The organism is uncultured Fibrobacter sp. (assembly GCF_946062555.1).
Taxonomy (GTDB): Bacteria; Fibrobacterota; Fibrobacteria; order Fibrobacterales; family Fibrobacteraceae; genus Fibrobacter.
The window spans coordinates 1-57,055 of record NZ_CAMGVQ010000019.1; the positions used below are offsets into that span (position 1 = coordinate 1).

Annotated in this window: 54 protein-coding genes, 1 tRNA gene and 2 pseudogenes (1 of these 57 cut by a window edge); 27 read left to right on the plus strand and 30 right to left on the minus strand. The window is 47.7% G+C overall.

What is annotated here, in order from left to right:
• On the plus strand, positions 1 to 377 hold a 377-nt coding region (locus tag Q0P86_RS07375), incomplete at its 5' end, for a hypothetical protein (protein WP_295038508.1).
• A gap of 279 nt (positions 378 to 656) precedes the next feature.
• On the opposite strand, the gene Q0P86_RS07380 is transcribed toward Q0P86_RS07375, so the two are convergent.
• A complete protein-coding gene (locus Q0P86_RS07380; RefSeq protein WP_295038510.1) occupies positions 657 to 1,007 on the minus strand; it encodes a hypothetical protein in 351 nt (116 codons plus the stop codon).
• An 11-nt stretch (positions 1,008 to 1,018) separates the two neighbouring features.
• The gene (locus Q0P86_RS07385; protein ID WP_295038512.1) at positions 1,019 to 1,846 is read right to left on the minus strand and encodes a hypothetical protein; all 828 of its coding nucleotides are present in this window, start codon (positions 1,844 to 1,846) and stop codon (positions 1,019 to 1,021) included.
• A gap of 131 nt (positions 1,847 to 1,977) precedes the next feature.
• Here Q0P86_RS07385 and Q0P86_RS07390 point away from each other — a divergent pair, with 131 nt between their 5' ends.
• The 6 genes from Q0P86_RS07390 (at position 1,978) to sfsA (ending at position 8,411) form a co-directional block, all read left to right on the plus strand.
• Entirely contained in the window at positions 1,978 to 2,220 is a 243-nt protein-coding gene (locus Q0P86_RS07390) for a hypothetical protein (RefSeq protein ID WP_295038514.1), read from the plus strand.
• Between the two features lie 29 nt (positions 2,221 to 2,249).
• Positions 2,250 to 3,209 (plus strand): viperin family antiviral radical SAM protein, encoded by a 960-nt coding sequence (locus Q0P86_RS07395; RefSeq protein WP_295038517.1) that lies wholly within the window; start codon positions 2,250 to 2,252, stop codon positions 3,207 to 3,209.
• 593 nt (positions 3,210 to 3,802) lie between these two features.
• Positions 3,803 to 6,145 (plus strand): hypothetical protein, encoded by a 2,343-nt coding sequence (locus Q0P86_RS07400; RefSeq protein WP_295038519.1) that lies wholly within the window; start codon positions 3,803 to 3,805, stop codon positions 6,143 to 6,145.
• A 103-nt stretch (positions 6,146 to 6,248) separates the two neighbouring features.
• A complete protein-coding gene (locus tag Q0P86_RS07405; RefSeq protein WP_072980142.1) occupies positions 6,249 to 6,491 on the plus strand; it encodes a hypothetical protein in 243 nt (80 codons plus the stop codon).
• A gap of 30 nt (positions 6,492 to 6,521) precedes the next feature.
• Positions 6,522 to 7,544, plus strand: coding sequence for a viperin family antiviral radical SAM protein (locus Q0P86_RS07410; protein WP_295038521.1), 1,023 nt, complete (start codon positions 6,522 to 6,524; stop codon positions 7,542 to 7,544).
• Positions 7,545 to 7,691: 147 nt separating this feature from the next.
• Positions 7,692 to 8,411, plus strand: a complete 720-nt coding sequence (gene sfsA / locus Q0P86_RS07415; protein ID WP_295038523.1) for a DNA/RNA nuclease SfsA — start codon at positions 7,692 to 7,694, stop codon at positions 8,409 to 8,411.
• 69 nt (positions 8,412 to 8,480) lie between these two features.
• On the opposite strand, the gene Q0P86_RS07420 is transcribed toward sfsA, so the two are convergent.
• From Q0P86_RS07420 to Q0P86_RS07435, 4 genes are all read right to left on the minus strand, one after another.
• Complete coding sequence (locus Q0P86_RS07420) at positions 8,481 to 9,770, minus strand: type II toxin-antitoxin system HipA family toxin (protein ID WP_295038524.1); 1,290 nt, start codon at positions 9,768 to 9,770, stop codon at positions 8,481 to 8,483.
• Positions 9,767 to 10,120, minus strand: a complete 354-nt coding sequence (locus tag Q0P86_RS07425; RefSeq protein WP_294112667.1) for a helix-turn-helix transcriptional regulator — start codon at positions 10,118 to 10,120, stop codon at positions 9,767 to 9,769. The genes Q0P86_RS07420 and Q0P86_RS07425 overlap by 4 nt, the downstream gene beginning before the upstream one ends.
• Before the next feature lie 100 nt (positions 10,121 to 10,220).
• Positions 10,221 to 11,966 (minus strand): 1-deoxy-D-xylulose-5-phosphate synthase, encoded by a 1,746-nt coding sequence (locus tag Q0P86_RS07430; protein ID WP_295038527.1) that lies wholly within the window; start codon positions 11,964 to 11,966, stop codon positions 10,221 to 10,223.
• 143 nt (positions 11,967 to 12,109) lie between these two features.
• Entirely contained in the window at positions 12,110 to 13,480 is a 1,371-nt protein-coding gene (locus tag Q0P86_RS07435; protein ID WP_294112665.1) for an anaerobic C4-dicarboxylate transporter, read from the minus strand.
• A gap of 131 nt (positions 13,481 to 13,611) precedes the next feature.
• Between Q0P86_RS07435 and rbr the strand changes: the two genes are divergently transcribed.
• Positions 13,612 to 14,151 (plus strand): rubrerythrin, encoded by a 540-nt coding sequence (gene rbr, locus Q0P86_RS07440; protein ID WP_295038529.1) that lies wholly within the window; start codon positions 13,612 to 13,614, stop codon positions 14,149 to 14,151.
• A 263-nt stretch (positions 14,152 to 14,414) separates the two neighbouring features.
• Here rbr and Q0P86_RS07445 read toward each other — a convergent pair.
• Positions 14,415 to 15,406: pseudogene (locus Q0P86_RS07445) on the minus strand (virulence RhuM family protein).
• Between the two features lie 442 nt (positions 15,407 to 15,848).
• Between Q0P86_RS07445 and Q0P86_RS07450 the strand changes: the two are divergent.
• The 5 genes from Q0P86_RS07450 (at position 15,849) to Q0P86_RS07470 (ending at position 21,593) form a co-directional block, all read left to right on the plus strand.
• Positions 15,849 to 17,948 (plus strand): hypothetical protein, encoded by a 2,100-nt coding sequence (locus Q0P86_RS07450; RefSeq protein ID WP_295038531.1) that lies wholly within the window; start codon positions 15,849 to 15,851, stop codon positions 17,946 to 17,948.
• Complete coding sequence (locus Q0P86_RS07455) at positions 17,896 to 19,020, plus strand: type ISP restriction/modification enzyme (RefSeq protein WP_295038533.1); 1,125 nt, start codon at positions 17,896 to 17,898, stop codon at positions 19,018 to 19,020. The genes Q0P86_RS07450 and Q0P86_RS07455 overlap by 53 nt, the downstream gene beginning before the upstream one ends.
• A gap of 461 nt (positions 19,021 to 19,481) precedes the next feature.
• Positions 19,482 to 20,018, plus strand: a complete 537-nt coding sequence (locus Q0P86_RS07460; protein WP_295038535.1) for a hypothetical protein — start codon at positions 19,482 to 19,484, stop codon at positions 20,016 to 20,018.
• Positions 19,996 to 20,529, plus strand: a complete 534-nt coding sequence (locus Q0P86_RS07465; RefSeq protein ID WP_295038538.1) for a hypothetical protein — start codon at positions 19,996 to 19,998, stop codon at positions 20,527 to 20,529. Before Q0P86_RS07460 ends, Q0P86_RS07465 begins: the two co-directional genes overlap by 23 nt.
• Complete coding sequence (locus Q0P86_RS07470) at positions 20,526 to 21,593, plus strand: Fic family protein (protein ID WP_295038540.1); 1,068 nt, start codon at positions 20,526 to 20,528, stop codon at positions 21,591 to 21,593. The genes Q0P86_RS07465 and Q0P86_RS07470 overlap by 4 nt, the downstream gene beginning before the upstream one ends.
• Positions 21,594 to 21,756: 163 nt before the next feature.
• Here Q0P86_RS07470 and Q0P86_RS07475 read toward each other — a convergent pair whose 3' ends face one another.
• The 14 genes from Q0P86_RS07475 to Q0P86_RS07540 all read right to left on the minus strand — a co-directional run bounded on the left by Q0P86_RS07475 (position 21,757) and on the right by Q0P86_RS07540 (position 33,299).
• On the minus strand, positions 21,757 to 22,527 hold the full coding sequence (locus Q0P86_RS07475) for a fibrobacter succinogenes major paralogous domain-containing protein (RefSeq protein WP_294112657.1): 771 nt from the start codon (positions 22,525 to 22,527) through the stop codon (positions 21,757 to 21,759).
• Positions 22,528 to 22,630: 103 nt separating this feature from the next.
• Positions 22,631 to 24,262: an endo-1,4-beta-xylanase gene (locus tag Q0P86_RS07480; protein WP_295038542.1), complete on the minus strand. Its 1,632-nt coding sequence runs from the start codon at positions 24,260 to 24,262 to the stop codon at positions 22,631 to 22,633.
• Between the two features lie 255 nt (positions 24,263 to 24,517).
• A complete protein-coding gene (locus Q0P86_RS16890; protein WP_367181820.1) occupies positions 24,518 to 24,808 on the minus strand; it encodes a multiheme c-type cytochrome in 291 nt (96 codons plus the stop codon).
• Positions 24,809 to 24,856: 48 nt separating this feature from the next.
• Positions 24,857 to 25,486, minus strand: coding sequence for a dTMP kinase (tmk, locus tag Q0P86_RS07490; protein WP_290990793.1), 630 nt, complete (start codon positions 25,484 to 25,486; stop codon positions 24,857 to 24,859).
• A gap of 178 nt (positions 25,487 to 25,664) precedes the next feature.
• On the minus strand, positions 25,665 to 26,114 hold the full coding sequence (locus Q0P86_RS07495) for a hypothetical protein (RefSeq protein WP_290990796.1): 450 nt from the start codon (positions 26,112 to 26,114) through the stop codon (positions 25,665 to 25,667).
• 22 nt (positions 26,115 to 26,136) lie between these two features.
• Positions 26,137 to 26,209 (minus strand) — tRNA-Met (locus Q0P86_RS07500).
• Positions 26,210 to 26,254: 45 nt separating this feature from the next.
• Complete coding sequence (locus Q0P86_RS07505) at positions 26,255 to 26,998, minus strand: metallophosphoesterase (protein ID WP_295038547.1); 744 nt, start codon at positions 26,996 to 26,998, stop codon at positions 26,255 to 26,257.
• 350 nt (positions 26,999 to 27,348) lie between these two features.
• Entirely contained in the window at positions 27,349 to 27,729 is a 381-nt protein-coding gene (locus tag Q0P86_RS07510) for a polymer-forming cytoskeletal protein (protein WP_072980169.1), read from the minus strand.
• 24 nt (positions 27,730 to 27,753) lie between these two features.
• Positions 27,754 to 28,554 carry a peptidoglycan DD-metalloendopeptidase family protein gene (locus tag Q0P86_RS07515; RefSeq protein WP_290990803.1) on the minus strand — a complete coding sequence of 267 codons (801 nt, stop codon included), beginning with the start codon at positions 28,552 to 28,554 and terminating at the stop codon, positions 27,754 to 27,756.
• Positions 28,555 to 28,560: 6 nt separating this feature from the next.
• Complete coding sequence (locus Q0P86_RS07520) at positions 28,561 to 29,601, minus strand: ParB/RepB/Spo0J family partition protein (RefSeq protein ID WP_291025504.1); 1,041 nt, start codon at positions 29,599 to 29,601, stop codon at positions 28,561 to 28,563.
• A 161-nt stretch (positions 29,602 to 29,762) separates the two neighbouring features.
• A complete protein-coding gene (locus Q0P86_RS07525) occupies positions 29,763 to 30,548 on the minus strand; it encodes a ParA family protein (RefSeq protein WP_295038550.1) in 786 nt (261 codons plus the stop codon).
• Complete coding sequence (locus Q0P86_RS07530) at positions 30,545 to 31,222, minus strand: RsmG family class I SAM-dependent methyltransferase (RefSeq protein ID WP_295038552.1); 678 nt, start codon at positions 31,220 to 31,222, stop codon at positions 30,545 to 30,547. Before Q0P86_RS07530 ends, Q0P86_RS07525 begins: the two co-directional genes overlap by 4 nt.
• A gap of 471 nt (positions 31,223 to 31,693) precedes the next feature.
• Complete coding sequence (locus Q0P86_RS07535) at positions 31,694 to 32,455, minus strand: hypothetical protein (RefSeq protein ID WP_295038553.1); 762 nt, start codon at positions 32,453 to 32,455, stop codon at positions 31,694 to 31,696.
• A gap of 454 nt (positions 32,456 to 32,909) precedes the next feature.
• A complete protein-coding gene (locus tag Q0P86_RS07540; protein ID WP_295038555.1) occupies positions 32,910 to 33,299 on the minus strand; it encodes a VOC family protein in 390 nt (129 codons plus the stop codon).
• 498 nt (positions 33,300 to 33,797) lie between these two features.
• Here Q0P86_RS07540 and Q0P86_RS07545 point away from each other — a divergent pair, with 498 nt between their 5' ends.
• From Q0P86_RS07545 to Q0P86_RS07565, 5 genes are all read left to right on the plus strand, one after another.
• Complete coding sequence (locus Q0P86_RS07545; protein ID WP_295038557.1) at positions 33,798 to 34,304, plus strand: O-acetyl-ADP-ribose deacetylase; 507 nt, start codon at positions 33,798 to 33,800, stop codon at positions 34,302 to 34,304.
• Positions 34,305 to 34,308: 4 nt separating this feature from the next.
• Entirely contained in the window at positions 34,309 to 34,860 is a 552-nt protein-coding gene (locus Q0P86_RS07550) for a hypothetical protein (protein WP_295038559.1), read from the plus strand.
• 54 nt (positions 34,861 to 34,914) lie between these two features.
• Positions 34,915 to 35,313, plus strand: coding sequence for a pyridoxamine 5'-phosphate oxidase family protein (locus tag Q0P86_RS07555; protein ID WP_295038562.1), 399 nt, complete (start codon positions 34,915 to 34,917; stop codon positions 35,311 to 35,313).
• A gap of 314 nt (positions 35,314 to 35,627) precedes the next feature.
• A complete protein-coding gene (locus tag Q0P86_RS07560) occupies positions 35,628 to 36,173 on the plus strand; it encodes a glutathione peroxidase (RefSeq protein WP_294112641.1) in 546 nt (181 codons plus the stop codon).
• 8 nt (positions 36,174 to 36,181) lie between these two features.
• On the plus strand, positions 36,182 to 36,613 hold the full coding sequence (locus tag Q0P86_RS07565) for a MarR family winged helix-turn-helix transcriptional regulator (protein ID WP_295038564.1): 432 nt from the start codon (positions 36,182 to 36,184) through the stop codon (positions 36,611 to 36,613).
• 6 nt (positions 36,614 to 36,619) lie between these two features.
• On the opposite strand, the gene Q0P86_RS07570 is transcribed toward Q0P86_RS07565, so the two are convergent.
• The 5 genes and pseudogenes from Q0P86_RS07570 to Q0P86_RS07590 form a co-directional block, all read right to left on the minus strand.
• A complete protein-coding gene (locus Q0P86_RS07570; protein ID WP_295038567.1) occupies positions 36,620 to 37,966 on the minus strand; it encodes an AAA family ATPase in 1,347 nt (448 codons plus the stop codon).
• Between the two features lie 272 nt (positions 37,967 to 38,238).
• Positions 38,239 to 38,412 (minus strand): hypothetical protein, encoded by a 174-nt coding sequence (locus tag Q0P86_RS07575; protein ID WP_295038569.1) that lies wholly within the window; start codon positions 38,410 to 38,412, stop codon positions 38,239 to 38,241.
• A gap of 7 nt (positions 38,413 to 38,419) precedes the next feature.
• A pseudogene (locus tag Q0P86_RS07580) lies at positions 38,420 to 38,987 on the minus strand (hypothetical protein).
• A gap of 377 nt (positions 38,988 to 39,364) precedes the next feature.
• Positions 39,365 to 39,964, minus strand: a complete 600-nt coding sequence (locus Q0P86_RS07585) for a GNAT family N-acetyltransferase (RefSeq protein WP_295038572.1) — start codon at positions 39,962 to 39,964, stop codon at positions 39,365 to 39,367.
• On the minus strand, positions 39,939 to 40,133 hold the full coding sequence (locus Q0P86_RS07590) for a hypothetical protein (protein WP_073058087.1): 195 nt from the start codon (positions 40,131 to 40,133) through the stop codon (positions 39,939 to 39,941). Before Q0P86_RS07590 ends, Q0P86_RS07585 begins: the two co-directional genes overlap by 26 nt.
• A gap of 240 nt (positions 40,134 to 40,373) precedes the next feature.
• Between Q0P86_RS07590 and Q0P86_RS07595 the strand changes: the two genes are divergently transcribed.
• A complete protein-coding gene (locus tag Q0P86_RS07595; protein WP_295038575.1) occupies positions 40,374 to 40,691 on the plus strand; it encodes a hypothetical protein in 318 nt (105 codons plus the stop codon).
• Between the two features lie 193 nt (positions 40,692 to 40,884).
• On the opposite strand, the gene Q0P86_RS07600 is transcribed toward Q0P86_RS07595, so the two are convergent.
• Positions 40,885 to 42,015: a nuclease-related domain-containing protein gene (locus Q0P86_RS07600; protein ID WP_295038576.1), complete on the minus strand. Its 1,131-nt coding sequence runs from the start codon at positions 42,013 to 42,015 to the stop codon at positions 40,885 to 40,887.
• Between the two features lie 104 nt (positions 42,016 to 42,119).
• Positions 42,120 to 42,611: a YDG/SRA domain-containing protein gene (locus Q0P86_RS07605; protein WP_295038578.1), complete on the minus strand. Its 492-nt coding sequence runs from the start codon at positions 42,609 to 42,611 to the stop codon at positions 42,120 to 42,122.
• Between the two features lie 290 nt (positions 42,612 to 42,901).
• On the opposite strand from Q0P86_RS07605, the gene Q0P86_RS07610 reads away from it, so the two are divergent.
• The 6 genes from Q0P86_RS07610 (at position 42,902) to Q0P86_RS07635 (ending at position 49,322) form a co-directional block, all read left to right on the plus strand.
• A complete protein-coding gene (locus Q0P86_RS07610) occupies positions 42,902 to 43,399 on the plus strand; it encodes a helix-turn-helix domain-containing protein (protein WP_295038580.1) in 498 nt (165 codons plus the stop codon).
• Positions 43,400 to 43,403: 4 nt separating this feature from the next.
• On the plus strand, positions 43,404 to 45,074 hold the full coding sequence (locus tag Q0P86_RS07615; protein WP_295038582.1) for a DUF3578 domain-containing protein: 1,671 nt from the start codon (positions 43,404 to 43,406) through the stop codon (positions 45,072 to 45,074).
• A 52-nt stretch (positions 45,075 to 45,126) separates the two neighbouring features.
• Positions 45,127 to 45,405, plus strand: coding sequence for a hypothetical protein (locus Q0P86_RS07620; protein WP_295038584.1), 279 nt, complete (start codon positions 45,127 to 45,129; stop codon positions 45,403 to 45,405).
• A gap of 44 nt (positions 45,406 to 45,449) precedes the next feature.
• Positions 45,450 to 45,911: a hypothetical protein gene (locus Q0P86_RS07625; RefSeq protein ID WP_295038586.1), complete on the plus strand. Its 462-nt coding sequence runs from the start codon at positions 45,450 to 45,452 to the stop codon at positions 45,909 to 45,911.
• Between the two features lie 2 nt (positions 45,912 to 45,913).
• Complete coding sequence (locus Q0P86_RS07630) at positions 45,914 to 47,839, plus strand: LlaJI family restriction endonuclease (RefSeq protein WP_295038588.1); 1,926 nt, start codon at positions 45,914 to 45,916, stop codon at positions 47,837 to 47,839.
• 388 nt (positions 47,840 to 48,227) lie between these two features.
• Entirely contained in the window at positions 48,228 to 49,322 is a 1,095-nt protein-coding gene (locus Q0P86_RS07635; protein WP_294115176.1) for a PDDEXK nuclease domain-containing protein, read from the plus strand.
• Positions 49,323 to 49,460: 138 nt separating this feature from the next.
• On the opposite strand, the gene Q0P86_RS07640 is transcribed toward Q0P86_RS07635, so the two are convergent.
• Positions 49,461 to 50,372 carry a hypothetical protein gene (locus Q0P86_RS07640; protein WP_290994417.1) on the minus strand — a complete coding sequence of 304 codons (912 nt, stop codon included), beginning with the start codon at positions 50,370 to 50,372 and terminating at the stop codon, positions 49,461 to 49,463.
• 170 nt (positions 50,373 to 50,542) lie between these two features.
• Here Q0P86_RS07640 and Q0P86_RS07645 point away from each other — a divergent pair, with 170 nt between their 5' ends.
• Positions 50,543 to 54,823, plus strand: coding sequence for a fibro-slime domain-containing protein (locus Q0P86_RS07645; protein ID WP_295038590.1), 4,281 nt, complete (start codon positions 50,543 to 50,545; stop codon positions 54,821 to 54,823).
• 71 nt (positions 54,824 to 54,894) lie between these two features.
• Here the strand turns inward: Q0P86_RS07645 and Q0P86_RS07650 are convergent, their stop codons facing one another.
• Positions 54,895 to 56,817 carry an ABC-F family ATP-binding cassette domain-containing protein gene (locus Q0P86_RS07650; protein WP_295038592.1) on the minus strand — a complete coding sequence of 641 codons (1,923 nt, stop codon included), beginning with the start codon at positions 56,815 to 56,817 and terminating at the stop codon, positions 54,895 to 54,897.
• A 234-nt stretch (positions 56,818 to 57,051) separates the two neighbouring features.
• Between Q0P86_RS07650 and Q0P86_RS07655 the strand changes: the two genes are divergently transcribed.
• Positions 57,052 to 57,055, plus strand: the 5' end (the start) of a protein-coding gene (locus Q0P86_RS07655; RefSeq protein ID WP_295038594.1) for a CAP domain-containing protein. Its footprint extends 305 nt past the window's final position; the window shows 4 of its 309 coding nt (coding positions 1-4); it begins with the start codon at positions 57,052 to 57,054; the stop codon falls past the right edge of the window.

Consider the following 57,055-nt stretch of genomic DNA (forward strand, 5'->3'; position numbering starts at 1 on the left):
AACAGCGTGTGTATTTTGAACGGCAGACCGTGACACTCATCGAGGTGAACAAGTTTCTCAAGCAGAAGGAAAAGTTCGAAGGCGACAACAGCCGCATCGCACAGTGGCTCCGTGCCATCGATACGCTCAACCGTGAAGCCGATTTCAGCGAGTTTGCTGCGGATCCCGTGTTCAAGGTCTTGCAGAACGAGGTGAAATTGTGTAATTTTAGTGCTAGATATATGCGAACCGCAATTATGAAAGATTTTGATGACGCGAGAATTGCGTACAATAAAGCTCGCGAAATAGCAAAGATGCTGCTTGAACAAGGAAAGCTTTCTGTAGCCGAAATCTCTGCTGTTACGAAACTTTCAGAAAAAGAAATTAGCGAACTCTGATATTTATTCAATATTCTGCAATATTGTAAACTGCTCTTCATAAAAATTACCTTAAATAGGTTGCCTATTTTAGGTTAAGTAATTTCCATTGTAATCCAAGGTGAATGGCGCTCCTAGTGTAGAACTTTTACTGCGCCAAGCGTAGCTGATTGTTGAAATAGCAATTTTTTGTTAAAAAAGTGCTAAAACGACATAAAAAGTGGCCGTTTTAGCAATGCTGAGCGTGAGAAACAAGAAGCGGGATGTTCTTGGATATAATAGAACATTGGCGAAAATCGGTTAATTGTTACCCTCAAATATTTTTTTTGAGGCTTTAACTATGATTTTTGCCAAATTGTCAGGAAGGTCTGTTGAAAAACTTAAAACGTCTATTTTTTCTTCACCTTTTAAAAATTTGTAAAAATCAAGCAGTTCACGATAGGGTTTGCTTTTACTTGAGTCGCTTTTCGCAAGACGTTCTTTATTCTTTTTAAACCTGCTTATGTATCGTTTCGCTTCATCAACAGATTCGTCGTCGCATAGTCCCTTACTACATTGACTAGAATGATATTCTCGGACTTTACTTGCAAAATCACCCTCATTTACAATGGTATCAATCTCTTTTAAAAGTTGTTTTGGACTTAATTCCATCGTAAACCATCCTAGAAGTAGTCGTCATTGTAATAAGATGAACTACATTCATTTCTTATTTCAAAATCATCTTGTATTTTTTCCAAATCCTTGTCAGTTGGGTATTTCTTCTGTATTTTGCGAATATACTCTATGCAACACTTCTTTTGACGATCATACTGAGCTCTTGTCATACTATTCCCATGACCATATATGCATGTTGTTAGTAATGCGAATTCCGTTTCCATAATATAACGATTTTTATGTTTATTCAAAATCGTTTCTATACTATCCAGTTGATTGTCTCGAATTCGGACTTCTTTTTGTTCAATGTCCAAAGAATTCTGTACAGAATCAAGCGCTAGCGAAATGGTTTCGTTTTTTTCTTCGCATTCGTTTATAGCTAATTCGTGTCGTTCAATTTTTTCTTGACTATTATCATTAACCCGACGGCACGAAAATAGGGAATCTTGAATAGAACGTAATTGTGATTCAAGAGTGGAGTTAATTTCGTTGCATTCCTGAATGTCGCTTTCCCCTTTTTCTAGTTTCGGTTGATTCTGTTCCACCCATTGAACATACATATAAAGAGAATCACGAGTATGCTCCAAGAGTGATTTTAAGGAATCACGGTGAAATTTATAGAAAAAAACTTTTTGGGATAATGAATCTCGCGTAGGTTCAAAATATCGATGGGCATTATTGAGCTCACGCTGTAAAACTCGCATATATTGGTCAGATTCAACATCTTCTACATGATACATAACAAGGCCCCCACCCATTGCACCAAACATTACGCAAAGAGCACTTGTTTTTAATGATTCCCATAGGGATTGATCTTTTTTTTCGTCTTTAGCCATACCAAGAAATATAAAAAAAGCCTAATCACGCATAATCAAAATGTCACCAGTTGTCACCACATCATTATCTAAATCTTTGATTGAAGGACGTAAACGTCGCCCCATTCACCCTCAAAAAAGGAGCAAAACATATGTCAAACCTCTCAAACGATTCCAAAATCAACGAAATGTGCAACGCAATGCTGAAAAGCGGCCGATGGGCCTTGGCTCGGCACGCAAAACACCCCATTCTGCGACACATTGCCGATGGGGCGACCAAGTTCTTTATTGTCCCGTGCACGCCGAGTGACCCGCGCGCCTTTGCGAACTTCCGACGCGATTACAACCGCTACATCCGCGCTTATCTCATCCAAACCGGCGTCATCATCGCCTAAACCTCAACCTTAAAAAAGGAGATTACATTATGTCTACTCATACAGAAGCGACTGTCCCTATGTGCGTCAATTGGCACGTTACCGAAACCTGCAATTATGGTTGCAAGCACTGCTTTGCCAAGTGGGGCAAGCAGCGCGAAGTCTGGGAAGATACCGATCAGGTCGAGCATATTATCAAGGGCATTGCCGACTATGTGGATACCACTTGTATGATTCCCAAGCGTTTCCGCCTCAACATTGTCGGCGGAGAGCCGGTTCTGCATCCGGAAAGGTTGTGGAATGTCGTAAAGGCGGCAAAAGATAACGGGGCCGAAATCTCGATGATTACGAACGGCAGCCATCTCGAAGTCATTCGTCCGTTCGCCCACATGATTTCGCAGGTTGGCCTCTCCATTGATTCCTTCAATCACGAGACGAACCTGAAAATCGGCCGCGCTTGCAACGGCAAGACTCTTTCTTTCGAAGAAATCAAGGAGAAGATCAAGTATGTACAAGAAATTAATCCGAAACTTAAAATCAAGATCAATACGGTTGTGAACAAGTACAATTTCTCCGAACAGCTCCTGAACTCGGTTCTTGCGCTCAAGGCCAGCAAGTGGAAGATTTTTCGCCAGATGCCTTTCGGCGAAAACAAGGGAATCTCGGACTTTATGTTCTATTCCTTTATCCGCAATAACTATAAGGAGCTTGACCGCTATCGTGATGGATGCGAAATCACCATCGAGGACAACAATGCCATGACCGAAAGTTACTTGATGATTTCCCCGGACGGGCGCCTTTTCCAGAACGGAAGCACCGAATACAGCTACAGCCGCCCGCTGACGGAAGTGTCGTTCGCCGAAGCTATTCAGGACATCAAGTTCAACGAAGCCAAGTTCGACGGCCGCTATGACGGTTCGTACACTTGGCAGGCAACCAATGCCATGGAGAAGTTCTTTGGTATCGAAAATCCGCTGAATCCGTTCGCCTCGATATTAGGCGATATCTAGGCCACAATACTCCAAACGACCAAGTAAACCCACTCCCCGGCCCTAGCGCTCGGGGAGTTTTAATAACCCAAATTTAGGTTTTTAACAAAAGAAATTAAGTTTAATGACCCCGTTTTGGGTTAAATAATATTCATTATAATCATCGCAACTAGTGCTCTCGGTACATTGTAATCCAGGGAGAATGGCGAAGCTCCGTTTCTTTGGAGAAGACTTCCCTACGGTTTCTGCAACTTTTTGTTAAAATAGTGCTAAATCGACTGAAAAATATATCGTTTTAGTACTCCCCGAACTTGGAGAGTTCTTCCATGATGCCATAGATGGCGTCTGCCTTGGCGTTGTCGCAGTCGATGATCAGGGCTATTTTCTTTTCCGTGTCCATAGTAGGGAATATAAGAAAAAAATCACTGGAATATCATTTTTTATAAAAAAAAGCCATTTTTTGTAAATTGCGTTTTTTCAAAAAACTTGACTAGAGCCAAATTGATAAACCGAATGTGACTGAACTCTTCAAAATGCAAAAAAAAACGTTCTGCATTTTCCCCCATGAAATTCTGAACGCACTGAAAGTATATTTAGATAAAAAAGGATGAATAATGACTTTAGCGAACTACAACAATTTTTGCAAAAATCCGTTAACTTTGGAAGAAAGATTCCCAACAATAGAGGAATTTGCCCTAACTTTTGACGACTTTTTCATTTTGAAGAAAAATGTAAACAGAACCGATTACGATGAATTATTCTCCGCCGTAAGAGATGGTCTAAGATCTAGCGAACACAAAAAGGCGCTCGACAGAGACACGATAAAAAAATACATAGAATGCTTTGATTTAGGCTCATGTTCAAAATCTGTAGACTCCATTTTGACATGGTATATTGACGCAATCAACAAATCGACAGCCTCAGGCTCAACCAAAAACGCATATATCCGACAGTGGTTTAGATATTTTTTTGCAAAAGCGTATTGCATAAGAGAATCTACGACAAATTGGAAATGGTTAGGAAATATACCTGCATCCGAAGATGGTAATGATTTTTTCACATACTTAAGTTGCTTGGATGAAAAAAAGATTAAAGAAAAACTTAAAGACGAAAATAATAAAAAGAATTTTAAAAATTGGATAACGAACAAGCAGCAATCTAAAGATTTTGTAAAAATCAAATCTGTACTTGCTTTTTTAGATGATGTGAATTCTGATGGAATAATTGTAAATAAAGAGAATTTGTTGATAAGTTGGTTTTATACCAAATGTTATAAACATTTTCCTTGCAATGAAATGCTTTTAGAGAAATATGGAAAAAAAGGAAAAGAAAAAGAATCGCCCTATTCACATCGTATTGAAGAATTAGTCAATGTGATAGATGGACCTAAAAATGATAATGCAAAAGAAAAAATAGAGCGGGAAATAGATTACCTAAAAGAATGTACCCCACCTACCGACTACCCTGTTCTACTCTATATGGAATTTAAAAATAACTTTTACTTAGGGAACTACGAAAAAGCCGTTTTCTATGCAAGGCAAGTTTCATATGTTTTTTTCTATGTAGGATCAACAGGCAATTATACCTATAGTGATTTATCTACATTGTGGTATCGAATTTTAATTGTTGCTATGGCGTTCATTTCCTACAACTCCACAGACTCTAAAGTCAAAACAGCGGCAACCAAACTGTTTACAAGTTTGCTGAAGTACTCATATTTGGTTCATCTTGAACTTGAAATCGCTGGTTATGACGATAGTGAAAATTTCGTTTACAATAACTCTGAAAAATTGGAATCGTTAAGAAAACAATACTGCAATCAAAGTGACAGCTTCTTTTTACCTAGTTCCTTTTATGAAAAGAAGAAACATATATTGTCGCTGGAATATGACGAAAACAAGTTGAACCAAAAAATCATTTCTTTTGGAAATACATCCGGTTACGCCATTGAAATAGCATCTCAAATCAACAATCCCGAAAAAGTAAAAGAAATAATTGCCAAAGGTGGAAATGTGCTTAAAGCCAAGGATCCAAACAAGAACACCCTATTTTGGTGCATCAATAACATGCTCTTGTTCCTGCCTATTGGATTTTGGCGCATTGTATTAGTCCCTCATTCTCTTGAGCATATTAGCAATGATGATATAATAAACTTTATTATTCCAAACGCGAGAAAGACACTCAAGAAATACTATGATTACAACAAGGTTCACGCAGAAGAACTTGAAAACGCCTATAAAATATTCAAGATGATTTTGCCAGCTTATAAAGAAGCTGATATTGATGTTTCGAGGTTAACATTTCGTAATGATCAAAATTTATTATATACCGTTTGCAATATCGGGAAATGCACTATCGTAGAAGATGTCATACCCTTATTTAATATTGAAACAGTAAAAAATGATTCTAACAATTATTTTTTAGCGGTGCTAGAAACATATAAACAACTCTGGGCAAAAAATAACGGATGTAAATATGAAAACCCTTATGTTAATAGAGTTAATCAATTTATTAAATCACCTGAATATTTTGGTGATGGCAACACAAGAGAACTCTCTCTTTTCTACAATGAACTCTTAACGCAAAACGAATTTTTATTCGATAGTTCCTGCAGTTTCATTGATGAGAATGAATTGCTTAAAATAATTGATTTACTTATCAATCTTCATTTTGACCCTTGCAAGGACATTCCCAAAAAGCCTCATGATTTTCCCTATGGAGTTATTCCTTTATATGATTGCACTCTTTTTGCGATAGAAATGGGATGGCTAAAATGCGTAAAACGGCTTTGTACCTATCTTATTGCAGAATATAATGACCATTGGGAAAAAATGAAAAAGTCCTACTTTGCAGAAGCCATGTGGCAATGGCAAATGAGAAATCCACAATGCATAAGATACCCTTCCGAAAATGAACAAAAGCTAATTTTGAAATATTTAGCTTCATTACTAAAATAAGACAAAAACGTTTTTCAATTTCCCCTTGGTAATTCCAAGGGGATTTTTTTTGTTTTATGGGTAGCCAAAAAGGCAAAAACTCTTCCCAAAAGGACTGAAACCTATGTCAAACCTCTCAAACGATTCCAAAATCAACGAAATGTGCAACGCAATGCTGAAAAGCGGCCGATGGGCCTTGGCTCGGCACGCAAAACACCCCATTCTGCGACACATTGCCGATGGGGCGACCAAGTTCTTTATTGTCCCGTGCACGCCGAGTGACCCTCGCGCCTTTGCGAACTTCCGGCGCGATTACAATCGCTATATCCGCACCTATCTCATTCAAACCGGCGTCATCATCGCCTAACCACTCACCACAATCCCGCGAGGAAAATTTATGAATATCAAAAAATTCGTCGTCATCAACTGGCATATCACCGAAGCATGCAATTACCATTGCGAATTTTGCTTTGCCAAGTGGAACAAGCCTGTTGAAATTTGGAGCAATCCTGACAATGTGCAGAAAGTACTTTCTAACATTAGTCAACATTTTCGCAGTCAGGGTATTTTTAGAATCCGCCTGAACATCGTCGGTGGCGAGCCGATTATGTCCCCTGAACGCCTGTGGAATGTTGTGGAAGCTGCGTACAATAATGAGATGGAAATCTCCATCATCACCAACGGCAGCCATCTCGAAAACATCCGCCCTTTCGCGCATCTGATTTCGCAGGTTGGCATTTCCATCGATTCGTTGGATCACGAGACCAACATGAAGATTGGACGGGAATGCGGCGGCAAGACCATTTGTTTCGACGCTTTGCGCCAAAAGATTGAGGACCTCCGCAAAGCAAATCCCGATATTAAAATCAAGCTGAATACCGTTGTGAGCAAGCATAACTTTAACGAAGTCCTCGTAGAGCGTTTTGCCGAACTCCATATCGACAAGTGGAAGATCTTGCGACAGAGGCCGTTCAACGGAAATTCTGGCGTTAGCGATTACCAGTTCTACGCGTTCCTTAGGAACAACTTTAACGAGAATCTAATGCAAGCAAATGTGCCGAAGCCGCACAAGGATTTGCTAGCAGCGTTTATTGCTTGCGAGGACATTGAAAAGCCAAATGAGCCACAGCAAGTCATTTTCGTTGAAGACAACGATGCAATGACAGAAAGCTATTTGATGGTTTCGCCAGACGGTCGGCTGTTCCAGAACGGGAGCGATGAATACACCTACAGCCGCCCCCTTACGGAGGTCTCTTTTGCGAACGCCTTGTCTGATATAAAATTTGATAGCAAAAAATTCGAAAGTCGCTACGCGAGCTGGCCTACGCAAAATGCGGTAAATGAGATGGAATACTTCTTCCATCTTGTTGAGGACAATTATGATGACTTTGACTGCTTTACGGAATTAAGCGACGATTAATCCGTTGTAACAGAGTCTTCCCAACGACCAAGTAAACCCCTCCCCGGCCCAGCGCTCGGGGAGTTCTTACTTTATTACATTTTTTACTCGGACGAATGTCTAAATTCGCCTGACATCCCTGAAAAAGATGTATATTCCCTAAAAGCAATGCAGTACGGAAAAATTGTAAAGGCGACATTCGTTTCTCGGCCAAACCGCTTTATAGCCCACGTGAACATCGAGGGGCAAATGACCGTGGTTCATGTGAAAAATACGGGCCGGTGTCGGGAACTTTTGTTACCCGGTACGGCCGTTTACCTAGAACAGTCCACGAATCCTGCCCGCAAGACTCCTTACGACCTGATTGCGGTGGAGAAGGTTACGCCTAGAGGCACGGTTCTCGTAAACATGGACAGCCAGGCCCCCAACAAGGTGGCAGCAGAATGGATTAGAGCAAACAAGCGGCGTTTCCCAAAATTGCAGTTGGTTCGCCCTGAATACACCTTCGGGAATTCTCGGTTCGATTTCTACATCGAATTCGCGGGCCGCAAGATGCTTTTAGAAGTGAAGGGCGTCACCCTGGAGCACGATGGTTTCGCCACCTTTCCTGACGCCCCTACAGAAAGAGGAATTAAGCACCTGACGGAATTAACCCGCATAAAATCGGAACGTGTGACCGCCGAAGACGGCACTTCCTACGAATGCGGCGTCCTGTTTCTCATTCAAATGAAGGGATGCAAGCGTTTTGGCCCCGACGACAATATCCATCCTGAATTCGGCAAGGCGCTTCGAAACGCCCGGAAGGCGGGTGTGGAAATTTTTGTGATTGACTGCAAGGTTGCACCGGACAGTCTCGTAGCTGACAAGCCTGTTACACTGATTTTATGAAGTCTAGATATAACCCAAATTTAGGATTTTACTTTCAAAAATCTACTTTAAAAACCTAATTTAGGGTCTTTAAAATTTAATCAAATTCTTCACAACATCCTGAACAAGTTTCTTGGGGACGTCGTTTGCCTTGGCACGCTTCTTGAAGCCTGCGAGGGCATCTTGCACCTGCTCGAGGATTCGCTTGTAGCGCCCTTGCACGAGGCCGGCACTTTTTGCCGCCGCCTTGAAGTCGTCGAGGGTGAACTTTTCGCGCTTGCCGTTGAAGGTCATCTGGTGCGTTCCGGTCCAGCGGCCGGCGGGGTTGTAGGCGTAGGTGACGTCGAAGGCGGGGGCGAGCGACCAGTTGCCGCGCTTGTCCATCAAGAAGCCGATGTTTTTCGTGTGGTCGTCCTGGTTTCTTGCGCAAATGTTGAATACGGCCCTGCGGTACATCTGTTCGATGTCGGCGGTAGTGAGCCCGATTTGCCTTGCGATGGCGAAGGCCTGTTCGTAACTGTACGCCCCCGCAATGTTGAAGTCGTAGTGCGCAATGGCCGCAAGCGACTGGTAGTGCAGTTTGCCGCCGTTTTCGGTGCGGTCGAAGCGGCGCGTCATGAAGTGTCTATGATCGCCGTCTTCCAGCAGGCGGCATTCCGTCATCTGGATTCCGGCTTCCTTCGCAATCTGGCTGTAGGTAAACTCGAGCGCCCCGAAACCAGCCGGGTCGGCGTTTTCCTTGTCGCGATTGTTCTCAATGTCGTCGAATTTTAGAAGCCAGTAGCCGTATCCTTCGGGGGCGCGGACTTGCCCCGAGAGCACGGTTCCTGTAGAATCGTCATAAGCGATGAGAACCTTTGCGCGGGCGCCTCCGGCAGATGTCCCGACACGGACAATCTGTTCGAACGCGTCTTTCTCGCGGAGCCTGACCTTTACTTTTTTGCGCTGGTCCAAGATGTTTGCCGCAAGGGTGCGAAGCCTTTCAATTTCGAGCGGTTCGCTCTTGACGGGGTCGGGGCCGGTGGCGGGGTAGAACTCGAGTGCTCCCATGCCGCGCGAGCCGGTGTAGCAGAGCCGTTCGAGTGCGGTAAAGCTTTTAGGGTCCCTGCCGTTCTGGACAAGCCACTGGTCGATAATCTTGTTGCCGAACTTGTCGGGGACGGAATCGGCGAAAAGCCCCGGCAGCCTGTGGAAAGTGGCGGGAGAAAGGCCCGGAAATCGGTAGATAGCGCCGCTGCGTACGGGCATGGCGACCGGCGCGGGTTCTATGCCACTGCGGGCGAAGTCTGGAGCGTATTCGAACGAGGTGAATTCGTCGCCCTCTTTTTGGTAGAGCGCCCCGACAGTCGTTCCCCAGAGCTTAACCTCGACGGAGGTCATTTATCCTCTCCCCATACCCAGGACGCATTGGCGGCAGCCTTCTTCTTGCGACCGGCACGTTTGCGCTGGGGCAGTTTTTGCGATTCGCGGAGGAGCATCATGGGGCTACGGCTGTAATCGGGAACAATGTTGACAAGCGATTCTGCAAATCCAAAGTGCAACAGCACCTTGACAAGGTGCGAGAGGCTTACGCTCTGGCCCATTTCGAGTCGCACTAATGTATTCTTGCCGACACCCGCCTTTTCGGCGAGAGTTTCGCGCGAAAGGTCCAGGGCAATGCGGTGCGCACGGATGCGTTCGCCAAGCTCCTTGAGAGCGGTTTGTTCTGTAAGCGGTGTTGCCCTGTACATGTCTACCTCCTGGATATCTGTCTAAAATATACTAAATTTCTGTCTATAAAACAACCCTATATTGGGTTTTAATTCAGTAATTGTAGTTTTAAAACCCAATTTAGGCTCTATTTAAAATATCTTCCACAATCTGCTTGGGCGTGAGGCGGTTACGTTCCATGAGTTCGCCGTAGGGGACCTTGTCGTAGAATTCCTTCTTAAGGCCTTTCACGAGAACGCGCATGTCGCTGTTGCCGTAGAAGCGGGCGATTTTTTCGCCGAAGCCGCCGTCAATCATGCCGTTTTCGAGCGTCACGACTACCTGGTGGTCGGCGCACAATCCCGTGAGCGTAGCCTCGTCGATACCTGTCGCGAATCGCGGGTTGATAATGGTGGCGTCGATTCCCTGCTTCGCAAGTTCCGCGGCGGTTTCTTCAGCGAGGGCGTAGTAGCTGCCGAGACCGATGAGGGCGACTTTACTACCGCGCTTGTCCACCTTGTATGTGTTCAACTTAGAATAATCCCTGTCGAACGCGACATTCCTGTGTGCGACTCCGTTCGGGATGCGGATGGCCATCGGATGTTCTGTCTGGTCAATGGCATAATCCATCATGGCGATGGCCTCTTCTACGCAAGTCGGGCAGAGGTACACCAGGTTCGGGATATTGCTCATCATCGCGATGTCAAAAATGCAGAGGTGTGTGGTATCGTTCATGCCGTCAGCGCCCGACATGGTAATGAGCAGTGTGGCTGGGTTGTTGTTCGCGCACAAATCCTGCGAAAGCTGGTCGTAGGTGCGCTGGATAAACGTGCTGTGCGTGCTGTACACGGGCTTTGCGCCGCCCTTCGCAAGGCCCGAGGCGAGTGCGACTGCGTGCTCTTCGGCGATGCCCACGTCAATGAACTGCTTGCCTGCCGCTTTACGCTGTTCGGCAAAGAACCCGATGCCTGCGGGTACTGCGGAATGGATTACGACGACTTTCGGGTCGGCCTTGATTTTTTTCATCAGGTAGTCGCCGAGGATTGCGCCGTAAGATTCTCCGCTTCCCCAGTTCACGACACCAGTCGGAATGTCAAACGGTGCGGACCAGTGGAACCCTTCCTTCGCGTTTTCGGCGAAGCTGTAGCCCTTGCCCTTGAGCGTGTGGATGTGCACGACCACGGGCTTTGTGGAATCCTTCACCTGCTTGAACGCGGCGATGAGCGATTCGATATCGTTACCTTGTTCAACATACAGGTAGTCAAAGCCTAAGCTCTTGAAGTAATTGTTCTCGCTCTTGCCCTGCGTTCTGCGGAGTTCCGCGAGGCTCCCGTAAAGCCCGCCGTGGTTTTCGGCGATGGACATCTCGTTGTCGTTTACCACCATGATAAAGTTCGTCGCGTATTCGCCGGCATTGTCGAGACCTTCGAATGCCTCGCCGCCGCTCAGGGAACCGTCACCGATTACTGCAATCACATTGCCCTTTTCGCCCTTGATATCGCGGGCGGTTGCAAGCCCGAGCGCAAGGCTCACGGAAGTCGAGGTGTGGCCGATCATAAAATGGTCGTGTTCGCTTTCGCAGGGTTCGGTGTAGCCCGTAACGCTCCAGTACTTTTCCGGATTGAGGAACGCTTCGGCGCGGCCTGTCAAAATCTTGTGCGTATAGCTCTGGTGGCTAACGTCGTAGACAATCTTGTCCTTGGGCGATTCAAAAACATAGTGCAGCGCGATGGTCGGCTCCACGAATCCGAGATTCGGTCCCAAGTGCCCGCCGCAGTGTGAAATCTTATTCAAAAGTGCCGTGCGAATCTCGCCGGCCAGCGCCTTCAGGCTTTCCGTGTCCATATTCTTCACATCGGCAGGGGATGCAATCTTTTCTATCAGCATAAATACCGCCTTTTAGCCGGTTAAGGGGTGGTTAAAAAATGACCCAGGTCTTGCCTGGAGTAAAATATTCGGCAATAAATATACAACAAACGACCCGCGTGGAGTCGCGCAAAATTGAAATACTTGGTTCGTTATGAAAACAGCTAGTAAAAAATTCTCACCAGGATTGTTCCGACGATTGTCGAGACGATGACGCTCACGAGGCCCGGCCGCATAAAGCTATGGTTCAGCAGGTACTTGCCGATGACGGTTGTGCCCGAGCGGTCGAAGTTCACGGTCGCAATGTCCGAGGGGTAGTTCGGGATAAAGAAATACCCGTACACGCTCGGTAACACGCCCAGGAGTACAGGGCCTTCGATGCCGAGGCTATAGGCGAGCGGGAGCATGGCAACCACCACCGCGCCCTGCGAGTTGATGAGCACGCTCACCGCGAAGAACGCAAACGCGATTACCCATGGGTAATGTTGCACGATGTCTTTGAGACCGCCCTGCATCACGTCCATGTAGTTCGCGAAGTAGGTGTCGGCAAGCCATGCGATTCCGTAAATGGCGACGACGGCGACCATGCCGCTTTGCCACACGGCGCCAGATACGGCCTTCTTGGGGGCTGCCTTGCAGAAAATAACCATGAACGCGGCCGCAGCAATCATCACAATTTGGATGATGATGTTCATGGCGAGCGGCTTCATTTGCGCCACGCCGTCAATTACTTTACCTGTAGGGAACTTGGGGCGAATGTCGTGGCCCGCAATCTGCGTAATGGAAAAGAATACGATGACGGCGAGAGCACCGAGGAAAATGAACACGGCGCGCTTCGCTTCCTTGGAGACTTCCTTGTCGAGCACGGAAGCGGTATTCCCGTACATGTATTCCTTCATCTGCGGGTCTTTGAGGCGGGCCTGGAATGCCGGGTCCTTGTCGAGGTCGAGCCCGCGCCTGTACGAGACGGCTGCCGCGGCCATGATTCCGCAAAGGCACGCGGGAATCGTAATCGCGATGACCTGCAGGTTATTGATGTTGAATCCGTTTGCATTTGAGATAATCACGAACGAGACGACGGCAGCTGCAATTGGCGAGCAGGTGATACCGACCTGCGATGCGACGGAGGCCACGCCGCAGGGGCGTTCCGGGCGGATTCCCTTCTTGAGCGAGATATCGCATATAATCGGCATGAGGGTGTAAACCACGTGGCCGGTGCCTACGAGAACCGTGAGGAAGAACGTGCAGAGCGGAGCCAAAATCGTGATGTAGTTCGGATGCTTGCGCAACAGGCGCTCCGCAATCTGGATCAGCCAATCCATGCCGCCCGATGCCTGCAGAATGCCTGCGCAGGTCACCGCAGCGATAATGATGTAAATGACATCGGTAGGCGGTTTGCCGGGCTGCAGGCCGAAGCCGAGCACGAGAATCGCAAGACCGATTCCCGAAATCGCGCCGAGGGCTAGGCTCCCGTAACGCGAGCCCACGTAAAGTGCCAATAGTACAATCAAAAGCTGGATAATCATGAGGGTCATAAAAGGCCTCCTTTTTATTTAGATATATATTATTTGGCAGAAAAAAGACTCCGATTGGACTTATTTTTGCCAAGAACGGTCTTAAAAATGACTATATTCTTTTCTAGACATTTCAACCAAGAGAGGAATCTATGGCAAATAAATATGCCGGAACACAAACCGAAAAGAACCTTCAGGCCGCCTTCGCTGGCGAATCCCAGGCTCGCAACAAGTACACCTACTTTGCAAGCTGCGCCAAGAAAGAAGGCTACGAACAGATCGCTGAACTGTTTCTGAAAACCGCAGACAACGAAAAGGAACACGCCAAGCTCTGGTTCAAGGAATTGGACGGTATCGGTGACACCGCTGCTAACCTGAAGGCTGCCGCCGAAGGCGAAAACTACGAATGGACCGACATGTACGAAGGTTTCGCGAAGACTGCCGAAGAAGAAGGCTTCAAGGCTCTCGCCAACAAGTTCCGCATGGTCGCCGCAATCGAAAAGCGCCACGAAGAACGCTACCGCGCACTCCTCAAGAACGTGGAAACTGCAGCCGTGTTCGAAAAGAGCGAAGTCAAGGTGTGGGAATGCCGCAACTGCGGTCACATTGTCGTTGGCACCAAGGCTCCTGCCGCATGCCCCGTGTGCGCCCACCCGCAGTCCTTCTTCGAAGTCACTGCTGAAAATTACTAGGAGCCGAGTGTCGCGGCAGACTGCTTGCAGTCTGACATGACCGAGGCGACGAGTAATGCGCTTTAGCGCAATTACTAATAAGACCGAACCGGCTAAACTCTGCAGAGTCCTAACTCTGGAGCCGGTTCTCTCGCAACCGCCCTCGGTTAACACCCGAGGGCTTTGTTGCTCACAAAGCCGAATGCAGCAAAGGCCGCGCGCCGATACTTAGCAACGCGCTTTGCGCAATTAACAAGTGCTCCAGGTTGAACCTGGGGCATTTATTATGCGTGGTATTGAGCGGTTGCTTCCATCAACATGTCAAAATCGCTCTTGTACGTGGCATCGCGAATCACCCTAAATTTTTCGAATTCCTCTTCGGCAAAGGCCTTGGCAATTTCATGAGTGACCTTGCCCTTGTCTTGTAAGACATCTTCTTCGTTGAATTGAAGGAAGGCATTGAGTTTTTCGACCCAATCCTTCATATACATCACTTGCCCTCGCTTCGCTTGGCGTTCCGCATAGTCAAGATACATCGTGACGATTTCATTCAAGTTCTTGATTTCCTCTCGCGAGAGATAATTCTTGGCGATTGATACATCAGGCTTGCGGATGTCGCCGTCGGGCGCATTTTTCCATGTCGTGAGTCCCATGTTCACTTTCTTGCTATCTGCCCGCGAGTAGATGATTTCTGCGGCCGTTTGATGCGTGACGGCGTAATGCAACTTGTTCTTTACGGTCGAAAAGAAGTCTTGTGTAATCTGGCTGTCCGGGCTATAATCTGCGCTGCAACGGGCGTAGATATCCGTTATCTTTTGGTAAAAGCGACGTTCGCTGGCACGGATTTCGCGGATGCGTTCGAGTTGTTCTTCGAAGTAATCCTTGCCGAAGAAATTTACGGGATTTTTCAGGCGTTCGTCATTCATGGCGAAGCCCTTGATAATATATTCCTTGAGGACCTGAGTCGCCCAAATACGGAACATTGTGACCTTTTTGGAATTGATGCGATAGCCTACCGCGATAATGGCATCGAGATTGTAGATGTTAATTTTGTAATTTTTTCCATCAGCGGCAGTTGTTTCCATTTTGGAAACAACTGAAGATTCTTGCAACTCGCCTTCTGCAAAGATATTCTTCAAGTGTTTGGAAATGGCGGCTTTTTGCACATCAATAAATCGGCCATCTTGGCCTGCGTCAGCCAAAGATTCTCGTTTTGCAGTAGGATTTCGACCTTTACTTCTGCATTGTCCGTTTTGTACAACAAAATCTCGTTAATATATACAAATGTACACTAGTTTTGGATAATTGTCAAGAGGGCGTTTATTTTTGAAGGGGCAAGCCTTGGGGCGTACCCCTCCTTTTTCGTCATTGCGAGCGTAGCGAAGCAATCTAACCCTTGACATAAGGTCACTGAGCTTGCCGAAGTGACAAAATAAACTATATTCGCTTATGACATAGCCCTTTGCCGTTTGGCTTAGGGCGACCGGAAATTTTGAGATTCGTCTCTTATTCTCTGTCCTGAAATTAGCACTTTCAAACTACACGAGGATAAGACGAACGCTCACGTCCCTATCGGGGCGTGGGTCGTTTGTGCTTATTGTGTAGAAGGGCGTGCTAACCCGCAGGACAGATAGGCACTCGACTCCACGCCTTTTTTGTTTCTAGTCGTGCGGTCGAATCCTTGAATGGAGCAGAATCTTTCCATTTGAGGATGCGCAATGACGGATTTAGATAAGAGCAAGTACCAGGCTGTAGAACGCTACATTGCCGAAGTGTCCAAACAGTTTGCGACGGGCGAGGCTACCGAGCATAGTTACCGTCCGGCGTTGGCTTCGCTCTTGTCGGACCTCTTGCCCGAGTACGTGGTGACGAACGAACCTCGACGCATTGATTGTGGTGCCCCAGACTATATCATTTCCAAGGGCGGCGCATCGAAGATTCCGGTGGCTTTTGTTGAAGCAAAGGATGTGAACGATCGCGACTTGGACGGTAACCGAGAGCATAAGGAACAGTTCAACCGTTACAAGAATTCTCTCGATCACATTCTGTTTACGGATTACCTTGATTTCCATTTGTACGAGTTCGGCGAGTTTGTCGATAGCGTGCGCATTGCCGAAGTTCGTGGCAACAAGGTGGTTGTTATCCAGCCGAATGTTACGAAAATTCTGGAGATTGTAGATTCCTTCTCGGGCGCACTCCCGCAAAAGATTACATCTGCGAAAAAGTTAGCGCAGATGATGGCGGCGAAGGCGAAACTCCTTGCCGAGACGATTCACAAGACGCTTGAAAATGATACGGACAAGACGGGTGAACTGGCGGGGCAGTGGAATGCTTTCAAAAGCATCTTGATTCACGATTTGACGGAAAAGGCTTTTGCCAATATTTATGCGCAGACGATTGCATACGGCATGTTTGCGGCGCGGCTCCACGACAAGACTCCCGATACGTTTTCACGAGCCGAGGCTGCGACGCTGATTCCCGAAACGAACCCCTTCCTGCGCAAGATTTTCCAGAGCATTGCCGGCTTCGACATGGACGAAAGCATCGTCTGGATTGTAGATGACTTGGTTGAGACATTCCGCGTTACCGACATTTCAAAGGTGATGAAAAACTTTGGGCAATCAAGTGGCCAAGGCGATCCGCTGATTCATTTCTACGAAGATTTCCTGTACCATTACGACCTGAAACAGAAAAAGTCCTGCGGCGTTTATTACACGCCGGAGCCGGTTGTCGATTTCATGGTGAATGCGGTGGATGAAATTCTGAAGGACACGTTTAAGCTCCCGATGGGCCTTGCTGACACAAGCAAGGTGAAACTCAAACGCTCAAACGACCTGTATACCGACAATCGCACCACTGACCACAAACGGCATGAGGAAAAGGAATACCATCGGGTGCAGATTCTCGACCCTGCGACGGGAACCGCGACTTTCCCTGCAAAGATTGTGCGGAAGATTTACAGCAGCATGCAGGGCAACTTAGGCGCATGGCAGAATTATGTGGACGAACATCTCTTGCCGCGCTTGAACGGATTCGAATTCATGATGGCTCCGTATGCGATTGCGCATCTCAAACTCGATTTGGTACTTTCCGAGACAGGCTACGTTCCGCAAAAGAATAAGCGTCTGCGTATTTACCTAACCAATTCCTTGGAAGAATGTGACCCGAATACAGGAACATTATTTGCGCAGTGGTTGGCACAAGAAGCAAGCGAAGCGAACTTCGTTAAGCGCGATACTCCCGTGATGGTGATGATTGGGAACCCGCCGTATAGCGTGAGCAGCAGTAATAAGGGTGAGTGGATTCAGAATCTTTTGCTTGATTACAAGAAAAACTTGAATGAAAAGAAGATAAATCTTGATGATGATTATATCAAATTCATTCGTTTGGCTCATTACTATGTTGAGAAAAATGGCGAAGGAATCGTAGCCTACATTTCAAATAATAGTTTTATTGATGGAATCACTCATCGCCAAATGCGGTTCAGTTTATTGCAGACTTTTGATGAGATATATGTTTTGAATTTGCATGGTGATTCTCGAAAGATGGAAAAGGCACCGGATGGTAGGAAAGACGAAAATGTCTTTGATATTATGCAAGGTGTTAGTATCAGCATCTTTGTGAAGAAGGGGAGTATCGTTGCAAACGGAACGATACAATCCATTGCCAAAGTTTATCATTACGAACTCTTCGGCAAGCGTGTTGAAAAAATATCATTACCTCAAAACACATTCCATAAAGGATGTTCCTTGGCAAGAACTGAATTTGCAAGCTCCGCAGTATTTCTTTGTTCCGAAGGATTTTTCTGTACAAAGTGAATACGAGAAAGGTTTTAAGATTGATGAATTGATGAATGTTTATAATTCTGGTATTCAAACGAAATGCGATAATGTTGCAATTCATTATACAAAAGAAGATGCTTTAGTTGTAAAAAAAGATTTTATTGATTTGTCAGTAGATACTTTAAAAGAGAAATATGATTTAAAAGATTCCTCTGGTTGGAATGTTTTAAATGCAAAAAAAGATTTGGTGCAAAATGATTTATCCATAATAGATTTTTCATACAAACCTTTTGATAGAAGAAAAATTATTTTCTCCGATAGAGCGAATGGGTTTATTGGTCGTCCTCGTTTGCCGCATTCTGCACATATTTTAAATGGAAGTTGTGCTTTAATATTAAGCCGACAATATGCTAATAATGTTGATTATTCTTTCGCTTTGTGTGTGAAAGAATTAATTCCAGATCGTTTCTTTGCTACAACAAATGGAACTCCCTATTTCTTCCCTCTCTTCCTTTATCCAACGGAAAACGAAGCAAAGTTGGGCGAACAGCGAAAGCCAAACCTTGATGAATCTATTTGGAGTAAAATAGATGAATGTGTAGGGAATAAAACTACTCCAGAGCAAGTCTTCGATTACATCTATGGAGTTCTCCATACGCCATCCTATCGTGAACACTACAAGGAATTCTTGAAAATCGATTTTCCTCGCATTCCTTATCCCGAAAACGCAGATGAATTCAACCGTATCGCCGCAATCGGCGAAAAGCTTCGCAAACTCCATTTAATGCAAGAAATCCCGCAACCACTAACCGTTTCGTTTAACACCCCTGGCGACAATGTAATATCAGATCTCAGATACGAGAAGGAGATCCCCGACCAAGTCGGGGATGACAAAGTGGGTAAGGTTTTTATCAACAAGTCACAGTGTTTCGAGAATATTCCCGAGCTGGCGTGGAACTTCTATATCGGCGGCTATCAACCCGCGCAGAAGTGGCTTAAAGACCGCAAAAACCGCACACTCACATATGACGATATCGAACACTACCGCAAAATTATTGCTATCCTCGTCGAAACCCACAACCTGATGCAGAAATTAGACAAAAGGTAACCGATCCCCCCCAAATTTACATAAAAGATGCATTATTTGCGCGTTATTGGGCCATAACACATATTAAACCCGCATATTTTACAAAAATATGCAGGTTTACTATTGACATTTCAGTTTGACTTATATATATTAAAGAAGCAGGAGCCCTCGCCAAAGGGCCCCTGCAAAATACGCTAGACGAGCTGTCCAACATATCGGTACAAAAAAGATAGCAAAGTCTGGCAATGTTAAACCAATAACCATGGTCCGGATGGACCAGAGGAGCAACAATGCCAAACCTACTTGATGACTACATGCTTCCCTACGGGAAAAGGAGCCTGTCGATGCTAGATACCCTGCCTGAACGCCGTGTAAGCGCCAGGGATGTCTTGTCTAGGTTTCTGCCAACAGAACCAAGACGGGATAGCTCAAGTGCATAGGCGCGACGCACGGCTTCATCGATTCTATATCAAGCCTTTTGCATGGGAACTGCTACAAATTTCAATCCGCTTAAATTGCGGAACATAGGCCACCCTGAATACACGCCAAAACCAAACATCTCAAGTCGAGCGACTGCATTTGCCAAAGCAAGTGATATCTTGTCGCCAAATCAAGATGATCGTGGTTCAATGCGAGGGGCTTTCAGGCATGGCCTGTGGCAGGCGGAAATCACTTCGCAGTATGGAAAAGACTTGGCAGAGAGAGTTGGTAATTGTCATGAACTCGGTCAAAAGATGGATACTGTTAGAACGACCTACCGAACGATTGACGAGGCTGATCGGGCTGCTGATTTGCGAAACAACGTGATTGGCAGACAACTGGGCGACAAGTATAAAGACAAGTCTATGAAAAGCAAAACATACGCCCTGTTGGTTCAGGCGCTGTCGGATGGTTTGTTTGTTTCGGAGCGAAATCCTGATGGAACTTATAACGTAAAAAAGAAGAAAATAAGTTCAGAAACGTTCAACAGATATTTAGAGGAGCTTAATTCATTAGATGAAAATGGAAATCCAAAATAAGGAATATGACTGGAAGTCTAGGGCGATTCTTGCTGTGGGAATGTTTGCTCCCATAGCAGGTATTGTCATCTTTTTGTTGATGTGGCCGCTTGGGAATTCCCATAATTCCATATTTTCAGAAAGTTTCTCCATCGCTTCTTCAAGGTTTATGTTCTTTTGGTTCTTGAGCCTTTTTGTAGTTATTGTGCATAATACTTTTTGGAAAAAAGAGCCTTTTAAGCCGATTTTCTACAAATCGCTTCCGTACATAATTGCGTGGGTGTTCTTATATGCTATAGCGGCGCTTCTTTATTTCGCGTATGGAGGTGGAGGGGATGCCCCTAATTTGAGTGATGAAAACGATTTGTTTATGCTGGGAGTGTTGTTTCTGCTAGGAGTGGTATTGTTTATTTATGTAGGGACTTTTATCATAGCGTTCTTTTCAAGGGTATCCTATAAGAAATGGCTTGTTTGCTTGGGAATATCGCTTAGCCTTTCCATCATTTGTATACCAGTAATGCTAAATCTATGATTCCTTTCCTAAAAGACCGAATTAAAGATTACGATGCCAACCAGTTTATCAATGAACTGGTCGATGCTTCAAAGTTGCTGGGCGAACTCGATGCAAAAATTGCCGGGTGTAAGTTCAACAGTGTGCTTATGCCGATGCTACATCAAAAGGAGGCTCTTGCCTCTATGTACATCGAAGGAACTCAGACAACTTATTCTGAGATGCTTAAAGAGGAAGTAAAAGAAAAAAATAGTGGAAAAAAGGCGTTTGTAGAATATACAAATCATCTGAGCGCTTTAAGTAAGGGTGCGGATTATTTAAAGATGGAGGTGTTTTCTAATGCCTTCATTCGAAAGATTCAAGAGGTTATGCTGAATGGCATAGTTCCTCCCGAAAAAGAACACATATTAGGCCGTTATAAGGAAGAGCAAAATTTCATAGTTAATTCGAATGGAAAAGTGGTTTTTGAACCTCCTTCGCCACAAGAGACCGGTAAGTACATGAACGATCTTTTGGATTACATGAATAATTTTGCCGATGGAGAAAATCCGTTAATTAAGGCAGCTGTCGCTCATGCGCAATTTGAGTCAATACATCCGTTTGCTGATGGAAATGGTCGCGTTGGTCGGGCCTTGATTAGTTTGTATATGTATAAGGCGAAGCTTATCAGATATCCGTATTTCTATTTAAGCGAGGCTATTAGCGAAGATAAGTTAATGTATTACAATTCATTGACCAGTTCGCGTGAAGGTAGTCTTACCATATGGATAACCTATTTTCTAAGAAAGGTTGTTGCCCAAGCAAAAAAAAATATTCAATATATTGATTCCATGGATAATCTGTACGAACGGACGAAAGTTGCTGTAAAGGAACTTGTGAACAGTCCGAAATACGAAGCTATCATAGAAAGTTTGTTTAAACGACCTCTTATAACGTCGTCAATATTGGCTGATCGCTTGAATGTGACTGTTGGTCAGGCCAAGCGATATCTTGATTTGTTAGAATCAAAAAGAATTCTTTTTGCATTTGAAGGAAAAAAGAACAAGCGGTTCATTTTTTCTGAATTATTAGACCTTATGCGCTGAGTCCATGAAGGCTTATAGGGCTACGCCTGATCCTTACAAGTCGGCACCTTCCATGGGTATAAATCTCTTGGAGCTTTCCCGCTACGCTCGAAAAGTGGGGAAAGAAATGTACGAAATGAAAGAAGGCCCCGTATGGGGCCTGAACTTTTCCTGATACTTTAGCTTAGTCCTTCACGCAACGGATAGAGAGGCCTTCATCCTTCATGAGCGAACCGCCGCCGAAGCCGAACATGCTCGACACGGTCCAGATGCCGACATTGCGGGGACCACCGACAACATCGCGATGGTCTTCGTCCGCTGTCCAGAAAAATGCCTTTTCGCCAAGTTCTTCATAACCGGTAAAGTTTTTTCTTCCAGCGGGCAGCATCGCAAATCCGAAATCATCCGTAGCCGGATAATACGATTCGTTCGGCCACGCACCCTTGGCGCGGACAACCGCACCTTCGTCGTTACTCTGTTCGATGGCGTAATTCGATACGAAGTCATAGAAATCGCTCCATTCCGCCTCGGATGGCATGTGGAATCCTTCGGGGCAGTTGCCGCGCTGCACCCCGGTCAGGTTCGCGTACTCAGTCTGGTAGGATTTATCAATTCCCATCGCCGCGGTCCAGCTGTACAGGCGGCCGTACTTGTCGCAGTTTTCGGGCTTGTCTTCGTAGCACCAGCTGGCATCCTTGATGTTGCAGGAATAGTAGTTCAAGTTCTCCGCCATCCAGACCTGCGACCCGACAGTCGTTATCTTGTAGATTTTTCCATCGCGATTGTCACAAATAGTGCCCGCTTCAAGTGTTTCGGGACACTCCGCCTGGATGGCATCGGTGCAAGGCGTGTTTGTACCGCCGTTGCCGCCATTGCCGCCGTTGTCGCTTGCCGAGGTGGAATCGTCGCAGGCGGTGAATGCCAAGGCGAAAGTCAGGGCACATGTAGCTGCCATTTTATAAGAACTCTTCATTGTTTCCTCACTTAGGTTTATTTGCTCATAATAGAAAAAATGCCCCCGTGTGGGAGCATCTTCAAATAATTCTAAGCTCTAAGCTCTACTTCAACTCAACCATTTCGCTCTTGCCGTCGACTGTTACCTTATACTTGCCGGGGTAACCGCGGAACTTCACGACACCGTTTTCATCGGCCTTAAACGTTCCGTTGGTGGTCCATACCTTGTGCCACAGGTCGTAAATAAGCTTTGCTGCTGGCTTTTCGCGACCATCCGCAGCGATAATGCCACCATTCTTGAGCCAGTGACGGTTATCCCAGAAGCCCCACAGAATGATGCCTTCGACAGCCGGGTGGCTAAAGGCAATGCGCAGGAACATCTCGTAGCGCTTGGCCTGTTCGTCTTCGCCGAAGTACATGCCCTTCTGCCAGTCACCAAAGTCAAGTTCAGTCACCTTGATCGGGAGGCCGAGAGAGCCGAGCTTGTCGAAGCGGGCCTTGATGAAAGCCGGATTCAACTGACGGTCACCAAAGTGGCACTGCACGCCGATGCCGTGTACGGGAACCTTGCGGTCGAGCATTCCCTTGACGATATCGTAAAGGCGGTCGGTCTCACCCGCGACGATTACGTTGTATTCATTGATGAAGAGTCGCGCATCGGGGTCGGCACGGTGCGCCCAGACGTGAGCGGAATCCAGCAGATCCCAGCCGCACTTGTTGAACACAAACGGTTCGTGGAATACTTCGTTCCATACATCGTATTCCTTGATGCGGCCCTTGTATTCCTTCATGTCGCGGTCAATGCGTGCCTTAAGCTTCTGGCCGATTTCCTTACAGCTACCCTTGAAGCTGAAATGCTTGTCATAGCCATAGCCCTGGATGCCCCACATAAGCGCATGGGCGCGGAAGCCCCACTTGTAGTCATTCACGTAATCCAGATACTGCTTGAATTCGTCGCGGCGGATCTTGCCCTTCTTGGGTTCGTATTCCGGCCACTTGAACTGGTTTTCGGGAACACCGTACCAGAAATACTTATTGGCAGTCTTGCGGTACCATGTTTCGACGCTGTCCTTGCTGGGGTAAAGCGCAAGGGCCGTGCCGAAGGGGAATGCGTGGCGCATGAGTTCCACTTTCACCTGTGCACCCGGCGTCGCCTTCACAGTCAATTCCTTTTTGCGCAGGCTGTCGATGCGTGCGGCGGAATTGTTGTACCAGGTCATGTCATCCATGCCTTCGACCTTCTCGATCTCGACATCGTCCATCTGCATCCAGCCCTTGGCGAGACCCACGTGGAACGTGACGTTATTCAGGCCGTAACCTTTCTGGTCGGCAAGGAAGGTCATGGAAAAAGTCTTCCAGTCCTTGGTCAGCATGAACGAGGCGCTTTCTTTCTGACGGTAGTCGGGAGGCCCGCCCTGGATAATCGCGTTGATGGGCATGTTGCCCTTCGCCTTGAAAGTGAGCGTGTAGTAGGCGGAGTCGGCAAGCCACTTGGGCGGCTGCAACTGAAGTCCCCACGACGGATTCGGAAGATCGGTCACGGTAATCTTTACGCCTTCGCTGCCATCGACGCCGAGGCCCATCACCCCGATTTGCTGTTCGAACTTAGCAGGGCCATCGGGGTTATTCCAGACATACCAACCGCCATCGCCATAAGACAAGTCGCCGTTGGTGAGCAGAGCCGCCATAAGGGCAGAGGTGCCCAGGGCGCACATAGACAAAATTCTTTTGAACATAATCATCTCTTTTCGTCTTTCCGGTTCGCACTTCAACATCGGAATGACGCAACCAATTTAACTTTCAAAGTAGAAAATAAATTGTTTTTTCAAGGGGCGGTATAAAAAAAAGCGTCAATTTTGTATACCGGTGTATCAAGTGTTCGTAAGTATGGATTCCGTCGGTCTTACAGACCTCCAGAATGACATGCATCGAAATGGGCTTCGGCGATCAACTGAAACGCAGGTGTGGTTTCAGGATGGATTCCGTCGGTCTTACAGACCTCCAGAATGACATGCTTCGCAATGGGCTTCGGCGATCAACTGAAACGCAGGTGTGGTTTCAGGATGGATTCCGTCGGTCTTATGACCTCCAGAATGACATGCAACACAATGGGCTTCGGTGACCAGGTGAAACGCAGGAGTGATTTCAGTATGGATTCCGTCGGTCTTATGACCTCCAGAATGACATGCTTCGCAATGGGTTTCGGCGGTCAACTGAAACGCGGGAGTGATTCCAGGATGGATTCCGTCGGCCTTACAGACCTCCAGAATGACATGCAACACAATGGGCTTCGGCGATCAACTGAAACGCAGGAGTGAATCCAGCAGGATTTACAGTCGCGACTTGATTAACTTGTACAAATCGGCGAATACCTTATCGGGTTCGCGATCGGAATTGACAACCGCAACGCAGTCGCTGTAGTCACGGGCCGCGGCCAAGTAACCTTGGCGCACCCGCTCGAAAAAGTCGGCCTTCTCGCTCTCCAGTCGGTCGGGTGCCTCGCCCCGCCTTGCGGTGCGAGCGCGGCTCGCCTCCACCGTCAGGTCCAGCACCACCGTCAGTTCGGGGAAGCACCCTCCGCAAGTGATTTCCGTAAGGCGCTGCACCAGCTCGGCGCCCAGTCCGCGAGCATACCCCTGATACGCAAAGGTGCTCCATGCGAAACGGTCGGCGATCACGATCTTGCCTGCATCGAGCGCCGGCTGAATCACCTCGTGAATCACCTGGGCACGCGCCGCGTTGTACAGCAGAAGTTCCGTCTTGTCGCCCATGATTCCCTTGAACGCAGGATCCAGCAGAAGTTCGCGGATACCTTCGGAAATTTTCGCACCACCAGGTTCACGCAGCTTCACCACCGAATAACCTTCGCTGGTGAGCACCTCAATCAGCTTGTCAATCTGCGTCGACTTTCCGGAACCGTCGATTCCCTCGAGACTAAAAAAATGTTTCGCCGTCTGCATACTACCGCAAATTAAAAAAATTGAATGCAGCTTTTTTCATTTTAGGCACACCAGTACAGGTCAAATGCACACACATCGCCATTTTAGCCTGTACCAAGCCAAAAAAAGATGCAAAAAAAGAACTGCCTTTCAGCAATCCTATAACCTAATACCCGCAGTCTAAAATTAATTAGCTGTCTTAATTAGCTGTCTTAAGGCCCGCGTTTTCAAAGGTGGCCTTGTTCTTCGGGTCAGGGAGCGCGACCTTGGTAATCCAGTTGTATTCGGCGATGCCGGCGAGACCGATGCGGGCGCAAAGCTGGTCGCGGGCCACGTTGTAGGCATTCAGAATCTGGATTTTTTCGGTATCGTTGGCCGCCTTGTCTATACGTTCGGACCAACGCACTCCCAGTTCCACGAGGGCGGCACTCGCCTTCACGTAATACTTCGCCTTTTCGGCGGTAATCACGGAGGTGGCGGGAGCGGTAAAGGAATCGACCTTCACGATAGGAGCGGTCTTCGGAGCGGACGACTGCACCTGGGTCATTTCAGGAACATCCTGGTTCGCGCTATCGCAAGCAGTGAACACTGCCGCCACGAAAAAAGAGGCGATCATCAACAACGCCACTTTTAGGATTCGTCTTGACATATCAGCCTCTTTTTCAAAATACTAGCGGCTTGTGGGCTCGAACCACAGACCTGCGGATTATGATTCCGACGCTCTACCAACTGAGCTAAGCCGCCAAATTTTTCCCAAATTTAGTCAAATAGTTTTAAAATTTCAAGGGGTTATTCTAAATAAACTTCAGTTTCTACAAAATTTTTTCCCCATTCGATCACCTGCCAGCCCGGAGAGGCACTTTGCAAGTTAAAATAGGGCATATTCGGGTCAATCTGCATCTGTGTCGAGGGCGCCACGTGAACAATCTGCCTACCCATGTTCACTTCGAACTGGGCATGGTAATGTCCAGTGAAAATATGCGTCAGGTTCGGGATTGCGGAAAGCGTCTCCTGGACTTCCACCATGTTCCTCAGGTGGTAGCGCAAGTCCATAAAGCGGTGACCGCAAAAACAGGGCGGATGATGCATGAACAGGATGACTTCATCCTGGACCTTGGCCGTTTCGGCCCTGAGCCATTCGAGCTGCTCGCTCGAGACATCGCCACAGGCGCTATCCAGGAAAAAGATGCTCCTGCCCAAAAGATCGTAACGGTAGTAGCACTTGCCGTTGTGTACCTTGCCTTCCAGGTCGAAGAACTTTTCCATGACCTCGATACGGTCGTGGTTTCCCGGGATAATGCACACGGGAACAGGATAGCTCTTGAAGAAATCGACAAAATAACTGTAGGCGCCGGGTTCGGCATCCTCGTTTGCCAAGTCGCCAGATAGCACAAGCAGATCCAGGTCCGTCATGGACTTAGATTCTATCGCCTTGCGGAAGTTGGCGCGGACATCGATGCCCTGCACCAGACTTTCGTCTTCTCCGATGTGCATATCGGAAATTTGACCTATCTTTAATACCTTGGACGACATTTTGTCTGTATAATATAACTTTTAAACAACAGATGGAAGCGCGATTTTACAACTTTATTGCAAAATGTGACCTAAATCATGCCCAAAAAGCGAATATCGTCACAATTTTTAACATCTGATTGTCTATTCCCTGTGAATTGATATTGAAAACTGAGGTTCAACACTTATCAACATTGAAAAAAGTGGACAGATTTAAAGTTTTCAACATTTATAGTCAATAAATTTAAATCTGTAACTTTTTGACCATCATAAAGTTATGAATCCGTTTCCACAATTCTATCCACTATTCACTCAACCAATTACTATTACTATTTATATAAATATATGGAAAATAATAGTATAGGTGTGAATTAGAGATTGATCTCCTTCTTGGGAGCGGGAGCCGGTTTTTCACCTGCGTTTCTGAGACCCATCTGGCAGTTACCCTGGAAAATGGCACCTTCCTGGATAATGAGCTGCTTAGTCTTGATGTTGCCGACGAACTGTGAGGAACTCTCGAGAATGAGCTTTTCGCTCACGTCGATGTTGCCCTTGACCGTACCCGCGATAACGGCGGTAGTCGTCTTGATTTCGGCTTCAACCAGGCCCTGGCGTTCCACTATTAGCTCGCCTTCGATGGAGATGCTTCCGTTGATGGTGCCGGCGACACGGACGTCGCTCTTGCCGCTGATGTCGCCCTTGATGGTCACGCTATGACCGATCTGAGTGATTTCCTGTTCTTTTGTAGCCATTTTTTCCTCTTGGTTTGTAAATGCTTAATAGTTTATAAACAGTTCCGGGTCCATTTCCTTGCCGTTCTGCGTAATGGTGTAATGCACATGCGGTGCACTGGAGTTTCCGGTATTGCCGACGGTCCCGATAATTTCACCCTTGCCGACGGTGCGGCCCTTGCGGGTTCGGATATCCTTCAGGTGCGAGTAACTTGTCACGTACCCGTTCTGGTGGTTGATGACGATCGTGTTCCCGAGTTCATCCTTGGAGCCGGCGAATTCCACGACGCCGCTACCCGACGCGAAGACGGGGTCGCCCGGTTGCGCCGCGAAGTCGGTGCCCAGGTGGTCGTTTTCCTCGCTGAATTTCTTGCTCACGATTCCGACGACAGGTATCACGTTCGGGATATGTTCAAGACGGATCTTTTCTTCCATCGGTTTCCAGCCGTTGATCCCTTCGTAGTCGACGTTGATCTTTTCGGAGGGCGTATGGGCGAAACGGTTCTTGTCGATCAGGCTGTTGATCTTGTTGGAATCGTTCTCGATGAAGGTACCGAGGATATTCTGGATGCGTTCTTCCAGGACCCAGAGCGAATCGATTCGCGAGAAAAGTTCCTCGTAGTTTGCGTTCTGCTTTACGAGCTGGGCGTTCGCCGTGCGGATTTTTTCGTAGTTTACGAGCGTGTGCCCAATACGGGCCGCATTATAAATAATGAAACCCGCCGCGACTACAACTACGACCAGGAAAATCTTGAGCAGCGTGAACCACTTGGTGTTGACGTGGTACTTCTTGATTTCCTTGGAATCTTCCGGGATAATCTGGACGATGTAGTACTTGCCTTTCATTTTCGCCTATCGGTTTTCCATGAGTTCCTGGATTCGGGTCAGGTCGTCCATGGAATAATAGTTAATAACGATAGTACCCCTGGATTGGTTGGAAGCGCTGGGGTTCAGTTGCACCTTGGTACCGAAGAAGGTTTCGAGGCGGGACTCGAACTGTTTCATGTCGGCGCTGAGTTCCGGCTTCGGCTTGGCTTCGACTTCGGGCTTGTGGACTTCCGGCTGTTCGTCAGCTTCCGTTTCGGCAGACTGCGACGATTCATCAGGTCCCTGAGCCTGTCGAAGGGCCGGATCTTCTCCCCTAGCAATCGCCTCGATCTGGCGGACGTTCAGGCCTTCTTCGATGACGCGCTTCGCGACTTCTTCGGGATTTTCGATTTTGTCGCTGCAAAGGGCGCGTGCGGCACCGCCAGAAATTTTTCCTTCCTCTATCCACAAAAGGACTACTTCCGGGAGCTTGAGGAGACGGAGGCTGTTGGTAATTGCAGAGCGGGACTTGCTCACAATTTTGGATAGGTCTTCGTGCGTGTAACCGTGATTGTTAATTAATTGTTGATAGGAATGGGCCACTTCGACCGGGTTCAGGTCGACACGTTGAATATTTTCGATAAGAGCCCATTCGGCCATCGCCTTGTCGCCCACATTTTCGTAAACCTGGGCCTTGATGGTCGGGAGTCCGGCGAGCCTGGTGGCACGGGTACGGCGTTCACCGCTAATCAGCTGGTAACGGTCGCCAACCTTGCGGACGACGATTGCCTGGATAAGCCCGTGCTGCTCGATGGATTCGGCGAGTTCCACCAGTTCGTCGTCGCTGAAAACCTTGCGTGGTTGGAACGGATTCGGGTCGATGAGTTCTACGTTCAGTTCAACAATCTTTTCGGATTTGTCAACAGCGGCAGAATTAGCGGCATTGTTTTGCGCACTATTTTCGACGGATTGTGAATTGTTTTCACCGGGCTGTGTAGACTGTTGAATTTCGGATGCTCCCGGAGCGAAATGATCCTTAAGGATATCGGAAAGGCTGCGACCCAGTGCTAAAGACTTTTTACCCATAATAATTTAGTTGTCAGTTAGAAGTAGAGAGTGACACGAATGTGTCATCCTGGAGCGTAGCGACGGGAAACAGTATTGGATTTCCCCTGAGGCTCATGCGCACTAAGATACAAGTACTTATGTGCTGTCTGGCCTCCCTTCGCTCGAGAATGACTAGTAACTTATTTTCCCTTATTTAGTATTTCCTCGGCGAGTTTCATGTAGGCCTGTGCACCGCTGCTCTGCACATCGTAAAGGATGGCGGGCTTGCCGTGGCTCGGCGCTTCGGAGAGTTTCACGTTTCTCGGGATCATTGCCTGGAACACGGTGTCGCTCAGGTTGTCACGGACTTCTTCGGCGACCTGCTTGCAGAGGCTCAGGCGAGAATCGTACATGGTGAGCAATGCACCTTCGATTTTCAAGTTGGCGTTCAGGTTCTTCTGGACCTCGCGGATCGTCTTGAAAAGTTCGGTCATTCCCTGCAGGGCGTAGTATTCGCACTGCACCGGAATCAGAACGCTGGTGGCGGCGGTAAGCACGTTCAGCGTCAAAAGGTTCAGACTCGGGGGTGCGTCGATGATGATGAATTCGAAAGCCTGTTTGAGAACATTCATCACGCGTTCGAGACGACGTTCGCGGCTCATGGCGTTCACCAGTTCGATTTCCATGACGGCAAGATCCGGTCCGGAAGTGATGACCTTGAGGTAGTCGAGGCTCGTGTCGAGGATAGCTTCCTTGATATTGTCGTAGGTAATATTGTCCGGATTTTCGGCCATGTTCAGGACTTCGTGGATATCCACATCCTGCATCTCGTTATAGCCAAGACCCTGGGAGGCGTTACCCTGCGGGTCCATGTCGATAAGGAGAGTCTTCTTCTCCAGTGCGGCAAAACTTGCAGCCAGGTTCACGGCTGTCGTGGTCTTGCCCACGCCACCTTTCTGGTTGCAGACTGCTATCACTTTACTCATTCATTACCTCGAGTGACTAAGGCGTAAACTTGTTCTTCCTGCGGGAGTGCATATTTATATATGTGTACTTCCGGGTTCGATTCCAGGTGAACAATATTGTTGAAACTTTTCAGCGTGATGAATTTACCGCCACGCTTGAGTCCCGGCTGGGCTCGTTCCCAGTCGTTTTCGAAAGTCGAGAGTGCGCGGCAACTCACAAAATCCAGGTAGGCAAGTCCCGAAGTTTCGAAGCGCTTGCCCACGACAGTCAGGTTCTTGAGACCGAGTTTTTCCTTGGCGAAGTTCATGAACTCCACGCGCATGTGGCGGGGTTCGACGGCAAAGAATTCTACTTCGGGCATCACGATGGCCAGCGGGAAAATCGGACAACCTGCACCGGCACCCATGTCGGCCCACTTATAATTCGGAATTCGGAATTCAGAATTCGGAGTTGAATTGTCTTGCAATCCACCCTTCACTATATATATATAGGGAACGAGGGAATCTGCGATGTGGCGGCTGAGGAACTTTTCGGAGTCCTTTGCCGAAATCAAGTTCCCGAACTGCTTGGTATTCACCACCAAGTCTGCAAAATCATAAAGCTTGCCCAGAACATCTTCGGACAGCTGCACACCATGTTCCGCTAGGAACTGGTTCAAGAGATTCTGCTGATTTTTGTTTTCTCTGTAATTCATTTAGGTTCCACGTGGAACATAATAAACCAAACATAATTTAGTATTCCTAATTAACAAATTCAAAAAAAAGGGCTTTCGCCCTTTCACTTTTTAAAAATATCCGTGGATAAGTTTTTGATAAATGTGGATTTTGTGTGAATAGGATTCACGCCTTTTAAAGAAAACAGAATATTTTTACGACACTCGGCTCATGTTTGGCCTCTGGTTTCACCATAGGCCTACACCCTGCGGTTCCCAAATATATATGAAACTTTAGTTTCGTAGTTGAGTTATCCTCTATGAGGAAAAATGTGCAAGCACATTTTTGCTTGGTCCCCTTGTGCGTGTTTCACGTGGAACGTTAGCGAGGTGAATGCAACGAAAATAAACTTGTTTATTTTCATTGCTGAACCGAAGCAAGTTGGCTCCGAAGGAGCAGGCACAATCAAGGCTAAAAATCAAAAAGTCTCCTTTAAGGAGACCTTTTAGATATTATCGATTAACTTTTATGATGTACTTGCTATTGGCGGGGCGGCCGAGGAGGTCGAAATGTTTTGCTTTTTCGGGGATGAATGTCGGGCGGTTTTTGCGGAGAATCGAGGTGGTAGAATTGGGGTTGACCATAATATAGAACATCTTTTCCTCGCTATTTTTGTTTGACACAACGAATCCGTTTTCGGTATTTGTTATAATTTGCTGGGTTGTGCTGGAAGGGGAATCATAGGAGGTTATGACGCAGGTGTTTTCGTCATTGGGGTCTGGGGTTATGAAGGAGCTTTGTTCCTGTTGGAGTGTGTTTTCGGGTAAGTCCCATACTTCCCTATAAAGGGTGTCGTTCCGCAAGTATGAAATTCTCATATAACTAATCTTCGGTTCATCGGAAATAGCGGGACTATAGACATAAGCCAGGGAGGAATCCTTTCCTATGATGTAGGTTTCTTCTTGGATGATTTGGTCGTTGTAATAGGTAGTTGTCTTGATGTTTTTTTCGGATTTTTCCTGAACCGTTTTTTGATGAATTGTTGAACAATTGTCCTCTACGCATCGGACGATGCTGTCCAGGTTGTTCCCTGTATAGTGGTATTTCATGGAGGCGTAGTAAGTAAAATCGTGACCGTAGTTTTCAATGTAGGCACTGTCTACCAAATATGTATTTGTGGTGCTGGATGTAAAAGATGTCTGGAGCATGTCGCGGCAGTTGATTGCGAAAACATTCAATGCCAGGATGGAGAGAATGAGGATTATTTTTTTCATATGGGAAAATATAGAAAAAGATTTTAGAAATCTTGATTGATGATTATATGTTTGGCCTTTGGCTTTGCCAAAGACCGACATCCTGGGGCTCCGCAATGCTCACACAAGTGTGGCCGCTGCTCTCGCCCTGCGGTGCGGATGTTTGCTCCTTTGGAGCCAACTCGCTTCGGTTCGGCAATGAAAATATACAAGTATATTTTCGCTGCACTCACCTCGCTAACGTTCCACGTGAAACATACGATAGCGAGTGTTGCGACGAAATACTTGTATTTCGGCATAACCGAGCATGAGCATGTCGGACTTTGGCTTTTCCAAAGTCCCAATATGACACAAAGTGTCAAGGGGATGGATGTATATTTAACTATAGAACCTTTTCAGGGAGGCTTTCTATGTGCAGCGGTTGCTTTTCTCTTATTGCTGCGATTCTTTTGGTCTCATTATTTATAATGTGGTACTAGATAGTGATCTCTACCCTATTGCCTTCGGGGTCGAGGACGACACTTTCGTAATACCCGTTGCCGGTGGTCCGGGGCTCCCCTACCACCTGGATACCGTCGTCAGACATTTGCCGGGTGAGTCGGTCTACCTCTTCTTTTGAACCGACCGAAAAGGAAAGATGGGCAAAACCGAGATGTTCTTCATTTGCGTTACCTGTTGTTAGACAGATGTCGGGTCGGTGCATCACCTCCAACCGGGCGCTACTTTCGAAGGTGACGAACCGGCTGGTGAACTGCTTTGCCGGATTATGGTAAATTGGGTGAACTACCCCACCAAAATACTTTCGGTAGAATTCGCAGACCTTGTCGATATCTTTCGCCCAGATGGTGACGTGTTCAATTTTCATTCTTTTAGAACCTTACGGCTTGCCACGAAGGCAGAGTGAGTTTGCGTTGGCCCCTTTTGAAAGGATTGTTTCGGTGGCGTAAATTCCTGTCATTATCAAAGAACTCTTGAAATCGAAACCGCTATTGCTTTTTCTTCTAGTTGGTTCCACTGCCGGTTCCTCCTCTTTTTGGGGAGCGTCTATCGGAGCCGATTCGTCGCCATAGTTGACCCTGAATACAAGGGCACTATCGATTTTCAGAATGCTTTCCGTTTTTTTGAAGGCAGGAGTTGCGCACTTGACAATGCCACCATCGTTATAACGATAAATGTGAATATTTGAAATTTCATAGACTAGCCTCCAATAATTCTAATATATAAAAAATGTCGTTAAAGTTTCACGTGAAACATTTTTCAATTTATTCTGTTGCATCAGTTCTTTTGGATTCTATCGTTGCACTCCAGAATGACATTCCTGACTGCGAATAGCAAATTATCTATATTATTCTTGGAGGTCAATATGATTGAGATTGAAGTTATCCAGGGCGACATCACCAAGCTTGCGGTGGATGCCATTGTGAATGCGGCAAACTGCTCCCTGCTGGGTGGTGGCGGTGTCGATGGGGCAATTCACCGGGCGGCGGGTCCGGAACTCTTGCGGGCATGCATTCCCCTGAACGGTTGCGAGACGGGCAAGGCAAAAATCACCCCGGGTTTCAGACTCTCGGCCAAGTTCGTCATCCATACTCCGGGGCCGGTTTATCGGGACGGGCAGCATGGCGAACCTGCACTTTTGGAATCTTGCTACAAAAGTTGTCTGGACTTGGCCGAAGAAAGCGGTTGCGAGACGGTCGCCTTCCCCGCTATTTCTTGTGGAGTTTATGGCTACCCCTGGGAGGCCGCCACCGAGATTGCCGTGAAGACGGTTCGGGACTTTCCGGCGCAGAAAGTCAGGAAGGTCATCTTCTGCTGTTTCTCTGCGGATATGGCGAGGATTTATCGAGAAGTGACGGCGAAAGCGTCTTGAAAAAATGAAGTTTTATCGTTTATTTTTACCCTTTCTAATGGTACTCGTGATGGTGGGCATCTCATTTGCCAACGAGGAACGGGCCCCCAATGTAGTGCAGGATGCCGCTAGGGTGCAGCAGAACTCTGGAAAAACTTTCTTTCGGGAATTGGTTCCTTGGAATATGTACCTGGGAGGCGGTACAGGTTTCGCTTTTGGAGCGGATTGGGTTTTTGGTGATTGGAATTATATATACATTAAAGGTGATGATTCCAGTTTTATACCAAGTCACATTTGGTTGTGGACTATTGGGACGCATGCTTTTTATGCGGACGGGTTCAACTTCTTGCTGCAGCCAAATATCCTATATTTCTACGAAAGGGGCATCTCGTTCAAGTTTTCCCTAGGCCCAGAACTGGGCTACATTAACGAGACTGGCTTTGATTACGGCTTTTCGCTCTGTATCGGGACAATCATCGACATGTTCAATGTCAGGGTGGGCTATCTGGTACGGATGAAGAGTCCTTATTTCCATATCTTGTTTAACTTGCCGGTAGGCATTGGTATGTGGGTATAATAATCTATATTTTAGCGGACAAGTATTGAAGTTTTTCAAAAAAAGGAACATCTCATGGAAGAAGTCGTAAAATTTCTCAAGGAATGTGGCGCCTACTTTTTGGCAACGGTAGACGGTGACCAACCGCGTGTCCGCCCGTTCGGTACCGCCAACATTTTCGAGGGCAAGCTCTATATCCAGACCGGCAAGTCCAAGGACTGCTCCAAGCAGATCCAGAAGAACGGCAAGGTCGAAATCTGCGCGATGAATGCCGCCGGTAACGAGTGGGTCCGCGTCGCCGGAACACTCGTCCGCGACGACCGCCGCGAACCGAAGGTCGACATGCTGGAGCACTACCCCGAGCTCAAGTCGATGTACTCCCCCGACGACGACAACACCGAAACGCTCTACTTCAAGGATGCGACCGCTACGTTCTACAGCTTCACTGCGGCTCCGCGCACTGTGAAGTTTTAACGAAAAGTTCCGCCTGCATATTCCGCGGCGGAAACAAAAACCCAAAATTTATTAACAGTCCACCTCTAGTCTTTGGGGGTGGATATTTTTAATGTTAATTAAATATTAATATTATGTATGTATTTTGAATAGATATCAACAGCTAAATTTGCCTAGAGCAGAATCTCGTCTGGTCAGGTGATAATCCGCAAGAAAAAATCATATTTTTTGCTTCCGTCTATTGCTTTTTCGAATTAAATTTTATAAAATTAGATTGTATACAATTAAATACGGCGTAACCAGACGCCGATATCCATAAAAAAAGGAGGCTCATCATGGCGAACATCTACGACTTCACCCTTACCGACGGCAAGGGCAACCAGGTCCCGCTCGCAAACTTCAAGGGCAAGGTGATGCTCATCGTGAACACCGCGACCGGCTGCGGTTTTACTCCGCACTACAAGCCCATCGAACAGATGTACTCCGACTTCCACGACAAGGGCTTCGAAGTCATCGACATTCCCTGCAACCAGTTCAAGGGCCAGGCCCCCGGCACCGACGACGAAATCCACGAATTCTGCACGCTCAACTACGGCACCGAATTCCCGCAAATGAAAAAGTCCGACGTGAACGGCCCCGACGAACTGCCGCTCTACACCTACCTGAAATCGCAGAAGGGTTTCGAAGGCTTCGGCTTTGGCGTAAAGGCCGCCGCCATGGCGCTTTTGCTCAAGACCATCGACAAGGATTACAAGAATAATCCCGACATCAAGTGGAACTTCACCAAGTTCGTGGTGGACCGCGAAGGCAACGTGGTCGCGCGCTTCGAACCCACCGCCGACATGGACGACGTGCGCGCCTGCGTAGAGAAGTTGCTCTAGGAGCTACCATGAACTGCCCCCAGCTAAAACTCGAAAACCAGCTGTGCTTCCCGCTGTATGCCGCGTCCAAGGAAATCACGCGCCGCTACGCCCCGTACCTGGAACCGCTCGACCTCACGTACACGCAGTACATTGTGATGCTCGTGCTGTGGGAAGAGAAGAAGTGCAACGTCTCGGAACTCGGCAAAAAGCTGTTCCTCGATTCCGGGACGCTCACCCCGCTCCTGAAAAAGCTCGAGGCCAAGGGCTACATCCAACGCACCCGCGAACAGAGCGACGAGCGCTGCCTTTCCGTAAGCCTCACCGCCGAAGGCGAATCGCTCAAGCGCAAGGCCGCGGGTGTCCCCAAGTCCATGGCCAGCTGCGTGAACCTCTCCGACACCGAAGCCAAGACTCTTTACACCCTGCTGTATAAAGTGCTGGAAGGGTTCGTGGGGTAATCATAATCAAAACTCAATCTTGTCTAGAACAATCTGTTCTGAATCTTGCTGCAAGAACATGACCATGTAGATGGGCAGATACGTCACCTTCCCCTTTTGGGAAACGTTGCAGTTTGCAAAGACGAAACCCTCCTGCATTTGGTATTCGGAATTCGCAAGACAGTTGTTCATGGCGGAATGAATTGTGTAATCCTTGCCGCTCTTCACTTCGATAGGCAATGCGCGGTTGTTGTATTCGATTACAAAATCAAGCTCGCCCAGGCGGTTTGAATTGTAATAGTAAAGCCGGAATCCTTTTGAATAGAGTTCCTGAGCAATGGCATTTTCGTAGATTCCGCCCGCATTCAGGTTCTGATTTTTTGTCAGCAGCATGGACTTCGTGTTCATTCCGTATTCCGAAGTGAGCATGCCGACATCCGCAAGGTAAAGTTTGAACAAACTGCTTTTCTTGTTCAACTTGAGCGGAATCCTCGGTTCGGTGCTGTTGAAAACAGATAGTGCAACGCTAGCGTTTTTCAGCCAGAGGAACGTGCTTTGCACGCGATCAAAATGAAGCCCTTTTTTCAGGTCCGTCACGATGTATCGACGGTTCTGTTTCAGAAGTTCCGCAGGAATCAACTCGTAAGCGTTTGTCAATAACAGGCGCTTGTCTTCTGTTTCGTATTGGGTAAAGTCGAGCTTGTACTGACTCAGGATGTCGCGATGGATGCGCATGACATCGTTCAGGTTGCTGTTGTCCGCAAAGTTGCTCACGGCCTCCGGCATGCCGCCCACGATAAGGTAGCGCGTGAACAGGTCCAGCATTTTCTGGTTTACCGCATCCATGACGGGTGTCCGGTTTTCGAAGGACGAGCGCAAACTAGAAACGATGTTGTCATCGATGTTCGTGATTTGCAGGAATTCTTCGAAATCCAGCGGGAACATTTCTACCGTGGTCATGTAGCCTACAGGCGCAGAATCGAGATTCGTCAGCTCCACTCCAAGGAACGACCCGCTCAGGACATACCGGAAACTTCCTTCTTCTACAAGGAACTTGATTTTGGTAATCATCTCCTTGTATTTCTGGACTTCGTCAATGAAGATGATTGTCTTGCCCTTTTCCAGTTTCTGCGTGCTCAGGGCCGAAAAGCCCAGGACAAGATCGTCAACGGTTTGCGCTGCGGCAAGAACATCTATCGCGGCAGGGGTCTCTATGAGGTTTATCTCAAAGAAATCCGCGTGTTCTGCTGTCAGTACGCGCCTGATGGCGTGGGTTTTCCCCACCTGGCGGGCACCTTTTACGAGCAAGGCCTTTTTTGGGCTGTTTTTGAGCCATTCCCGAATGAGTTTTTCGCTCTTGCGCTTCAAGTCCATCAAAAACCTCGTTTTTGACCTGTTTTTTGCCATTCTGTCAAAAATACAATGAAAATATATAACTTTTTGTCAAAAATACAAGTGCTTTTTAACAGATTTTGTCAAAAAGAAGTTCGTTTTGAACCGATCGCAATTTGCGACCAGTTCCCCTTCCTTGAAGATGTTGGCTTCGTCGCCGACTTTGACAAGGACGACTGCATCGTCATCCTAAGTGGGAGATGCCTCCCGCCCCGCTCTTGCGGCCTTGATCTCGGCCTCGATTTCCTCTTCGCTCATCCCGGCGTAATATATGCGGAATAAACAACCGCCTGCACGCCCTTCGCACGCATTGCGGCAAATTTCAGCGCATTGCTTCCTTCATGGGCAACTTGTAAATATTCCTTACAAGTTGAGTCCTTGTCTAATTCACCTTCTTTGTATATGTTCTTGAGGAGAATTGTGGACATAGCTGTTTTATTTTTTACTCTCAATCAACAGCTTCCGTCCGTCAACATTCTCAAGGACCGTCATTTGTTGAATAGCTATTTTGTTCGATTTTTCCAAGCGTTCAGATTGAGAGAGGTTGTCGTTTATAAAAATGGCATTCAGGTTTTCCATATTAGAAAGGCAAATTAGCTGGTTAATTGAAGCGTAATCGCGAATATTACCTTTCAGCAAGGGGTTTTCATCACGCCGTTCCTTGGCAGTCTTTCCGAACATTGCAACATTGAGCATATCTGCTTCATCAGCATACACGAAAGATTTCTGCAGTGCAGTGAGCTTTGGAGGAATTAGATTCTGCTTGATAGCGTCGGTATGTATGCGATAATTGATTTGTTTTCTCAATCCATTCACTACAACTCAGCACGAATGAGGGCAATCCGGCCTCCTTCCTAAAGTGGTCAAATTCGACCACTTTAAAACCAGGATTGTGAATAGTTTCCCAAGTACCTAAAAATTCCAATGTATAACGATTGCGAAGCCAATTCTTTATAACATCGGCCGCACGAACATCATTTTCCTTGGCACCAGCATTATCTATCTTTCGGGGCGGAGGCACTATGGAAAACGACACGTTCGGCGGCGCGATACTCGCATGGGTCAAGAGCCCCTAAAACCTTATTAGTTTATTTCGATAACTTGTTTTCCCCAATCGATTCCAACACAGTCATCTGAGAAATGGCTATCTCGACAGTTCTCACCGCACGGACCAGCCCAATTGAGCCTGTTCTGCAGCTTTGAGACGCTGGTATTCGTGAATGAGAAGTAGGTGATTAGTGGAAAGTATCCATTGTTTTGTCGAAAGGACGAAATTGTTGCTTCCTGCCATATTTTTAATTGTACCGAATTCGGTATAATTAAAATCGGGATTGAAGAAGAACGTGTTCGTGCCCAGTGTCACCAGTGGTGTCAAAATTTCTACGACACGAAGTCGATCAAGTCCAGATACATCATCCTGGTGTTCAACGACTGGCTCAAATCAATACGGAAGGCTTCTTTCTCGAGATTTTCGTCCGAATACAAAAAACGGAAACCGTTCTTTTGGTAAAAATTTATCGTTTCGGGCCTGTTGTAGGCATCGACAACCATAAAGCGACAACCAGTCTTGTTATCCGGGTGGATAAACCAGGAAATCAGGTAATCAATGACCTGACTCCCCAAGTGCAAGCCGCTGCGTTGGAACTGGCCGTTAACTCCCAATCGTCCAATCAGGAGCGCAGGATACGTACGCGTATGCTTTGCATTGGGCACCTTGCGTTCCAGGCGGTTCCGCGAAGACCTGGGAATCATTGTCGATTTGATGCTGTCGTTGGACAAAGTGAAGGCGCAGGCTATCTGCGGCGATTCCGTATTCGTAACAGCGATATAGCTTTTCCCCAACAATTGAGCGGAGTACAAGTACGCATCGTTCCGAAAGAAATCGTCTAGATCCTCATCGCCGCAGCAGAACGAGGAGAGGTCGGTATTCTTGTCGATGGGGTAAAGGGTGCAATCAGATGCTAAACGGATTCTTTCCATTATGGGCCTCTCTGTAAGAACGGGCGCGGGCGGCCATCTCGTCGATTTGGGCGAAGGAAACCTTGAGCCCGAGACGACGCGGATTCTTTTCGTGTTCTTCGGCAGCACGAACGAACGACTCTGCCGTAGAGCCTGTAAGAACCGGGATATTTCTTATTTCAAGAGCCATAAAACCCCCATAATCTACATTTATTTGCAAGTTCGGTCAACATCATCTATACCTCCTTCGGCGCCAACAAGCATAAAATGGCGTCGCGCTACAGTTTTGTACATTTGAGCACTATTAAATATAGAATCACGTCAAACGATTGTCAACCCCTTTCCCGAACAAAATCGCAAAGAAATTTCGTGCCCCTCAAAAAGTCATTTTCTGTCACTAGCATTATCTATCTTTCGGGGCGGAGGTCTTATGGAAAACGACACGTTCGGCGACGCGATACTCGCATGGGTCAAGAGCGCAAAGGCGTTCCTGAAAGTCCAGGCGGGCACCGGCGACAACCTGCTCGAAGAAGACATCCGGGAAGGGTTCACCGACTATTGCCTATGGTCCACGTTCCGTCCGGAAAGCATCGATACCGACGGCGAGCTCGACATGGAATGCCTGGACAGCGGCATGGTCTTGTTCAGGGAAAACTGCACCCCCGGAGAGGCGCTGGAATCGAGCTACCGGCAAGCCTTCGGCACCGCCTTCGACAAGGACGACATCGCGGTACTGATGGAAGAATGACGCCGCCTTTTTACTTGGTGGGGGAAGAATCCCCCTGCCTGCAGCCGCTTTGTCCGCGGGTTCCGCAGACTGTCATCCCCGCGAAGGCGGGGATCTCCTTTCCAATCCGCGTCCAAACCGTCTTCCGGACACCCCCTCTCCTAGGGGCTCCGCCCCTAAAACCCCGGGAATGCGGGAACCGTACAAATCCAGTTCACCAATCGCCGTTTATTCGTCGGATTTTTTCTTTGTGAGTTTCTTTCAGTTGAGCTTTTCTATTGTCTAAAGCGGCGATTTTGTATGAGATGGATTCAATTTCGTCATCATTCAATATTGATGGAAAACTTGCATAAACGTAGTCAAAATCGTTATCGTAAATTGTCATTGGAGGAATGTTGTCTCCAAGAACGGCGTTGTTTCCGAATATCACCAAATCAATAAATAGGTTACTTAATTCAGGAAATCTTTCGCGCAGCGCTTGAATGTGCCCGTAATTCTGGTGATGCGGATTTTTCATTAGGTGGACTTGTCTGCCATAATAATAAACGTTCCATTGACGGTCGTAGGTTCCGCCTACAATTAAGCCGGTATATGTTTTCTTTTCTACAACAAAAATGCCTTTCTCAGTTACGGCGATAATGTCAATTTGTTGTACCCCATGGCTCCCGTTAACGTATATATCTCTAAAAATAACGCCGTTGCTTATTGCTTTGATTCTTTTGGCTGTGTATTTTTCTCCGCGGGTTCCGATGGTCTTCCTGCGGTATATTCTTATGAAAACCAGAAGGGCGAAAAAGATGAATGGTGTTAATAAAAATACTATTCTGCTTTTGTTCTGTGTGTGGATTTTATTTTTGTTGATAATGGTGTTGTGCCAATGGATCATTATGGCGCCAGTCGTTGGTATGAAATCAAAATTGCCATTTCGTTTTTGGAAATTGTATCCAATTTTATTGTACTTGAATTTGTTGCGGAATGATTTCCAACCGCTCCAGACTCCATTTTGCGAACGTGTTCTGAATGAGTCTCCGTCAATCCAAATAGTTCCTTTTATTTCAATTCCCAGTTGGCGATCAGTTCGGCTTGTTGCTTTTTGCAGAGAATGCTTTAAATGACAATTATTGATTTCGTATTCTAATTCAACGCCATTGATTTGCGTTTCAAAAAAATTGCAACGGTTGCGTTGGATGGAAAAGGTGCTTTTGTGGGCGCTTTCAAAAGCCTTGGTGAGAGTTACGCCATTTTTATCCCAAATTTGAGATGGCGATAAATTTTGTGGTATGTAGGCATTAGAAAAACTAATCACTCCCAAAAATATCAGGAAAAATGTTACAAACTTCGTCATTAGCATCGTATAATAAATACTGTTCCAACATGCTTTTGAATTCCAAAATTTAGAAAATCTTATTGATGGTTTCGCTTTCCATAAATCCATTTTGTGGATAGAATTCAGTTGTTGATTAAACGTATTTTCAATTTGGCTTTAATCATTGCATTTTTTACATCATCATTAAGCCGAACATTTTTTGCAGCAAGATTAAACACGAAAACGTCTCGTTCCTTTCCGTTAATGTCTTTTTGGGTCGCTTGTCGTGGAAGTGTTTTTAAAATGAAAATACCGCAATAAAGATAGCAGGATTTGCTATCTTCATTGAGTATTTTTCTAAAGACGTGAATAGGGGTATTTGTATTGAATGTTTCTTTTAAGGCCTTATTAGCCTTATCCATTGTTTGATGGTCTTTAAGTCCTTGACCAATAAAACGAACCCCATCCCAATCATTGTTGCTGTACCAATCATCTTCATAAGGAGGGTTATCTGTGATGCAGACGATTAAACGATTTGCTTTAGAAACATTTATTCCGCTTTGCCCACTAACGCCAAATTCAGATGTCCAGGTGTTGAATTCAACCCAATCGCCTTCCTTAAAAGATAATTTCATAATAATCTCTTGTGTTTATTGTTTCTACGCTGTTTTTATACAACGTCTTTCTTGAAACGTATAATCCACAAGAAAAAACGCCACGCCATATAGAACACAATCTTGGCGAGTGAGAAAAGAAAGCTGTTTTTTAAACAGTCAAGTAAATGCGATTTATATCGGGCCTAATTCCAGTGATTTCAGATAATTGAATAACCCGGTATGATTTTTTAATGATGTGCACTATATGGCGTGGTTAAAAACCGCGCTATTTATATGTTTGAAGAGAACGTTTTTAATGATTTTTTTATATGTCTCTTCAAAATAATATTGGCAAAGCGATTCGCGCTCTGCGTTCGCAGAAAGGCGTTTCGCAGGAAAAACTTGCTCTTGAAACAGGTGTGGGCCGTCGCTATATGAGCGACATTGAAAACGGCCGCCGTAATGTTTCTCTCGAAATTGTTGAAAAACTCGCCAATTTCTTTGAATTAAGTCCGAGTGATTTTATCAAGCAAATCGAGAATGCAGATTTTCCTCCGCTCACGCTAGATTCTATCAAGGAGTATCTTTGCGAGCATGGCTATGAGGATAGCGTAGTCCTTGAAAAGCCTGATTTTGTGGATGCCGTTGTTGGCGTTAGCGAGGATGGCCGTGTCATTTATGCATACGAAAAAATGGTTCGTTCACTGATGCAGTCTGATGGCATGGATTACGAAGAAGCCGCAGAATTTATTGACTTCAACACTTTAGGGGCTTTGCCAAGCATGGGCGAGAAAGCTCCGATTGTATTGATGGAAATCGAGGGGTAAAATTATGGCACAGCAATTAACGGAAATCTTGAATTATTTTTTAAACGATTATATCCAAAAGAAAAATTTCCCTTTTGGAAAGGGTGCTGAAGTTTATAAATCTATATGCGTCTCTGCCTGTGACAAAATTTATGAAACAGGTTTAGTAAACAAAGAAGATTACAAAGTTGAAGGAAGTGTTGGTCAAGGGAATTGGGCGAAAGTTCCCTGGTTGGCAATTTTCAGAAAAGATATCACTTTAAGCGCTCAAAATGGCGTGTATATCGTTTATCTGCTATCTTCAGATGGAAATTCATTGTATTTGACACTCAATCAGGGTGTTACAGAAGCGGGAAAAGATTCGACCACGAAAGAAACTATTAAAGCACTTCGTAATAACGCAGATCGTATATCAGCACAACTTAACAAGCATAGTTTTTTATCAGATGAAAATATCAATCTTGGAAACGATATAACCGATCTTGGGAAAAAATACCAGAAGGGAACAATTTTTTATAAGAAGTATTCAAAACAAAATATTCCATCTGAGGAGATTCTTCAAGAAGACTTGAAGAACATGCTTGATATTTATCAAGAATACTATGATAACGTTTATAAAGGAAATAGTAATCCCTCGCCAGAACCATCACCAGCAGTAGTTGAGGTTAATATGACAAAACAAAAAATCTTCTTCGGCGCTCCTGGTACGGGCAAGTCTCATAAAATTGATTACGATCTGTTTAAGGATAAAGACGGGAATTCTATCGGAAAGGGAATAAAAGAGATACCTGAGAACCGTAAATTTCGCACCACGTTCCACCCGGATTACGATTACGCACAGTTTGTCGGTGCCTACAAGCCCAAGAAAGAGGGCGAGAAAATCACCTATTCCTTTGTTCCGCAAGTTTTCGCAAAGGCTTACGCTGCGGCTTGGAAGATGTATTTAGATGCTAAGGGAGATTCCCGCCTTCGCGGGAATGACGATAAAAATGGCGAGAATGACAGCGGGAAAGATATTCAAGTCTATCTCGTTATCGAAGAAATCAATCGCGGGAACTGTGCCCAGATTTTCGGCGATATTTTCCAGTTGCTTGACCGCGATGGTGAAGGATTCTCGCAATATTCAATTGATGCGGATTGTGATTTTGCAACATGGCTTAAAGAAGATTCCATTCTGAAAACCGTTTGGAGCGAGTACGAAACTAAAGTTGGCGATGGCAAGCTCAAGCTCCCGCCGAACTTGAACATTCTCGCCACCATGAACACCAGCGACCAGTCGCTGTTCCCCATGGATAGTGCGTTCAAGCGCCGCTTTGACTGGGAGTATGTGCCTATCAGTTTTGATGGCAAGGATGCCGCCAATTACCAAATCGACATCGACGGTTCTCGGTATTCTTGGCAAAATTTTGTCGAAGCCGTCAACGAAAAGATTCTGGACCTCACCGAATCCGAAGACAAGCAACTCGGCGAATTCTTCATCAAGCCTGATAGCGGCAACATCATTTCTAAGGAACGCTTCCTCGGCAAGGTGATGTTCTACCTTTGGAACGAGGTCTGCAAAGACGAGCATAAAAACGGCTCATTCTTCCGTGCAAAAATCAATGACAAGGAAGATTTCTTTACTTTCCAGGACCTATACAAGAACAAGGATCTTTTAAAGCAGTTTATGGATGAGTTACTGGCTCCCAAGACTTAAGGGGCTTGCTTTTTCTCTTTCTGTATATTATATTCTGTAATAGGAGATGCTCATGGATTTGGCAACGCTGACATTTAAAGTCCCAAAGGAAATGGAAATATTCGTTACGGAAAACAAGTGCCGTAGCGAACTTGCTCGTAATGCGTTGATTCTCTTGCCTTATATCCAAGACATGACTATCTCCCATGGCCGAGCCGCAGAGCTTCTCGGTATTTCAAAAGAGACTTTAATAGATCTGTATGGAGATATGGGCATTCCCTACATTGATGGAAGCGTTCAGTCTGTCAACGAAGAAATTGCTGTCTATTCTGCGACTAAGGCGAAAGAATAATGCTAGTTGTATCAGATACGACTCCAATTATATCCTTGATGAAGATGAATCAGCTGGCTCTGCTGCATCATCTTTTTGGGGTGGTCCATATTCCATTTACCGTATTTAAGGAATTGACGGACAACCCGAAATATCAAGAAGAAATAATAGTACTACAAGCTTCTGATTATATACAGATTGACAATGTTGATGATATCGAAAAAGTACAGTCGATTCGTCAAATGGGACTGGATGCGGGAGAAAGCGAGGCCATCGTATTAGCAAAACAGCTTTCTGCCGATGTTCTTTTGATGGATGAAGCCAAAGGCCGAATGGTGGCCGCGGAACACGGCTTGCAAATTATGGGAACTATTGGCATCTTGCTTCAGTCTTTCAAAAACGGTTTCTTATCACATCAAGACATTATTGGATGCATTTATTCGCTTCGTTGCCATCATCGCCGAATAAGTGAAAAGTTGTTCCTTGATTTAATGATGGAAATCGACAGAATCGATCCTCATTCCTAATTGTGATTTTCCTGTTCGAACAGTTCGCTTATTCCTTGGATTATCTCAAGAAGGTGCTCCCGACTGATAAGGAGGGTCGTTTCAAGGGATTGCCTAATGGATTTGTTGGGCGAGACTGCAAACTGGACGGTGTGGGGTATCTGTTTAATGGCAATCCGGCTCGGAATAGTACGGGCAAAAAGGATGTCTCGGACAGCATTGTGTTTGTTCTGCCAAAGGTATTCTTGGATGAGAACGGCACGAAGGCTTTTGGCGAGGATGTTCCAAGTGCGAATAACTTTAAAGTAAGTGCCGCGCCCAAGGAGTTCCTTTCTCAGTTGTCTTTATGGGTTTGCTCGTCTATTGGACTGTATCGCCTGTCATGTCCAAACGATAAAGAAGTGCATGTCCCCGATGCTCCCGATGCGCATCATTTCAGTAGCGACAAGTTAGCTCTGACTCTCATCGACGTGATGAATTCAATGAAGCTGTTCTATGCCGAAAACAAGAATCTATTTGTATTCACGGCAAAGAACAAGCACAGCGGCAACAACCGCATCGACTGGCGCCGCACGGTGGCGCATACGCAGCCCTTTATGCAAGGTGACGCGCCCATCTACATGGAGCTGGAAAACAAGAAGAAAGTTTTCGACCTGGACGACCGCCTGCTGGTGCTGTATTTTTCGGCGATGCACTACATCGAAGAGACTTTCGGTTTCAAGATGCCGCATTCCGAATTCTACGCCCCCATGCGCGTGAACGAATTCCGCCGCCTGCTGGGTCACCGTGGCCTCGTGGAGCTGCGCCGCATAAAGCACAAGTATTTTGCCGACAAGTTCCTGAAACTCTACAACATCGTGAAGGCATTCTTCGAATGGGGTGGTAACTTCAGCGCGAACGATTACAGCAGCGAATACCTACTCACGAGCAAGTACAACAACGTGTTCGAGGCGATGATCGACAAGCTGGTGGGGGATGAGAGTCGAGATATTGATTCTCTCAAGCAAAATGACGACGGAAAGATAATCGATCACCTGTATAAAGAAAAATCCTTGGTATTCGCCTCGGGAACAGACGACGATTTAATCTGGCATATTGGCGACAGCAAGTATTACAAAGAAGACAGCGATTTGGATCCCAAATCTATCGCCAAGCAATACACGTATGCCAAGAATATTGTTCAGGATTTTTTCTCGCCCGACTATGTGGAGAAAGAGACGGATAAGGATGCGGATAACGCTAAGCTTCATGAAAAAGGCATTCATAAAGGAGTTCGTTATCGCGACCCGTTGACGGAAGGCTATAGCATTACACCGAACTTTTTTCTCCGTGGCGAGTTGCCGCCATACGAAAACAGGTCCCAATTCCAGGAGTCCTATTTTAGGGCGGAAATTGACCCCAAAGATTCCAAATTAATTAACATTGATTCACAGAATCTCTGGGATAAGCGCAATCGTCATTTCAAGAATCGTCTTTTTGACCGCGATACGCTTTTGCTGCAAGTCTATAACGTTAATTTCTTGTATGTGCTAAAAGCCTATACATCAAAACGCTCTTCCTTGTGTGACGAATTCAAGCGAGATGCCCGAGAGAAGTTCCGCAGGAATTTTTTGAGTTTGTTAAGAGAGAAGTATTATTTTTGGGCAATCTACTTGCCGAATTGGGAAAGCGCTGATTATAAAGACCGATTGGAAAAATTTGTCAATGATAATTTCAGGAAGCTTGTGGGCCGTGTGTTTCGATCAGAAGCAACTCCCAAATGCTTAATTCTTGCATTAGAACGAGACATTGTTGACAATTCGGAAGACGGAGCCGATGATGATTATCGGAAAATCAGAGAAATTGTTGATGGCAATAATTGTGACGTATTTAGCTTGCTGCCCGAAGAAATTTGGGGTGACGGACAAATCCGTCGCGATGATATGTACGGTTGGCGAATGCCCCAATAGGCTTCTTTTTCCAAATGCGAACGCACTGCGTTCGCATTTGCGTTAGGGATAGTGACCCCTTGGGGACAAGACTCGCGTAGCGAGGCTTGGTTCTAGGAGGCGAGCGGCAAGCGAAAGTGCAGGCGATTGCCCCTAGAATATAGCCCGACCCGGCCCTTCGGCAAGCTCAGGGACCTGGGCCGGGGAACGCCTTGTAAAATTTTCTTTCACCCCTAGCCAAGATTCGGAATATTAGGTACATTGAAGCTGCACGTGTTTCTCCGTCTAATGGAGAAATGCGTTTTTTTTTATTCCGATTTTATCGAGGTCAAAAATTTTGACCTCGGTGCAGGAATAAGGGGGCGCCTCTAACATCAACCAGCCGCAAACGCGGCAACATGGAGGCTGTATGGCTAAAAAGAAAGAGAATGTCCCTGCAAAAGCGGTGGAATCGTTGTTCAACAAGGTCTCGAACTTGATTGAACAGGCCCGCGTGCGAGTGGCCACGGCAATGAATGTCGCCGAGGTTTACACGAAGTACCAGATTGGGCGATATATTGTGGAAGAAGAACAGTCCGGGAATAAACGCGCAGAATACGGGAAACAGGTTCTTGAGGGCTTGTCGGAGCGCCTTACGGCACGTTATGGAGACGGGTGGTCCTACTCGAACTTGAGGCAGGTGAGGCAGTTTTTCTTGGTATATGGCAATTTGACAATCAGTGATTGTCAAATCTCCAATCCCCCTGATTTTACGTTAAGTTGGACCCATTACTTGGTCCTCATGCGCATCAAGAATGCCGACGAGCGGCGCTTTTACGAAATTGAGGCTACATCCGGGAACTGGTCTGTTCGCGAGTTGCAGCGGCAGTATGGTTCAAGCCTGTACGAACGTCTTGCGCTGAGCCGCGACAAGGAACAGGTCGCCCGCCTGTCGCGTGTTGGCAACGTGGTGGAAAAGCCGGAGGATATCATCAAGAATCCGGTGACGCTGGAATTTGTCGGCTTGAAACCGGATGCATCGTATTCGGAATCGAACCTGGAATCCGCTATCATCGGCAAGTTGCAGGAATTCCTGTTGGAACTGGGAAAGGGGTTCCTGTTCGAAGCACGGCAGAAGCGATTCTCTTTTGACGAAGATGATTACTACGTGGACTTGGTCTTGTACAATCGACTGTTGCAGTGCTATGTGCTCGTTGACTTGAAGGTTGACAAGTTGACGCACCAGGATCTCGGCCAGATGCAGATGTATGTAAACTATTACGACCGCTATGTAAAGCAGGATTTTGAAAAGCCGACTATCGGTATTTTGCTTTGCAAGGAGAAGAAGGATACCCTTGTGAAGCTGACTTTGCCCGAAGATGCGAATATTTACGCCTCCGCCTATGAGCTGTACCTGCCGGACAAGAAACTTTTGCAGGCGAAGGTCAAGGAATGGGTAAATGAATTTGAATCGACAAACGCTACAAGGACCGTTAACTCATTTTCGCAATCGCCTATATTCTAGTATTTAGTGCTTGACTGGTGTGATGTTTTGTATCCGCATCTTTTTCAAGCGTGCCGTCCGCAATTTACGATGCCAATCCCGGATGGAAGGCCTTCATGGAATTGCGCAGCCAGGAGCGGGAAGTGAAGTCCTTCGCTCTTACGATTTCGGGGTGTCTTTCGGCTTGATTCGTGCGCTCAGGTAGCTGAGAACCAGGTTCTGCCACACTACGTAGCAGGTGGGCGCGAGTGCCACGACGGGGCCCGCGTACAGGGCCGCAATCCAGATGACGAGCGTGGTGTTCTTCTGGCCCATGCTCTGCGCACTTTCGATGGGGCGGCGGTTCCTTTCGACATACCAGCCGAGGGCGTAAAGGAGAATGCAGAGAATGAGCGAGATGCCTGCCATCATCGGGAGCTTGCCGCTGTTCCAGAGTTCCGTGAATCCCATTTCGCGGATGTCGTAGCTTGCCTTCGCCAGAATGACGAACACCGAGAAGGTCCACACGAACATGGTGTACTTCTGGTATTTGGCAGCGCGGTCGGCGAGTTCCGGGTAAAAGGCGCGCAGTCCGAGGGCGAAGGCGAGCGGGATGCTGATGATGGGCTGGATGGTGTTGAAGATCTTCATGGCGATTTCGCTGAGCTCCGCATCGGTGCCGGTCAGGTAGCCGAAAACGAGCGGGATAGAGAAGCAGGCGATCAGGTTCCCGCTCAAAAAAATCTTGAGGGCGAGCGAGGCCGAGCCGCCGAGCATCTTGGCCATGGCGGGGGCGGCGTTTGCGGGCGGGCTCAGCGCGATGATGGCGCCTCCCAAAAGTACTTCGCGCGGGAGGTCGAACAGTTTCACGATGCCCGCGATGGCGGCGACTAGAATCAGGCTCACCACCAGGGCGCGCACCTCGATTTTGAAGGTGTATCCGTGGGTCTGCGGAGGAATCTTGGCCACGAAGGTGAGGAACATCATGGTGCCGATCAGGAACGGCATCAGGGGCGAAAGTACGTGCGCCTGCGGGAGGAGTATTCCGAGCAGGATTGCAATCGGCATCAAAATGGCGCGCAAGTTCTTCATAACGGGCCCAAATCTAGAAATTTGCGTTATTTGTAGCAAGATTGCGCAAATGGCCGTTTTATTGTGGCTTGTTCAACACTTTTCTGCCGTTTTTCTGTTTTTTTTAACGATTTTAGCTAATAATTATATCTTTAGGTTGGAGTTGTTTGTTTTAAAGTAAAGGAGTTTTGATGAAACTCATGGTTTGGGTGTATACTTTGATTTTGTTCTTGTGCGTGGCGGCGAACGCGACGCTTACGGTGCATATCCAGTCGCCGTGGCGTAACGATGCGTCCAAGGACGGTTATTTTCTGCATATTTTGGGTTCCGCTGGCGGGAGCTACAATGCTCTTTACGGCGAAACTTCGCCGACGATCACGACGGCCGAGGGCGACGGCTGGTTCAGCTATACTTGGGACAAGAACGTCTCGGATTTCCAGGAGTGGATGTCGTTTACGGTAAGCATCTACCCGAATACGGCGGACCAGAACTTCAACAACAATAACGGGATCCAGTGGAAAGAGGCGGGCGAGTTCAAGATGGCCACGCTGTTCGGTACCGATACCGAGGTCTGGCTGTATACCGACCCTGCCGACAGGAGCTACACCAAGTCGTTCGTGGCGCCGGGTTCCAAGCTGGTGTGGTTCAAGAGTCCGTGGGGTAACAAGGCGCTGCCGCAGATGATTTTGGGCGAAGATTCGGTGATGATGCGTTTTGCGCAGGATGACCCGGGCAAGTGCGGCTGGTTTTACGGGGCGGTGTCTCCTGCGATGCTTGCGCGGAACCCGCTGCAGTCCGTCCACTTTATCCGCCTGAATACGCCCTACATGTCGGTGCCGGCCCAGGGGGTGGTAGAACTGGGCGACTATTTCTCGGTGCTGGATACGGTTTTCGTGGACGGCACGGCTGGGGCGACGGTAGATTCCAAGATTGGCGTGCTGGGGGAATGTTTCGATTCGACGCGTACCCTGCACGTGTACCACCCGTGGCGAACCAACACTTCGTTCAGGGATACCGCGGTCTATTTCACGGTCGGGAACAATATCGTCAACAACCCCGCACCGATGGTGAAGGACGAATACCCTTACTGGTACCGTTACGACTTTGCGCCCGAGACGGTGAATTCTTCGAACTGGAATTCCACGATGGCGCAGTTCAACTTGTACCGTTGCCAGAACGAATGGCCGCAGGTGACATATTTTGCGGAAGGGGCACGCCCGCTCGCTTCGGTGTTTTTCCCGACGGGTGTCTACGAGGCCTGGCTGTTTACCAATAGCAGCGGTAAGTTCGACCTTTCGTTTACTCCGCTCGAACCGAAGGTGGTTCGCCTGATGAGCCCCTGGGACAACATGACCCCGATGATGATCGTTCCCGATGACACGATCAAGATGGGGCCTTTCCACAGCGATACCTGCGGATGGTACCAGGGGATTTCGTACAAGCATGTCGATTCCTGGGAGGTGTACTTTAGGCAGGCGTTCGGCTTCGAATATTATTCGAGGAACGGTCTCGATACTATCCCGGGCGAGCTGATCAACCTGGATTCCATTTTTGCGGAGACGGATACGGTGTGGATGACGACGGTTCCTTTCCGCGTTTCGTCGGTTTACCCCAAGGTGCTCGGGATTTGTCCCTCGATGAAGATTTCGGCGATGGTCGTCGACTGGGCTGGTGAATCTTTCGATGACAGTATCGACGTGGATTTCGGCGGGATTTATAATGGCAACGACTACACCACGGTGACGTACCTTGATTCGCTGGGCACGCTGGCTACGAATGCGAAGTGCGGAGGCCTTGTGAAGGGGATGGTGCAGGATACCCTGGTGAACGGGGCGCCTGCCCGTGTGGATTCGTCGGTGTATCCGTGGGGAATGTGCTCGGCGGCCCATGAAATCGAGAAGTGGTTTATTCCCGAAACGATCGTGGTGGACGGCAACGAGTACAAGAATTCCGTCTGCCGCGATATCGACCTGACCATGGACGAGGAAGGTTTCTGGCTGGCCGACATTTCGCAGCCGCTGGATGGTACCTGCGGCGATTCCCTGCATCCGGGTTTCTATCCGATTGACGATTTCGAGTATCTCTATACGGCGGATTCTTCGAGCAAGATTCCGAACCCGAAGAACGACAAGTACAAGGAACACCAGGGCTGCAAGCACAACTACAGCTACGCCATGAAGGTGACGGCGGAGTTCAAGTACGTGAAGGGGCAGTATTTCGAGTTCCGCGGCGATGACGACGTGTGGGTGTATATCAACAACCGCCTGGTGGTGGATATCGGCGGTTGCCACAACCCCGAAGAAGGGGCCGTGAACCTGGATACCATCGGCAAGAACGATCCGAGCCTGAAGTTGGTCGAGGGTGAAACTTATCCTTTCCACATTTTCTATTCCGAACGCAACGCGACGGGTGCGAACTTCAAGATGCGCACCTCTATCAACTTGCAGACGCAGAGGACTTATTTCTCGAAGCAGAAGGAAAGTACGGACGGTTCCGTCGAGTACGAGTTCCACCAGCTGCTGGTCGACAAGTCCATCAGTTGCGACGTGTCCAGCGTGCAGAGCGCCCGCGACCAGCTGGCTCCTTCCTTGTTTATCCTGAAGGGCGGAAGCCTCCCAGCCGACGGCGTGACGCTTGAGTCGGGGCCGAATTACGGCGGCATTTTCATCAGCGAGAATATGGCGAGTTTCAAGGTCGACACTTCTGCCTTCGTGAATTCGCGCAAGCTGAGTCCGGGCAAGTACGCCCTGTATTGCTTCTTGCAGTCGGACCCCAGCCAGTACCAGGTGGTGACTTTCACGGTGCCCGAGTATCCGCTTCCGGATATCGCCTTCGTGGACATGTTCCATGTGACGGATTCCGCTTTCTTCGATCCTGCGGGTTACACGCTCCGTGGCGACCTGCTGGGAAGCGACGGCGGAAAGAACGATACACTCCTTGCGCACGTGACTTATCCCGATACGGTGCCCATCAGGGTGGCGCTCCTGTTCGGGACGACTGTCTGCGGCGAGATGGAATCGGGTGCCGACGTGAACTGCGTGCAGGAACTGAACCTGAACACGAGATTCCCGCTGAGCTTCTTGAACAAGGACAACCAGCGCGTAACGACGATTTCGACGGATTCGCTGGGTTATGCGAGTTTCTACGTGGTGGGTGATTCCGCCATGGTCGATGCGTTCTTCACGATTGACGGCGGCGGCGTGAACAATACGCTGACCTGGGCGAATATCCACTTTAAGGAACCTCCCGTGCCGTTTGCCTTGAAGGCCTCGATGTACGACGTGAACGGCGACGGCATCCCCGATAGTTTGTCTATACCCTTCAGCAAGCCGTTCAAGGACGTGGTTCCCGATACGCTTTCGTGGTCGTTCGGCGGTACGGAATTCCACACGACTGCCGGTATGGAAAACATCTGGCCGATGGTGCTCTTGGATTCGGTGATTTCGCTCTACGACCCGGCGGGACTCCGCGAAGATGTGTTCACGGGTGTTTCTGACCAGGTTTATTCCGGTTCGCTACAGTACCATTACACCTATACCGACGAGGATTCCGGCGAAGAGGTCAAGCTCTCGATGAATTCCTCGATCCAGGACAAGGTGGGACCGGTGGTGTTGAGTGCGACGATCGAGACGGTGTCCAAGGAAGTTAGCGCCGTGAAAATCAACCTGAGCGAAGGGATCGATACCAAGCTTGCGAACGGGAAGACGGCGTTCATATTCTACCGTGATACGGTGAACTTCATGGATTCCCTGGAAATCAACAGTGCCGATGCCAATGCGATGGGTACCGTGTTCAAGGTGTATTTCAGGAAGACCGCCGCGGGCGTGCTCCCGGCCGTGGGCGACTATGTGCGCATCGCTCCGGGTGAACTGACGGACAGGAGCGGCAACGTGGCTCACCTGAACAATCCGAAGGTGCGTATCGTGGGTGAACAGCGTACGGAAATCAAGTCGCCTGGCGTTGTGACGGTCGGCGACGAGACGGAACCGTGGCCTTATTCCGAGCCGATTGTCGCGATTTCGGTGCCCTCCAACAAGAGTGTCCACGATATCATCGATAGTCTCGGCAAGCCCGGTTTCCTGCTGAATTTCAACATCGGCGAACTTGCGACTTCTATGATTATGGGACTGCCGAGCGGCGCCGACAAGGATTCCGCACTGGCCTTGATTAAGATCAAGTGGGAAGGCTACTATTTCTCGCAGCTGGGCAATTTCGTGAACAAGGCGACAGGTACCGTAAGCTGTAACGACAAGACCGTTTTCTATAACGCCTCGGATCCCGAGAAGTCCAACTGCTACGACAACCCCGGCAATGTCTTCTTCGAATGGAATGCCCGCAGCGACAAGGGCCGCCTGGTCGGCACCGGCGCCTACATCTCGAAACTGAAGGTGAAAATCGTGAGTGGCCGCATCAAGGCCGGCGAAAGCGACGATACCTATACCATAGGCATCAAGCGCAGCAAGCAGAAATAAATGAAAGGCTTACTTAAAAAATGAAACGACCCTTCCGGGTCGTTTTTTTGTAGTGGGCCGAAAGCGATTCGCTATATCGGATACTTGTCCTTCGCGGCTTCGAGTTCGGCGGACACTTTTTCCCATTCCTCGTAGAGTTGGTCGACTTTTTTCTTGTTGTCGTCCATGTCCTTTGCGATTGTCGTGATGGCGTTCCCGTCGCCGGTTTCGGAGGCGGTCACGAGTTTAGCCTCGAGTTCTCCGCCGAGGGCTTCGGCCTTTGCGATGTCTTCTTCAAGTTTCGCGAGTTGCTTTTCGAGCGGCTTGATGACCTTGCTGCGTTCGGCGATATAGTCGGCGCGGGCCTTGCGGTCTTCTTTTGCGCGGGGAGCGCCGCCAGCGGCATTGTTCGAGGAAGCATTGCCGCCGTCCGTTTTCACGTCGATATTGGAAACTTTGATATTTGCAGATTCGCTGCCGCCGGGTTTCTTTTCGCTCGCCCAGCCGACTTTTTCGAGGAAGTCGGCGTAGGTACCTTCGAACACGCGGCACTTGCCGCCGTCGAATACGACGAGCCTTGTCGCAAACGCGTGCAGCAGTTCTTCGTCGTGGGTTACCACCATCGCGGTACCTTCGTAGTCGTCGAGCGCGTCGATCAGGCTTTCGATGCTTTCCATGTCGAGGTGGTTCGTCGGTTCGTCTAGGAGCAGCATGTTGCAGGGGCTCGCCAGGATTTTTCCGAGGAGCACGCGGCTGCGTTCACCACCGCTCAGCACTTTCACCTTCTTTAACGCGGCATCCCCGCTGAACATCATGAGGCCCGCGAGTCCGCGGGCGCGGCTTTTCTGCGCCACCTCTTCGATGGCCGAGGCGATTTCTTCTTCGACAGTGTTGTCTAAATTCAGGCGGTTGATATTCGTCTGGCCGAAATAGTTGATCTGCAGGTTCGGATTGTGGCTGATTTCGCCGGCGGTGGGCGAGAGCTCCTTGGCGATCAGGTTCAAGAGCGTCGTTTTACCGCGTCCGTTCGGGCCGATAATCGCGATGCGGTCTCCCTTGAAAACTTCCATCGTTAAATCGGTGATGAGCTCCGGTCCCATTCCCTGTACGGTGCCGTCTTCGGCGCGGTTCGGGTAGGCGAAAGAGAGGCCCTTGATTTGCAGCATGCGTTTGCCGGGGAAACCCGCTTCGGTAAAGCTGAATTCCAGATTGCGTTCGTGGGTGAGGCGTTCGCCGGTGGCAAGCTTTGCCGCCGCCTTGATTTTTGACTGCACCATGGCGGCCTTTGCGGCCTTGTAGCGGAAACGTTCGATGACCTGTTCCAGCTGCGCCTTCTTTTTCGCCTCGTTTTCCTGCGTGCGCTGCGCGACTTCTTCTTCTTCGGCGACGGTTTCGCGGAGCTTTTCAACGGAGCCCTTCACCTTGCGAATCTTGTGGCGGAAAATGCCCGCGGTATGCGTGCAGACTTCGTCCATAAAGTGGTGGTCGTGGGTAATCAAAAGGACTTCGCCCTTCCAGCTACGCAAGAATCGGCTGAGCCAGCGCATCGACACGATGTCCAGGTAGTTGGTCGGTTCGTCGAGCAACAGCATGTCGGGTTCGCTCGCAAGTACCTTCGCCAGGTTCAGGCGGATCTGGAAACCGCCGGATAACAGCATAGGGCTCTTGTGCATGGATTCTTCGTCGAAACCCAGGCCGAACAGAATCGCTTCGACCTTGTGTTCCTCGATCCAGCCGTCTTCATTGGGCTTCAGTACGCTGCAGGCTTCTTCGTGCACGGTCGCGTGCGTAAAGTTCAAGTGCTGTTGCAGGTAGCCGAGCGTGTATTTTTTCGGGATGTCTATCGAGCCGCCGTCGAGGCATTCCTGCCCGAGAATCATCTTGAAAAGTGTCGACTTGCCACAACCGTTGCGGCCCACGAGGCCCACGCGCTCATGGTCGCCTACAAGCATCGAGGCGCCGTCCAGAAGGACCTGCACGCCAAAGGATTTCGAAACGTTCTGAATTTGAATCACGGGGATAAAAGATAGAAATATAGTAGACAGTAGGCGGTAGGCATTGTAACGAAGGTTGCTGGTGGTTAAGGGAGAGGGCGCTTGCCAAATTCCCTTCAGAATTATATTTTCGGATCAAGGGCAGGGTTTCCCTCAAAAAATGGAGTTTGATGATGTCTAGAAAATGGTTTGCGCAACTTGCCGCTGCCCCCTGTGCGTTCGCCCTGGCTTTGGGCCTTTCCGCCTGTTCCGACGATGA

Excerpts from the sequence above, each read along its gene's own strand:
- Q0P86_RS07520 (WP_291025504.1), bottom strand. The coding sequence starts at position 29,601 with ATGGGTAAAAAGTCTTTAGCACTGGGTCGCAGCCTTTCCGATATCCTT.
- Q0P86_RS07525 (WP_295038550.1), bottom strand. The coding sequence starts at position 30,548 with ATGAGTAAAGTGATAGCAGTCTGCAACCAGAAAGGTGGCGTGGGCAAG.
- tmk (WP_290990793.1), bottom strand. The coding sequence starts at position 25,486 with ATGCAGACGGCGAAACATTTTTTTAGTCTCGAGGGAATCGACGGTTCC.
- Q0P86_RS07560 (WP_294112641.1), top strand. The coding sequence starts at position 35,628 with ATGGCGAACATCTACGACTTCACCCTTACCGACGGCAAGGGCAACCAG.
- Q0P86_RS07530 (WP_295038552.1), bottom strand. The coding sequence starts at position 31,222 with ATGAATTACAGAGAAAACAAAAATCAGCAGAATCTCTTGAACCAGTTC.
- Q0P86_RS07625 (WP_295038586.1), top strand. The coding sequence starts at position 45,450 with ATGAATCAGCTGGCTCTGCTGCATCATCTTTTTGGGGTGGTCCATATT.
- rbr (WP_295038529.1), top strand. The coding sequence starts at position 13,612 with ATGGCAAATAAATATGCCGGAACACAAACCGAAAAGAACCTTCAGGCC.
- Q0P86_RS07605 (WP_295038578.1), bottom strand. The coding sequence starts at position 42,611 with ATGAAATTATCTTTTAAGGAAGGCGATTGGGTTGAATTCAACACCTGG.
- Q0P86_RS07410 (WP_295038521.1), top strand. The coding sequence starts at position 6,522 with ATGAATATCAAAAAATTCGTCGTCATCAACTGGCATATCACCGAAGCA.
- Q0P86_RS07510 (WP_072980169.1), bottom strand. The coding sequence starts at position 27,729 with ATGGCTACAAAAGAACAGGAAATCACTCAGATCGGTCATAGCGTGACC.
- Q0P86_RS07585 (WP_295038572.1), bottom strand. The coding sequence starts at position 39,964 with ATGGAAAGAATCCGTTTAGCATCTGATTGCACCCTTTACCCCATCGAC.
- Q0P86_RS07640 (WP_290994417.1), bottom strand. The coding sequence starts at position 50,372 with ATGAAGAACTTGCGCGCCATTTTGATGCCGATTGCAATCCTGCTCGGA.
- Q0P86_RS07620 (WP_295038584.1), top strand. The coding sequence starts at position 45,127 with ATGGATTTGGCAACGCTGACATTTAAAGTCCCAAAGGAAATGGAAATA.
- Q0P86_RS07600 (WP_295038576.1), bottom strand. The coding sequence starts at position 42,015 with ATGACGAAGTTTGTAACATTTTTCCTGATATTTTTGGGAGTGATTAGT.
- Q0P86_RS07570 (WP_295038567.1), bottom strand. The coding sequence starts at position 37,966 with ATGGACTTGAAGCGCAAGAGCGAAAAACTCATTCGGGAATGGCTCAAA.
- Q0P86_RS07405 (WP_072980142.1), top strand. The coding sequence starts at position 6,249 with ATGTCAAACCTCTCAAACGATTCCAAAATCAACGAAATGTGCAACGCA.
- Q0P86_RS07610 (WP_295038580.1), top strand. The coding sequence starts at position 42,902 with ATGTCTCTTCAAAATAATATTGGCAAAGCGATTCGCGCTCTGCGTTCG.
- Q0P86_RS07515 (WP_290990803.1), bottom strand. The coding sequence starts at position 28,554 with ATGAAAGGCAAGTACTACATCGTCCAGATTATCCCGGAAGATTCCAAG.
- Q0P86_RS07465 (WP_295038538.1), top strand. The coding sequence starts at position 19,996 with ATGAAAATGGAAATCCAAAATAAGGAATATGACTGGAAGTCTAGGGCG.
- Q0P86_RS07575 (WP_295038569.1), bottom strand. The coding sequence starts at position 38,412 with ATGTCCACAATTCTCCTCAAGAACATATACAAAGAAGGTGAATTAGAC.
- Q0P86_RS07635 (WP_294115176.1), top strand. The coding sequence starts at position 48,228 with ATGGCTAAAAAGAAAGAGAATGTCCCTGCAAAAGCGGTGGAATCGTTG.
- Q0P86_RS07550 (WP_295038559.1), top strand. The coding sequence starts at position 34,309 with ATGAAGTTTTATCGTTTATTTTTACCCTTTCTAATGGTACTCGTGATG.
- Q0P86_RS07460 (WP_295038535.1), top strand. The coding sequence starts at position 19,482 with ATGGGAACTGCTACAAATTTCAATCCGCTTAAATTGCGGAACATAGGC.
- Q0P86_RS07545 (WP_295038557.1), top strand. The coding sequence starts at position 33,798 with ATGATTGAGATTGAAGTTATCCAGGGCGACATCACCAAGCTTGCGGTG.
- Q0P86_RS07595 (WP_295038575.1), top strand. The coding sequence starts at position 40,374 with ATGGAAAACGACACGTTCGGCGACGCGATACTCGCATGGGTCAAGAGC.
- Q0P86_RS07470 (WP_295038540.1), top strand. The coding sequence starts at position 20,526 with ATGATTCCTTTCCTAAAAGACCGAATTAAAGATTACGATGCCAACCAG.
- Q0P86_RS07385 (WP_295038512.1), bottom strand. The coding sequence starts at position 1,846 with ATGGCTAAAGACGAAAAAAAAGATCAATCCCTATGGGAATCATTAAAA.
- Q0P86_RS07535 (WP_295038553.1), bottom strand. The coding sequence starts at position 32,455 with ATGAAAAAAATAATCCTCATTCTCTCCATCCTGGCATTGAATGTTTTC.
- Q0P86_RS07645 (WP_295038590.1), top strand. The coding sequence starts at position 50,543 with ATGAAACTCATGGTTTGGGTGTATACTTTGATTTTGTTCTTGTGCGTG.
- Q0P86_RS07590 (WP_073058087.1), bottom strand. The coding sequence starts at position 40,133 with ATGGCTCTTGAAATAAGAAATATCCCGGTTCTTACAGGCTCTACGGCA.
- Q0P86_RS07425 (WP_294112667.1), bottom strand. The coding sequence starts at position 10,120 with ATGTACAGGGCAACACCGCTTACAGAACAAACCGCTCTCAAGGAGCTT.
- sfsA (WP_295038523.1), top strand. The coding sequence starts at position 7,692 with ATGCAGTACGGAAAAATTGTAAAGGCGACATTCGTTTCTCGGCCAAAC.
- Q0P86_RS07555 (WP_295038562.1), top strand. The coding sequence starts at position 34,915 with ATGGAAGAAGTCGTAAAATTTCTCAAGGAATGTGGCGCCTACTTTTTG.
- Q0P86_RS07380 (WP_295038510.1), bottom strand. The coding sequence starts at position 1,007 with ATGGAATTAAGTCCAAAACAACTTTTAAAAGAGATTGATACCATTGTA.
- Q0P86_RS07495 (WP_290990796.1), bottom strand. The coding sequence starts at position 26,114 with ATGTCAAGACGAATCCTAAAAGTGGCGTTGTTGATGATCGCCTCTTTT.
- Q0P86_RS07390 (WP_295038514.1), top strand. The coding sequence starts at position 1,978 with ATGTCAAACCTCTCAAACGATTCCAAAATCAACGAAATGTGCAACGCA.
- Q0P86_RS07565 (WP_295038564.1), top strand. The coding sequence starts at position 36,182 with ATGAACTGCCCCCAGCTAAAACTCGAAAACCAGCTGTGCTTCCCGCTG.
- Q0P86_RS07480 (WP_295038542.1), bottom strand. The coding sequence starts at position 24,262 with ATGTTCAAAAGAATTTTGTCTATGTGCGCCCTGGGCACCTCTGCCCTT.
- Q0P86_RS07400 (WP_295038519.1), top strand. The coding sequence starts at position 3,803 with ATGACTTTAGCGAACTACAACAATTTTTGCAAAAATCCGTTAACTTTG.
- Q0P86_RS07435 (WP_294112665.1), bottom strand. The coding sequence starts at position 13,480 with ATGACCCTCATGATTATCCAGCTTTTGATTGTACTATTGGCACTTTAC.
- Q0P86_RS07540 (WP_295038555.1), bottom strand. The coding sequence starts at position 33,299 with ATGAAAATTGAACACGTCACCATCTGGGCGAAAGATATCGACAAGGTC.
- Q0P86_RS07475 (WP_294112657.1), bottom strand. The coding sequence starts at position 22,527 with ATGGCAGCTACATGTGCCCTGACTTTCGCCTTGGCATTCACCGCCTGC.
- Q0P86_RS07505 (WP_295038547.1), bottom strand. The coding sequence starts at position 26,998 with ATGTCGTCCAAGGTATTAAAGATAGGTCAAATTTCCGATATGCACATC.
- Q0P86_RS07450 (WP_295038531.1), top strand. The coding sequence starts at position 15,849 with ATGACGGATTTAGATAAGAGCAAGTACCAGGCTGTAGAACGCTACATT.
- Q0P86_RS07395 (WP_295038517.1), top strand. The coding sequence starts at position 2,250 with ATGTCTACTCATACAGAAGCGACTGTCCCTATGTGCGTCAATTGGCAC.
- Q0P86_RS07430 (WP_295038527.1), bottom strand. The coding sequence starts at position 11,966 with ATGCTGATAGAAAAGATTGCATCCCCTGCCGATGTGAAGAATATGGAC.
- Q0P86_RS07420 (WP_295038524.1), bottom strand. The coding sequence starts at position 9,770 with ATGACCTCCGTCGAGGTTAAGCTCTGGGGAACGACTGTCGGGGCGCTC.
- Q0P86_RS07615 (WP_295038582.1), top strand. The coding sequence starts at position 43,404 with ATGGCACAGCAATTAACGGAAATCTTGAATTATTTTTTAAACGATTAT.